Below are 57,671 nucleotides of genomic sequence, written 5' to 3' on the forward strand. Positions count from 1 at the left end.
AGCGGCTCTGAGCGCTTGTCGCCATCATCACTTAACATACGTTTACCAATATGACGTAGGCGTAATGAGGTTTGCCATTGCTCAGTTATTTGCCAGTTTATACCGGCGCTTGCAACGATAGGAACCGCTCCTTCAATACGGTCATTGTTACTATCAATATCTAAACGAGAGTGAGTGAATGATGCCTCAGCATCTAGGCTTAGTGTATCGGCTAGCCAATAGTATGCACTAAGCTCTAAGCCGTAACGTTTTGACGCATCACTGGCTTCTGTATTACCAGCATCGCCAACAAACAATAATTCAGAATCAAGTTCTAACCACCAAAGCGCGGCAGAAAAGTTGAATTGCTTTTCATCAAAGTAGCGCATACCCACTTCTGCACCATTACTTTTAACAAGCAAGTCCACAGTGTCAGCAGCTTCAAGCGTGACGGGGTCTAGGCTAATTGTCGCGCCACGAGCATCATTTGAGTGGAAAGATTGACCCCAATTTGCATAACCTGCCAAGTTATCGCTGAACAAGTAGGTTAGGCTCGCTTTAAAACCAAGCAAGTCGTCATCAGCTTCTCCTGAGTTAGCCGTATTGTTGCTATCTACACTGGTATCTAAATAGTCATAACGAACACCGATAGTCGCCTCAAGTTGCTCGCTTAATGTTAATTGAGTTTGCCAAAATGCGGCATAACTTGTTTCATCTACACTGTCTTCACGAACAGTAGATAAAAACTTACGGGCCTTCGTGTTATAAAGCCCCACATTATCGATATTGTCATTACGAAGCTCTATACCAACACTATGGCTGACAGGTATAGCGTATAATTTATCGGAAAATTGATAGCTCAGAGCTCCGCCTGAAATTGTGCGCTTATCTTGTTGGTTGAATTGGTCACCATTAATAGGGTCATTTAGCAAATAAGAGAAGTTAGAAAATAAATTTAGCTCATAATCAATAATATAAGCGTTAGCTGTAAAGTGTTCGTTTTGCCAGTTCGCCGATAAACTATAACGACTCGATTCACCGCCTAGCGTGGTGTCCAGTGACCCTAGTTCAGAGATAATACCTTGATCAATGGCTCTTTGAGGGATTTGATCTGCAGAGTTCCAGCTGTTGTCGTAAGCCATAGCTGTAATTGATAAGTTACCACTTTTTGATTCGTTCACATAGCGAAGTAGGGCGTTCTTTTTATTTACGTCTTCATCAATGTCTTGCCAAGGGCCATCATAACCTTGCCACTCTGTTGCAGCTATTAATTTTCCGTTACCAACTTTTATATGGCCTAAGGCTACTGCTCTTAAGTAGCTATCTTCACCAACAGTAAAGTCGAGTTGCTGGTGTTTTGGATTATCTGTAAGGTGAAAATAGGCACTGCCTGCTGTAGAAAAGTCACCCTGTCGAGCATCATAACTTCCTTTTTGGTAGCTAACGGTGGCAATGGTTTCAGGAATGATGAAGTTTAAATCCGTATAACCTTGACCATGGCCATGGCTACGCATATTAATCGGCATACCATCAATATTGGTCGCAAAATCAGTCCCGTGATCTAGGTTAAAGCCACGAATAAAATATTGGTTTGCTTTACCTGAGCCACTATGTTGCGTTACCGCCATACCTGGAATGAGTTCAAGCATTTCAGTACTTCTTAGCATGGGGCGGTTTTCAATTTCACCTTGACCAATAACACCGCTTGAGGCACTAATTGATTCACCTATTAATCCTGTGCGATGCCCATACACAGTGATTTTTTCAATATTTGCTAACGCGTCTCCTGAGCAGCTAATGCAGCCCAGCAATAGATATAACTTGTTCATTTTTATAAATTCCTTTTCAAGGGAGGTTTACACTATAAACGTAGTTGCTAACGCTTTGGATGCAAATAAGTTAATAAGTATGAAAATTAAGTTACCTTGCTTCATAATAAATTTGTGGTAAATTTAATAAAATATTCCAAAAAAAATAATAATTGTGAATTTTGTTTTGTGTATGCGAAGGAGCTTATTGACACTGCAAGTAAGGGGCTGCACGCATTTGCTAAATTATTAGATTCACGCATTTACAAAGAATTAAGGAACAGCTATGCGTCGTTCAATTATTGCTTTATCAATTACTTTAGGTGTTGCTTTTAGTGCACCTATGCATGCTGAGGGTTGGCAATCAGATGTTATCGGGGTTACGCAGTCACAGCTTTCACCAAGTTACTGGTTAGCGAAAGGTGGATCAGCAAAAATGATCATGACAGAGGCGCAAATTGCAGCCTTCAACGAGAAATTAATTAAAGATAATAAATACATTGTTGATCCACTGTCATTTCAAAAATCGCTCACTAAAGACGAGCTAACAAGCGCCATTCATTCGGCAAGTTCAATTCCAAAAAGCCCGCGCTTTTTTACCGATGGCCGCCAACTCACCGCGAAAGACTTTGCCAAATATCAGGAAAACTTAAACCTTAACAAGGTCGCAGATAACAATGAGGTACGTTTTGCTGTGGTCGTTAAACGCACTGCATTACGTACTTTTCCAACTTGGGATCGGGTTTTAAATAGCGGCCTTGATCAAGACTTAGATCGCTTTCAAGAAAGCGGAATGTTCCCGGGCGAAGCGGTTGCTGTATTGCATCAAAGCGCAGATAAAAAATGGTTGTTAGTACGAGCTTACAATTACCTAGCGTGGACGCCTGCCGAAGATCTTGCCTTTGCTGATGCAGATAAAATAAAAGCCTATCGCGAACAAGATGACTTCTTGGTTGTAACCGGTGCAAAGGTCAATACTGCTTATGTGCCAAACGATGAAAGCCTTTCAGAAGTACAGCTCGATATGGGAGTGCGCTTACCATTAGTTGATAGTGAGCAAGTACCGTATTTGCTAAATGGTCAAAACAGCTATGCTAGCCATGTTGTACAGCTACCAACCCGCGATGAGCAAGGCCAACTTGTTATTAAACCGGCGATGATCAGTAAAACTGCCGATGTAAATTTAGGCTACCTAGACTACAACGAGCAGAATCTGATTAAACAAGGCTTTAAGTTTTTAGGCGAGCGTTATGGTTGGGGTCATGATTACAATGGCCGCGACTGCACAGGGTTTGTTGGTGAAATTTATAAGAGCTTTGGCCTCCTAATGCCGCGTAATTCAGGGCAGCAAGGAAGTAGTGAATACGGGAAAAATAGTCGTTTTGATAAAAATACTGCGGCAGATGATAAGTTGCCAACGGTTAAAAACATGGCGATTGGCGATCTAATCTATATTCCGGGTCATGTAATGATGTACTTAGGAGAGCATCATGGTGAGCCTTATGTTATTCATGACGTTAAAGGCTTAGGTTATAACAAAGGCGATGGTAGTTTTTATAATAGTGCCTTGAATGGGGTGTCGGTCACGCCATTATTACCACTTAGATTATCTCAAGAAACCAGCTACTTAGACCGTGTTTATAACATTAAGCGTATTCGCTAGAGGCCAATATGAAAATTAAAGCTGTTCGCTTTGCAAAGCTCAAAGTGCCATTAGTTACCCCATTTAAAACCGCATTGAGAGAAGTCAGTTTTATCGAAGACTTAGTGGTTTTAATCGACACCGAATGTGGCCAAATTGGCTATGGCTCTGCGGCCTCAACTCCGGTTATTACAGGCGATACCCATCAAGGAATGATAGCGGTCATTCAGCAGTTTATTGCCCCTAAATTAGTGGGGCAAGAAATCGAAAACATTAATCAGCTTACTCACATTATTCAATCAACCGTGGTTGGTAACAGTAGTGCAAAAGCGGCGTTAGAGTTGGCGGTTTACGACTTGTGGGGCAAGCTCTATAAAGCGCCTTTATATAAGTTACTTGGCGGTGGTAAGTCAGCGCTGAAAACCGATATCACCATTAGTGTCGATAACATAGATAAAATGCTCAGTGATTGTCAGCGAGCGGTTGAGCAAGGTTTTGATGTATTAAAAATAAAAATCGGCAATAACCTTAATCAAGATATTGAACGAGTAAAAGCAATTCATGCAGGGTTTGCCGCTAAGACGCAGCTGCGTTTAGATGTAAACCAAGGTTGGAATGCAAAACAAACTGTGTTTGCACTACAGCAACTTGAGCAAGCAGGCGTGGTATTAGAGTTGGTTGAGCAGCCCGTAAAAAGCAGTGATATTCAAGGTCTCAAATATATTACTGAGCGAGTGAATACCCCGATTATGGCCGATGAAAGCGCCTTTTCACCGAAGCAAGTGATCCAACTTTTAGAGCTTGGCGCAGTTGATATTATCAATATTAAATTAATGAAAACGGGCGGTTTAAGCCGAGCAATTGAGATTGCTAATATCACAGCCCAATACCAAGCAGAGTGTATGATAGGTTGTATGCTAGAGGGCAGTATTGCCGTTGCAGGGGCTGCACATTTAGCTTCTGCCAAAGCGCAGCAAATCAGTAAAATCGATTTAGATGGCCCAGCCCTTGGTCAATATGACCCTGTGCAAGGGGGCGTTGAATTTAGCGGCCCACAAATACGCTTATCGGATGCCCCAGGTCTTGGCATTGAATCAATAACGGGGCTTGAACTAATTACAAACGGAGTATGGCCAGCATGAAAAAACTAGTCAGTCTTATTGCAGTTATGAGTTTATCGGCTTGTGCCAGCAAAGAGTTACCTAAACCTATTATTGATAACAGTCATCAACAGCTCGTCGTGGTGGTGGCCAATGACAGTGATGCCATTGATGCCACCTTGTACCGCTTTGAAAAAACCGCTGGTAGCTGGCAACAACAAGGCCAGCAACACGCGGTGGTACTAGGTCGTACTGGCCTTGCTTGGGGAGTGGGGCTGCATCCTGCACAGCCTGGTCAACAAAAACAAGAAGGTGATGGTAAAGCGCCAGCAGGTATTTTTGAGCTTGGTACTGCTTTTGGTTATTTAGATTCATTGCAAACAAACCTCAGTTATCAAGCAATGACCGCCAATGATTATTGTATCGATGTGAAAGGCTCACCGTTTTACAACCAATTGGTTGATAAAGCACAAGTAGGTGAAGATGCCGTAAAAGACTCTTCAGAATGGATGCGTCGTGATATTTACAGCCAAGATAACCTTTACAAAAAAGGCATTGTTGTTAAGCATAATCCAAGCAATATCAATGGTGCGGGCAGTTGTATCTTTATGCATTTATGGCGCGCGCCAAGTAAACCTACAGCAGGTTGCACAGCAATGACAGAAAGCAATATGGATGCGTTACTTGCTTGGTTAGATGAACGTAAAAAGCCGCTATTAGTCAGCTTGACTAAAGCGCAATACCAACAGAAGCAAAGTCAGTGGCAATTACCTAGCTTAGTTGAATAAAAATAATAAAATAAAACTATTTTAATTTTGTTATAATGATGGAATAATATATTCCGTTAGGGTTTGGGTTAGGATAATAAATGAGTGCAAATTACGCTTTTCTCGATTGGCTAGTATTCGCAAGTTACGGTGCAATTTTATTGCTAAGTGGCTGGTGGTTTAATCGCAAACGCGCTAACTCAAGCCAAGATTTTTTTCTAGGCGGAAATAGCATGCCAACGTGGATGGTGGCTATTTCTGTTTTAGCGACTTCGCAATCAGCGGCAACGTTTATTGGTGGGCCTGATCAAGGCTATCAAGGTGATTTTTCTTATATTGCGACTAATATCGGTGCGTTTATTGCGGCATTTGTGGTGTCGGCGTTTCTAATTCCAAAGTTTTATCAGCAAAAAGTGTATACCGTTTACGAACTGCTTGAAAAACGTATCGGGCCAAAGGCCAAGCGCCGTAGTGGCTTGATGTATTTATTTGGCCGTGTGTTTGCCAGTGGCGCCCGTTTATACATGGCTGCTATTGCTGTGGCGATGATTCTATATGGCAATATCGATGCCGATAGTGTGGTTATCGCGACTTTAGTACTGGCACTTGCGGGTTTGCTTTATACCTTTTTGGGTGGCATTCGCAGCGTTATTTATTCTGATGTACTGCAAAGCATCGTTTATGTCAGTGCGGCTATTGCGGTTATTTGGTGCTTGCTGAGTATTATACCCGCTGATTTTTCAACCATTATTGCAACGCTGAACGAGCCAAGCCCAGGTGCAGATTCAAAACTTGCACTGTTTAAATTTGATTTAGATTTTGGCCCGTCAGGGGTGTTTAACATGGCCTCTGTGTTAACGGGGTTTGTGCTATTAAACATCGCTGCATTTGGTTTAGACCAAGATATGACGCAGCGTTTATTAACCTGTAAAAGCCCAAAAGAAGGCAGTAAAGCGTTATTACTATCGGTGGTGATGGTGATCCCCGTTATGGCTATTTTTATCTTTATTGGTTTGCTGCTTTATATTGTTTATCAGCAACCTGCATTAATGAATAGCGAGGCAGGGAAAACGGTTGTACAAGAATTTAATGGCGAAAAAATCACAATCTTTATGTACTACGTATTGAACGAAGTACCAGCTGGGGTTAAAGGTTTAGTCAGTGTGGGTATTATTGCTGCCGCTATTTCTACGTTGAACTCTGGGCTTAGTTCGATGTCTTCAGTCATTGTACAAGATATCTATCGCCCGTACTTAGAAAAACAACACAAACAAGTAAGCGACCATCACTTTGTTAAAGCGGGTCGTGTAGGGATGGCACTGGTTAGCCTTGCCCTGGCGCTAATGGCTATTCTTTGTTATTTCTGGCAGCAATACAGTGATATGCCATTATTAAAATTTGCGCTAAGTGTAATGGTGTTCTCGTACAGCGGTTTGTTAGGTGTGTATTTTACGACCTTGTTCACCAAACGAGGCAGTGAAGGTTCAGTGTTAGCAGCGCTAATAGCGGGCTTTATGGTGACCTTACTAATGCAGCCGTACATGATTGACTGGCTACTACCTGAATCAATGCGTTTTTACTTAGGCTTTACTTGGCAGCTATGCATTGGCACTTTGCTTGCGATATTGGTGTGTTGCCTTGGTAAAGCGGCGCACGAGAAGAGTGCATAAATGGCCGTACGCTATGTTTTAGCCATCGATGGTGGTGGTACCAAAGTGTTAGCAGAGCTAAAAGAGCAGGCAAGTGGCGCTACTTTTCGTGCCCAAGCGGGTTCAGCATCAATCTCGAATGATCTTGATTTAGCGTTAGAAAACATTGTTAAAGTGACCCGTGATGTTTGCCAGCAAAGTGGCGCAGAGCCAAGTGAAATCGTCACCGTTATGGGGGTTGCTGGTGGCTCATCGCAGAGTCTTGCTGAGCAATTAACAGTGATGCTGAAACTGGTGTATGAAATAGAGTTTGCCAGTTTGCAAATTACCAGCGATGCAATTACGTCACTATATGGTGCTAATCTTGGTGACCCATGTGTGGTTATTGCCCTTGGCACCGGTGCTGTCGGAGCACGATTAAACGCGCAAAAGCAAACTAAGTTGGTGAGCGGCTGGGGTTTTACCGTTGATGATTTTGGCGGTGGTGCGCGTATTGGCCTAATGGCTGTGCAGCAATTATTAAACGACATAGATAGTTACGATTTACCAAAAAGCCGATTAACGATTCGTTTGAGTGAACAGCTAGGATGCACTCGTCAAACAATTAGTAATTGGCTTAAACAAGCAAAACCCGCGGATTATGCAGCATTTAGCCCGTTGGTGTTTAGCTTACAAAATGACTGTGAAGCGGCAAAAACGGTATTAACAGAGCACACCCAATCGGTGGTTCGGTTAATCAATAAAAGCCGAGGCAACTCGCCATTACCTGTGATTTTAATTGGTGGTTTGGCGAAAGTTAGCCAGCCGTTATTGCCACTCGCTTTACAAAACGAATTATCTCCTTGCAAAGGAGATTCACTAACTGGTGCCGCCATTTTAGCGGCAAAGCATTACCATGACATTATTGAAAAAGGACAACCCAATGAGCCCTGAGCACGTCTTTAAGCAACAACGTGAGTTACTCGAAGAGTTAAACGGTATTGTCTCTGAAGGACAAAACCCAGACACTTTGGATATCGATCTGCTCAGCTCCACTGAGATCCTCACTAAAATCAATAATGAAGATCATAAAGTAGCGGGTGCCGTGAAACGAGTGATCCCACAAATTAGTGAAGCTGTCGATCATGTAGTTGAAGCATTTCAACAAGGTGGCAGATTAATTTACATTGGTGCTGGTACTAGTGGTCGTTTAGGCATTTTAGATGCGGTTGAATGTGCGCCTACTTATAGCGTGAGCGATCAGCAAGTGCTCGGCATTATTGCTGGTGGTGACACTGCGGTTAAAAAAGCCGTAGAAGGCGCTGAAGATAGTACAACACTCGCTATTGAAGACTTAAAAAATGCCAATTTAACCAGTAAAGATGTGGTGGTTGGCATTGCCGCCAGCGGTCGTACTCCTTATGTTTGCTCGGCAATTGAATACGCTAAATCACTTGGTTGTGTCACTGTCGGTGTCACCTGTAACCCTGATTCAGCAGTGATGCGTTTACCACAAATCGGCATTTGCCCCGTGGTGGGGGCAGAAGCTGTTACTGGTTCTACACGTATGAAATCGGGCACTGCACAGAAACTGGTGTTGAATATGCTAAGTACAGCCAGCATGATCCGCACGGGTAAAGTTTATAAAAACCTGATGGTTGATGTGAATGCCAGTAACGAAAAGCTACACGCTCGTGCTATTCGTATTGTCATGCAAGCAACAGATTGCTCTCAGCAGCAAGCCGTGGATGCATTAAAGCAAGCTGAGCAAAGTGCAAAACTGGCCATTTTAATCGTATTAACCGGAAAACCAGCCCCTGAAGCAAAACAGTTATTGTCAAAAGCAGGTGGCTTTTTACGTAAGGCGGTTGAAAAATAATGCGCTTTTTAGCTGTATTACTCGTTAGTTGTTTTGCGCTTTTAGGTTGCCAAGAAACGCCTGTACAAGCAGCTCAGAAGCTGCAGCCTTTGCAGGTGGGCGCGGCCAATTTTCAAGCTTATGTACCTGCATTAACAGGGAAACGTGTTGGCTTGGTCGTTAATCAAACATCAGTGGTGAATGGTCAACACCTGGTTGATGCATTACTAGATAAAGGCGTTGTCGTTAGTAAAATATTTGCCCCAGAGCATGGCTTTCGCGGCGATCATGACGCTGGAGCTCACGTTAAAAGCACGGTAGATGCTAAAACAGGTATCGATGTTGTATCTATTTATGGCAGCAATAAAAAGCCAAGCCCTGAGATGCTCGCTGATTTAGACGTTATTATTTTTGATATTCAAGATGTCGGTGTGCGTTTTTATACCTATATAAGCTCAATGCATTACGTGATGGAAGCTGCCGCTGAAAATGGTAAACAGGTTGTGGTACTCGATAGGCCAAGCCCGAATATTGCTTATGTTGATGGGCCTATCCTTGAACCACAATTTCGCTCGTTTGTTGGCATGCACGAAATTCCTGTTTTACATGGTATGACAGTGGCTGAACTTGCTCAAATGATCAAAGGTGAAGGTTGGATAAATGACGCTGATAAGCTTGAGCTGAGTGTCGTGCCTGTTGCAAATTATGACCGTACTATGGCTTATGAGCTACCAATAAAGCCTAGTCCTAACTTACCGAATGCCCAGTCAATTGCGCTTTATCCATCATTGTGCTTCTTTGAAGCAACCCCTGTAACTATTGGCCGTGGTACTGATTTTCCGTTTCAAGTTGTTGGTTACTCGCCAGTTAAACTTGGCGAATTTAGTTTTACGCCAAGGGCGATTAAAGGTGCTTCAATGCACCCTAAATTCAAAGGGGTCGAAGTATTTGGGCAAGACTTACGAGATGCTGATATTCATGGTCTAGATTTAAGTGTATTTATTTCGGCCTACCAAACGTTGCGAGATACCAATCAGACTTTTTTTGAACGTCCTGACTTTATGGATAAGCTCGCAGGCACGGATAAATTACGTTTAGCCATTGAAGCAGGCCAAACTGAGCAACAAATTAGGCAAAGCTGGCAGGAGGATTTAGCTACCTTTAAACGACAGCGACAACCTTATTTACTTTATCAGTAATAATTACAAAACGAGGCACAGGCCTCGTTTTTAGTTTTAGCTAAACCTAACAATTCAATTAAATCTTAAAATAGATACACAACAGCTATGAAACGCCTTGGCTTTAGTTATATAAAAGGCATCAGGATACTCGTCGCTTAAAGCTACTCTTGGAAGACTGTTCTTCTACTTTCTAAAATATTTTTTATATGCAGATTCTATCCGTTAAAAAATAGAGAAGCGAGAGCGTAATCAAGGTAGGTATGTTGCTCAGTTTATTGAGTATAAAAAAGGGCCGCATATGCGACCCCCAACAGGATTTAACTGGTTTAGAACTTAAAGTTAACTGATAACTGTAAGCTGCGAGGGTTATAGTAGCTGCGTGATTCACCGTAGTTTTCATCAATTACATATGGGTTTTTGTTATAGCCCGTTTGACGATTAAACACATTGAATAAGTCAGCACGCAATTGTAATTCCATATCACCTGAGAACTTAAAGTCTTGCGTGTAGTTCAAGTCAAGTTGCCAATGGCTTGCTGTTCTGCGAGTACCAGCAGGTTCTGCATAGCGGCTCACGTGGCTAGATGTTGAGGTTGACGAGTAGCCATATCGAGTACCATCCCAGTTCTCCCATGCACTGCCAGATTGGAATACGAAATAAGCACCTAAGTTGGCTTCCCAAGGCAATGTGTAATAACCATACACTTTTAATAGATGTGGTTTATCGCCTGAGAGCTTACCGTAACGGTTATCCCATGAATAACGGCCGCGGCCATCACCATAGTACGACGAGCCAATGAAGTTGTTGGCATCGTTGGTTGTGGTGGTGTTGTCTTGGTCAAAGTTACCGTAGTAGTGGCTCCATACATAAGAGGCATTGATATAGGTATTTTCACCCATGTACTCAGCTTCGATGCTTGCTTCCCAGTACTTGGTTTCACCGCCATCAACCTCGGCGATTACATACGAAGAACCACCGATTTCATCGCGAATCGCATCTAGGTTATCAATATATAAACCTTTGTCTGCAATATGCTGTGGTACGCCGTCAGCATCAACGTCAGAGTAGTCTGTTAAGCGTGCTGTATTTGGCATATCTTCCCAAAAGTGCATACCTTTACGGTGACGTACGTGAGCACGTAATACTAAGTCTGAGCCAATATACTTGGTTGTACCCAATGTAAACTCGTTAATACGACGAGGTTTCATATCTTCTTGAAATGCTTTACCTGATGAACCACGGCGCGGAGATGCCGAAAGAATATTACCCGATTCATCTAAAAGCAGTTCGATTTCGGCGCGAGTATTACGGTCCCAAGATGCTGCCCGTGAAAGTGAGCTTGCTTCTGGGTTATAGATTGCAAAGTTGGCAAATATTGAGTCTTCACCTGAGTAGGTCCATGTTGCACCTAATCGCGGTTGCAGCATATCTTTCCAATCTGTTTGATACATTTCATATTTGTGACCAGGAGCGACTTCGTAGCCAGAGATTGTGCCAGATTTCTTTTTCAAGCCTTGGCCATACCAAGTGTCTTGGCTAACAAGTAAACCTAAGTTATAGGTCCAATCCCCATGCTCAATGGTATCGTTAATTTCAAAGTTGAGGCTTCGCGTTTCTGAGTTAATCCCCGAAACTGTTGTGCCGCCATCGGTTGCTAAGCTCATTTGCTGTACATGGGCACGGTAAATCGCATCAGCAGGGTCAAAGCCTTCAGTATCGGCATCAGGATCAACTAAGCCACCAATGTATGCAATACGTCCCCAACCATTTGATAAGCGTGTAAGTTGCTCTTCACCTTCTTCCCATTTCGCACCAAAATGAAGTGTGTGATATGTATCGCCCCAGTCAAATTCATGCTCTAGGTTTATTTCAAAAGAGTCACGATAGAAGTTTTGATTATCATAAGTTGCAAATGCACCTACACCGCCACTGCCTTTCATCACGCCATCTTCTAGATAACCATAGGTGTTGATGAGTGCTGAGGCTCCAGCGTTGTGTATCGCAATTTGTTCTTCGGTGAACCCGTCAGCGGGATCATAGTCTATTAAGCTAGGTACTGAAAAATAACCCATTTCCGTTAGATTATTGACATCAAGTTGGCCGTTTAATGAAGGAACAACACTCAGCGGGTTATCAGGTTGTGAACCCGTTTCTAAATCAAATTTACTGTACTGGAATGATAGGGTGGTTGCAGAGCCTAAAATCCATGACCCATCTAGTGTAAAGATATCTTGATCAGCTTTATCACCTGCAGAGACGCTATCTGTTTCGTAAGCACCAATTGAGCGACCTTTAAGTGTTTTATCCGAGGTTCGTTGTGAAATATTAATTAAAATATCGTCGGTCGGTGCCCAAGTTAATTTACCAAAGTATTCATCGCGGATACTTTCATAGTCTTTAACATCACCATAGGCCGTGCCTTTATTAGAGCGTGTTTCTTCAGGGCGATAATACGAGGTATAAAAATAGAGGGTATCTTCGATAAGTGGGCCGCCTAAACTTGCAGTTAGCCAGCTTTTATCCATCTCATAGCTTTCTTCACCCACTGGCGTTGCAACAAAGCTTTTTGGCTGTGCTTTGTATTCGATGTTACCGTGGAATTCATCAGTACCAGACTTAGACACGGTATTAACAGAAAAACCACCAGAGCGGTTAAAACCAACCGCTTTCGCGCCACCGCGGTCCATGGTTACATAAGCAACATCATGGGTTGAAGGTTCAGACGCCAAGTTACCGTACATAGGCAGCGATACATTTACCCCATCAAAACCATACGAATTGTCTACACCAGAGCCACCTGCTGAGGGGCCTAATGTTGTATTTGCAGAAAGCTCTACCCCTGGCACAAGTTTTAATAAATCACGGTAATCTTGGCCTACAGGTACATTATTGATACCTTCTTGACCAAGTGAGTTTGTTAGTGCTGACTTACCTTGGCGATATAATTTACTACCGGTTACGGTGATAACTTCAACATTTTCGTCTGCGCCACCTAACGTAATATTGAGGCTAGATGTTTGCTCAAGCAAAACATCAACCATCATGGTTTGTGAAACGCCGTTTTTGTCGGTGAAGGTTAGTTCATAAGTGCCAGGTTTTAACTGTGGTAAGTCGTAGCTGCCATCTTCACGTGTAGTAACGGTTCGTGCTTTAGGCATGACATTACTTTTCGCTGTAACTGTGATCCCTGCCAATGATTGTTGTGCCGCTGGTGTTGATACTTTACCTTTGATTCCGCCTGTTAGATTAGCTAAGGCTGGTGCGCTTGTTAATGCTGCGGCCATAATAACGCCTGTTAAGGCTGTTTTTTTTGTGCGAAGTGCATGGTTAGTCGCTTTTGCTATGTAGCTTAGCGCGAGAGAGGATGCATGTTGTTTCATTGTTTCCCGTCCTTATATTTATATGCTTTGGTGGACTACTTACCCAGTTGAGACATGAACTTTAAAATTATGTTGCCCACATATTAAACAGGTGTTATTAGTGTTGGTCAAGAATATTTTTTCATTTAAATATTGTTTGTTGGGAATAAAATATACAAGTGGTATTGGGTAAAAAATAGGCAGTTTGTAGACTGTGCAAAGGCACCATGCTGTTTGTGCATTCTGTAATTCATTCTCACAGGTAAGTTTGGGATTTGAAGTTATAAGGGGTGGGGAGAGTATTTAAAACAAAAATTATTAAAAAGCAGCCTAAGCTGCTTTGTTATTCAAATAAGCGTAAAAAACTAAATTAGTTATTCTTAAATTCGCCAACAACTTCGTTAGAATGTTCCAGCAATTTACGACCTTGGCGACTCGATTGTGTAAGGGCGATAAAAAGAATATCAATTACAAAGTCCTGAGCTGTTCGCGCTAAAATAGATGATAGGCGAACAGATTCTCCTTCAGCGACAGAGTAGAGTTTTACATCTGCTGAGTCGGCAACTAGGCTGCTACCAAACTTAGTTACTGAGATCACTGAGCTTGCATTTTTCTTGGCCTGTTTAACTACTTCGGCAATTTCGCGGGTCATACCTGACTCACTAATAGCAATAACTAAGTCGCCCTTAGAAAAGGTGGCCACATAAGCAAGTTGTGCATGTCCATCTGGCTCAGCGATTGCTGGCATACCGAGCTTTTGTAATTTATATGAAAAGTCTTTTGCAACCAGTGCTGAACCACCCACGCCGCAAATAAGAATGCGTTTTGCTGATTTTAATAGCTCGACAGCTTTTTCAATTGCAGCAGCTTCGTTAAGGTTTTTTGTTTCAGTTAAAACAGCAAGCTTACTGCTCAGTAATTTTTCAGCGATTTGCTCAAGCGAATCATTTAAAGTAATTTTGCCATGGAGTTTGGGTTCGCTACTTTCATCATTAAGGGCATCAATCACTGCAAGTTTAAAAGCAGGAAAACCTTTATAACCTAATTTTTGTGAAAACTTCACCACGCTTGATTGACTCACACCAACCACTTTAGCTAATTCAACCGATGACAAATTACGAATAGCGTTAGCCGAATTTAATGTGAAATCAGCCAGCTTAGCTTCGCTGCTCGATAAAGATTGGCGTAAGGCTTTAATTTTTACAAAAGTAGACATAGGGCTCACTTTGTTTATTTAACTTAGTCTTGCTTATTGCATGCTTCAAATATGAATACGGCACAATGGCTGTTTAACATGACGACTTATTTTTGTTTTAGCTGACTTAAGTTTGGAATATTTTTCTTAATTTAGATGGAATAATATAGTTTTATTCCATAATAGATACAACACTAATTATTGAGTGTACTCAATATTTACCATGAGAAAGATAAAATATGCTTTTTATTCCAGTTATGTAAAATAAAATATTTTACATGTTACATGGGTGTTGCTACTGTATTGCTGAGAATCGTCAACGCTTAAATCATCAGGTATGAATCGGTTATGAGTTTTATCCCTTTGAAAACATTACTTAAACAGCTGTGTTATCTTTGTAGTGCGGCATTATTAGTTAGCTGTGCTAGTAATCAATATACCTATACGCAATCAGCCAACTACAGTCATCGGGTAAAGTTTTTAGTGATGCATTACACCGCCATTGATTACGAAAAATCGATGCGTGCGTTAGTCGATGAAGGAGGCCTAAGCTCTCATTATTTATTACCTGAGTCGGGCGATTCAAGTTACCCAAAAGACGATTTAGAAATTATTCAGCTCGTTGATGAAAAAGACAGAGCATGGCACGCAGGGCGTAGTTTTTGGCAAGGCAGAGAAGACTTAAACGATCACTCAATTGGTATTGAAATCGTTAACGTACCTACCTGTCACACACCTGAGCAAAGTAAACCAGCAATGCAAAATGATGCAAGTAAACTGTGTATCTACCCTGATTACGATGCCAAGCAAATTGAGTTACTTATCAAATTAAGTAAAGATATTCTTGCTCGAAACCCTGATATTGGCCCAACTCAAGTGATTGGTCATTCTGATATTGCCCCAAGCCGTAAGAACGACCCAGGTCCGCGCTTTCCTTGGTATCAACTTTATAAAGCGGGTGTCGGTGCGTGGTACGACAGCGACACCGTTGATAAATATTGGCAGTTATTTAGTGCATCAAAACCTTCAACAGAGCTTGTGCAAAAAGCGCTGCGCAGCTACGGCTATGAGGTGATTGCAACAGGGCAGCTAGATTTTCAAACCCTAGATGCTTTGAGTGCCTTTCAAATGCACTTTTTACCTTGGCATGTAAGTGGTAATAATGATGCTAGAACTGCATCCGTCCTTTTTGCATTATTAGAAAAGTACTTCCCTAAAAAACTTGAGCGGTTATTTGCAGAGTATCAGCAGCAACAGCAAACGGTTGAGCCAGAGCCAAAAACACTGGCTAATGCACAAGTGATAGCACGTATTCCTGCACTTGATCCGAGTAGTCGCGCGTTAGTAAACGACCGAGGCACATTTACAGCTTATAAAGGTCGTGGTGAAATAATTATTGAAAATCACGATGCGATTAGCGCAGACATTTATATTAATGGTGAAAAAATTAATATTGCCTCGCCACTTACCGCAGAGCAAACCTACCAATACAGCTTGTATAAACGTACTCATGATGGCATTAATACGTTTAAAGTTGAAAATATCCAGCCTGCGGATGCAAGCTTAACCTTACGTTTCCCTTTTCCTAAACTTGTTAAGAGTAGCAGTCAACATAGCTTTAGCGCCGTTGATGAATTAATTAATCAAGAGATTAAAGAGGGCTTTCCAGGGGCTGTGCTTGCAATTGTTAAAGATGGCAAACTGATTAAATTAAGCCATTATGGCGCAGCTAAAAAGTACCATTCTGATGGCAGTGAGCTTAAAACCCCACAAGCCATGCAAAACGATACTTTGTTTGATATTGCCTCGAACTCAAAAATGTTTGCCACTAACTTTGCGCTGATGAAACTTGCCAGCGAAGGTAAACTCAACGTAGAAAAACCGCTGTTTTATTACCTACCAGAATTTAGGGGCAGCGGTCGCGAGCAGCGCTTAGTGAAAGACTTGCTTACCCACAGCGCAGGTTACCCTGCGGTGGTTGATTTTCACCGTAAAGACAATAAATTTGGTGAGCGCTTTTTTTCACAAAATAGCCTGCGTACCAAAAACCTACTATTAACTGGTGTTCCCTTTGTTGCGGGTCGTAACGTAAAGCACTTATATTCTGATATCGATTATATGTTGCTAGGTGTGCTGGTTGAGCGTATCAGCGGTATGCCCCTAGATGCTTATGTTGAAAGTCAAATTTATCAGCCACTTGGTTTAACGCACACGGTTTATAACCCATTACAAAAAGGCTTTTTAGCCTCGCAAATTGCCGCCACTGAAATAAATGGTAACACTCGCGGTGGGCGTATTGAATTTGAAAATATTCGTACCGATGTACTGCAAGGTGAAGTACATGATGAAAAAGCGTTTTATGCCTTAGGTGGCGTAGCAGGACATGCGGGGCTTTTTAGTACCGCAGGAGATTTATCTGTATTAATGCAAGTTTTGCTAAACGGCGGTGGCTACGATAATAAACAATTATTTACCCCACAAGTGCTTGCGCAGTTCACTCAGCCGCAAGCGAGTGATGAAACGTATGGCTTAGGATGGCGAAGAGCAGGACACCAAGCGCGTAAATGGCATTTTGGCCCTTATGCCAGCCCCCGCGCTTTTGGTCATACAGGTTGGACTGGTACAGTAACTGTGATTGATCCCGAATATGACCTAGCAATTGTACTTTTAACCAATGCACGGCATACACCCATTGAAGGCTCACCAGAAAATTACGAATTTGTCGGAAAGCGCTTCGAAACAGGCAAGTATGGCTCTATTATCTCACTGATTTATGAGAGTATATTAAATCACTAGTCGATTTAAGTTGAGTTTAGCGGTAAAGCCATTAAGCTTAGCGGGTTTTAGCATAATAAAAATAAAATATTGATCTTAATTTAAAAGGGTTTTTATGTCTTGGTATTCAATTTTACCACCCTTGATTGCTATCTTAATTGTGTTTTGGCGCAAAGAAGTGATCATGGCGTTATTGGTCGCGGTTGCGTCGTCTGAGTTTTTACTTGCTCTGAATGGTGAAGGTAATACCTTGTTTTTCACCTTTATCAATACCATTGAGCGGGTTATTGAAGTTGCCAGTTCCCCAGGTAATAGCCGTATTCTTATTTTTAGTATTTTAATTGGTGCTTTACTTGCCTACATTCGTGAATCGGGTGGTGTGGCTGCAACGGTTAATTTATTAATGAATAAGGGCGTGGCAAAAAGTAAGCGCCAAGTGGGTTACTTAACCATGTTCTCGGGGATTGCGGTATTTATTGAATCGAACTTAAGTGTTTTAACTTCGGGTATTTTGTCTCGTGGCTTATTCGATAAATTTAAAATGAGCAGAGCGCGTCTTGCTTACATTATTGATAGTACCAGCGCACCTGTGTGTATCTTAATTTTACTCAATGGCTGGGGCGCATATGTGCTTGGTCTGCTGAGTAATTACGAAATGGAAGAGTCTGCGGTATCTGTGCTGTGGGGCAGCATTGGTTATAACTTCTACGCTATTATCGCGTTACTTATCGTGTTTTATACGATTACTTTCGACAAAGTACATGGCCCTTTAAAGCAAGCGGAAGAGAATTTTGAGCAGCAAGAAACTGAGCTTGCAGAAGAAGTAAAAGGCTCTAAAGCCCGTTACATGCTTATTCCACTTATTACCTTAATTGGTAGCATGGTTGGCTTTATGTTCTGGACTGGCGATGGCGATATTGCCAGTGGTAGTGGTTCTAAATCAGTGTTGTATGCCACTATTTTAGCTTGTGTTGTGGCGTACTTTTTAATGATTAGTTCTCGTGAATTTACTCACCATAAGCTTGTTGATATTGGCTTTAAAGGCATGGGTGAGTTACTGCCATTAGTGTCGATTGTATTGCTATCGCTCACCTTAGGTGCAAGCTTGAAAGACTTAGGTACAGGTGTATTTGTGGCTGGCCTAGTAGGTGATTTTTTACCTATTTACTTGGTTGTGCCAGTGTTATTCTTAACAGGTGCGGTAATTTCATTTACCACAGGTACTTCATGGGGCACATTCGCGATTCTGATTCCAATCGGTGTACCGCTCATTCAAGCTTTGGGTTTACCACCTTCATTAGTGATTGCGGCTATTTTAGGTGGCGGTGTGTTTGGCGATCACTGCTCGCCAATTTCAGATACCAGCGCGGTATCGGCCATTGCATCAGGGTGTGATTTATTAACTCACGTGAAAACCCAAATGCCGTATGCTTTATTCGGCGGTGCGTTAACCTTCATCGCTTATCTAGTAACGAGTATTATTGTTTTATAATTAATAGCTTGAAGTTAATCGCTGTAAGCTATACGTAAAAACCACAGACTTTCTCTGTGGTTTTTTATTGCTTGTATATTGCAAAAAACATCGCGAAATAAATTTCACGCCTACAATACTCGATAACCCGCAGGTTCAAATCTTACAGTTATATCTTAGGTACAACCTTATAAACACCCACACCATCAACGCCAAGATATAAATCACCATTAGGGTGGGTGGCAAGGCTGCGTACACGACCTACACCTTCAAATACCTTGCTGTGGCCTGTTACTTTGTCGCCATCAAGCTTTACCAAAACGAGGTGGCCAAATTTCATCGAACCCACGGCAATGTGACCTTGCCACTGTGGGTATTTATCGCTGGTGATAAATTCCATTCCAGAAGGGGCAATTGAAGGCACCCAATACCAATCAGGCTGCTCCATTCCTGCGCGGCTGGTTTCGTCGGTAATTGTTGTGCCAATGTAGTTGATCCCATAGGTGATCTCAGGCCAACCATAGTTTGCACCCGCTTTAACTATGTTAATTTCATCGCCGCCACGAGGGCCATGTTCATGGCTCCATATAACCCCCGTTTCAGGATGCATAGCCATACCTTGAGGGTTACGGTGTCCATATGAATAAATGCTTTTATGAGTCGTTTTATGGTTATAAAACGGGTTTGATTTAGGGATAGAGCCATCGCTATTGATACGGTGAATTTTACCCGCATCATAGTCTAGGCTTTGTGGGTGAACGTCTCTTTTGCCGCGGTCGCCAATAGAGAAGTACAGGTAACCGTCTTTGTCGAATTCAATACGCGAACCATAGTGTTTCGTTGTTTTAATATTTGGCTCGCCATCAAACAGCAGTTGCTGGTCAACAAGTGCCATATCTTTAAAGCGGGCGCGCATAATCGAGGTATTGTAACCCTCACCATCGCCTTCATAACCCGAGTACGAGAAGTAAATCCAACCATTGTCGGCAAAGTTCGGATCAAGCTCTATATCTAATAAGCCCCCTTGGCCTTCATCATGCACTTTAGGAGTTCCTTTAACTGTTTGCTCAACGAGTTTGCCATCACGAATTAATCTAAGCTCGCCACGCCTATCAGTGACAAGTAAGTCACGCTCGTTAAGCCAAGCCATACCCCAAGGAATTTGAATTCCTTCGCTTACTAATTCTAGTTTGTAGTTATTCGCGCTGGCATCCAGAGGAATCTTTTGCTCCGGCTGAGCACACGCTTGCAAGCTCGATAAGCTAATCGAGGCAATGATTAAACTGTTAAACAAAGACCTTTTCATAGTAACTCCATATTTTAAAACACGATGTTATTAGCCTAGCTGGTTCAGCATTAAAGTGTTATTAACATTAGAGCAATGTGCGATTATTGGTAGGAAAAGCGGGATAAAAATAAGCTGTAACTTTAGGCGTGAAATTTATTTCGCGTGAAAATGCCTATTCAATAAATAGCGTGTGCTTCTGCCTGCACCAGCTTTCACTAAACAATGCTTTTCGACTAAAGCAACTAAATGCCTTGTGGCTGTTGGTTTACTAACCTTTGCAACTTTATGGTACTGGGAGGTAGAAATACCATCTTCAAAATCACCATCAAGCATACGGTTCAGGACTTTTATTTGCTCTTTGGCTAATTTGCTTATATCAATTGAGCGCCAGTAATTAGCTTTAAAAATTGTTCTATCAATTTCCTGCTGTACGCCCTCAAAGGTTGAATTTAAGGTATTAAAAAACCACACCAACCAAGTTGTTATATCCAAACTTCCTTTTTGGGTTTGTTCAAGCGTTTCGTAGTAGCTTTTTCTATTTGCCAAAATACCGACAGACATTGCATAAAACCTGACTGATTGTTGCTCTGCTTGGGCTAAAGCTAAGTCAGTAAGTAAACGCGTTACTCGACCATTACCGTCGTCAAGTGGATGTAGGGTAACAAACCATAAATGAGTGATAGCAGCTCTTATTAGTGGATCTAAAGAGACATCTAGCTTGGATTCATTGAACCAACTAATAAACTGCGTTAGTTCTTTATCTAAAATAGCGCGACTTGGCGCTTCGAAGTGAACCGTTGGTTTGTCTATTCGCCCAGATACAACTTGCATGGGAGTGTTACCTCTTAATTGCCCGCCGATAATGTTAGTTAATAATGAATTATCTTTGGGGAACAAGCGTTTATGCCAGTGCAAAATTCTTTCTAGTGATAGGGGGGAGTCGAGGTTGCTCACCGCATCAAGCATAATTTCTGCTAAACCATCTGTTTGCTCAGTGGTAGGAAAAGGCTGTTCTTCTGATATCCCTAGTTTGTTCGCTAAGGATGAGCGTACTGAAAAGGCGTTTAGGTTTTCACCTTCAATAGCACTTGAGTGGATAATGTTCGCCAATAGGGTATCAAGGAGGTTTTCTGTTTGGTCTTGAACTTGGCTTGTCACTTTCCCAAGTAAAATACCTTGGTTAAACCGTGTGTTTCTAACGAGAGGTTCAATGAGGTTTTCATTCCAAGCAAAGTTAGGCCAGTTAGCTTGTTGCCATATCCACATACCATCACCTGATTTGAATTACGCTTAATATCAAATCATATTGTGAGTTGTTTTTTGAGTTTAATCAAATCAAAAATTGATTTGATTATGGCTTCTTCTCAATGTTGAATATCAAACACCCATGCCAAATTAATAATGCAGATTTTTTTATCGCGTACTTCGTACTAGTAGTAGCTTCAGAAACCATCGCGTGAAATAAATTTCACGCCTACGCGGGGTAAACCCGTTGCTACCTATAAGCTCGCAACTTTACTCTTTTAACTCGCTAACTTTGTTTTAAATCGGATAGCTTTTTCAAGCTTCACACTTTTTCGCTTCATAGGTTAGCTGTTTAAGCGCGATGATTTGGCCTTGCTTGTTTTGGTCTAGGGCGAGTAAGTCACCTTGGTGAATATGGGTGTCTAGGGTGCCGTGTTTTTGTAGCTCTTCAAGGAGTGATTGTTTAATTTGTACTATGACATTTTGCTCACAGTCTGCGATGTACCAGTCGTTATCAACACTGACTAGACGGCCGGTGAAGCGGGTACGGGTTTGGTGATTAGCTAATGCTTGTTGGTAGTTCGCATCTAGGTTTTGTTTTTGCTGTTTAAGATTACTCACATAGCTGCCATTGACGTCTAGTTCGTGTACCTCAAGCCATTGATAATCTGATAAATCTACAGCATAAACATCGGTTAACTCGCGGTTGTTGTATTGCAGCATGACAAAACCAAGAATCGCTAAAGCAGCAAATACTCCGGTCATTTGCAGGCCTAAAAAGCGCTGTGCTCTTGGCGTTGCCGACTGTGGCTTTTGCATGTGTGAAAGCTCGTCGCTGCTTAAGCTGTGCTCTGCCTTACGTTTTTGAAAATGTGCTTTTAAATCAGCATCGAATTGCTCGTCGTTACGCTTCATAATGGCTTCCTAGTTGTTGTTTCAGGTTTTGACGGGCATATCGCAGCCGAGTTTTAATAGTCTCTGGGTTACTTTGTGTGATAGCAACAATATCTTCGAGACTAAAGCCTTCTTGCTGTAAGGTCAGCGCTTCTCGTTGTACAAAGCTAAGTGCCATAAGTGCTTTATCAAAGGCTTCGTAGTCGTAGTGATAACTTGCATCCTGCGCTTCAGCAAATAGTTGATTGTCTTCTAATTCAACGAACTTTTGCTGCTTACGAAATTCATCAATTAACAAATTACGTGCTAACCGAAATAGCCATGCTTTTGGGTTGTTTTGAGCAGTGTAAAAGTCACGTTTATCAATGACTTTCAACCAGGTTTGCTGGCATATATCAAGGGCAAGATCTTTATCACTTTGTGTGACTAGGTAGTGATAAAGATCGTTCCCGTATTGAGCAACGAGTTGGTTAAGGTAACGGTTGTCGCCCGTTTTGGCGTACTGAGCCAAACAATCTGTGTTTGGTTTGTCAAATAACCATGTCTTGATGCTCATTAGTATAGGCAGTTATCCATCTATTTTAAAATCAAGTTGAACGCTTTGGTTTGTTTGTAATTGTGCCACACCTTCAACAACTTTAGGGCGATATTTCCAACGTTTAATCGCGCGAATTGCTTCGCGGTCAAATACCCGTTTTGGCTCAGCATCAATAATAACAGGGTCAATCACTTCGCCCGTTGGTGAAATGCTAAAGCTAATTTGCACCCAGCCTTCAATACCATCGCGGGCTGCGACCGGCGGATATTTAGGGTTTATACGCACGATAGGCGTTGCATCTCCCGTTGGTTGATTAATGGTTTTACTAAGTGTGTCGCCAATGCCATCAAAGGTCATTGTTGGTGTTGCATCGGCAATGACCATTGTATCTGGGGTTTCAGCCGCAGGGCGTGGTGGCGCTTTTGGCGGCATTTTAGCAACTGGCGGTGGCGGCAGTGTTTGTTTTACTTGTACTTTTGAGTCTTCAGGTACTTCATAAATTTCAACCGTGATATCTGGACCTAGCTCTACATCGGCTCTTTGCTCAGCAGAAATTAAGTACTGCATGAAGGCAAATGCTGCAAAGGTCATTACACCGCCGCCAATAATTGCTGCGCTTGTCTTTAAAGCGGTATTGCTGTTATTCAAGCTTGCTGAGTTTAGTGGTAAAGTATGCATAGCCGTTCCTCTTTGGATAATTGCTTTCATAGCTAAAACGGCTGGCAAATAAAAAAGGGGTGAAAATTTTTTCACTTTTTATTTCTTCACTAATTTTAGTGTGACTTTTTAGGTTGTTATGAAACTTATTCAAATAGATAAAGCCCGTTACCGTAAACATTTAAACCACGTGATTATTGCCTGCATCATAGCTTTAGCCGTTGGCAGTTTAGCCATTTCACAAGCGCTAATTGCGTTCTTCCCTGACCCAAGCGGTAGCCATTTTCATTGGAACTTGTTAGGTGTTGTTGTGTGTAGTGTGCTGGTGGGCTTTGTGCTTAATAAGTACCGCAACCATGATTATATGACTGAAATTGTTTATGTGTGGGAGCTTAAAAAAGCCCTTAATAAAATCACCCGCAAAATGCCAAAGTTAAAAGCAGCAGGGCGTGAGGGCAATGCCGATGCTTTGTTAGCCATTCATTACAGCTATGCGGGGTCGCGTTTGTTATGGCAGCTTGATGACAACACCATTACCATGGATGAGTTAGCAATTAAGCAGGCTGAGCTTGATAGTGTGGCAGATAAATACAATCTCTCGCTTGATGCAGAATGTTATGATGAGTCAATCTTAAAGCAATTTTAAGGGTGCGTAATGAAAAAGGTGTTGATTGTTTGTTTAGGTAATATTTGCCGCTCACCTACTGCTGAGGCGGTTCTTCGTAGCCGTGCAAAGGCGCTGGGTGTCAATGTTAAAGTTGACTCTGCTGGCACCATTGGTTATCACCAAGGCAACCCTCCAGATTCACGCTCAAAAGCAGCAGCCGAAAAACGTGGCTATAGTTTTAAAGGCATATATTCACGACCTGTCACTCAAGCTGATTTTCATGAATTTGATTTAATTCTTGCGGCTGATAAGCAAAACCTTGCTGATTTACAAGCCCAGTGCCCTGAGCACCTGCAATATAAGCTGTCGTTGTTTTTAAGTCATGGTGGTGCAGGGGAGAGCGAGATCCCAGATCCCTATTACGGTGGCGATCAAGGTTTTGAAAAGGTACTCGATTTAATTGAAGACGCAGCAGATAACCTGCTTAAAAAACTATGATAGGGTCGCAGTGCGACCCTGTTGTTTATTTGTTGATTTTAAAGTCTAATTGCACCTTAGAAATCGCTGCAACGGCTTGGCCGTTTTCAAATTTAGGGGCATAACGCCATTGTTCTACAGCCCTTTTGGCTTCTGTCTCAAAAGCGCCTCCGCCTTTAGATTCAATAACCGTTATTTTATCAACAAAGCCTGATGGGGTTACTTCAAATTCCATGACAACACTGCCGCTTTGGCCTCGCTGCGCTTTTATCAATGGGTATTTAGGATTGACACGATACAGGGGTTCTTGTTCTTGGCTGTCTTTCCATGGCACCATTTTGGCAATGGCAACACAATGCTTAGTGGCTTCTTCTCGTTTGCCCACTTTTTCGTAAAGATGTACAAGTTTAGAGTGAGCATCCAGCTCTGCTTTATGATCAAAACTCAGTGCTTCATCAAAAACAGTGACGACATGAGTCAAACGCTCTATCGCTTGCTCGTAGTTCTTTTTATGCTCTGCAAACGCGGCAACTAAAAAGTCAGCTTCAATACGCTCAACAGAGTTTTCAGGGATATTTTTTCTATAATATTCGTCGGCTTCCTCTAGGTAAGCTTTTGCTGTGAAGTAACGACCACCACTTGGTTTGTAAGCGAGGATACGCGCTGCTTTGAGTTTGCTATCAGCAACTAGTTTGTGATCTTTTTTTATTGTGGCGATTTCAATCGCGTCTTCAAGGTAGTCAAAAGCAAGTCTTGGCGATTTGGTTGAATGAGCTAAACCAAATAATGAGTCGTAAACCTCGTTGCTCAGCTTCCCATGATTTTTTGCTAAAATATCGTAAGCATATTTGAATAGCTCAAAGCGCTCCTGTTGCTTGTTTTCAGGTAGGGTATTGGCATAGTTGATTGCTAAATTCGCTGTATTCTCAGCATTTTCACCATATACCTTTTGACCAAGCGTATAGGCTTTTTTAGCAAGCTCAGTGGCGTCTTCATGTTTCTCTATAGCGGCTAAGTAAGCACGATAAGTGTTATTAAATTCTGAGTTTATATCTTGGCTTGCCAAAGAGGGTTGGCTTAATAGCAAGGTAGCACATAATGCGAGAGACATTTTTTTCATAATAATCCTTATTATTATTTTCCTGTGTAGGTGCGTGAATAAGATGATTGAAGTTGAGTAAATGAGAATGAATCTTATCCTCGATGATGGTAGCAAACAGCGTGAGTGTTGTCACTTGTTTAGAAACTTTCAAACTAAAAGTTGCATGCCTGTATTTCAATTTTAGCCTCAATACACAGTGCAAAGCTCGTATCTTTAAGTGCTTTGAGTGTATAATACTTGAATTGCTGGTAACTGCCTCAATATTAGTTATCACTCGTCGTATGTTGCATTCTTACAACCTTCAAGCTGTTGTAATCACATTTGCAGTATCGCATTTATTTTTTAATTTGGATTTGTCGTGGCGCAAGTAAGAGCAAGAGTCCAGCTAAATGTTGGCAAAAACAGTGATATTCCTGCAGAAATCGTATCTTTTAGTGGCTTAAATGATGGCCAAGAGCATGTTGCTTTAGTGTTTAATCAAGCCGACACCGAGCAAGACGTACCCTTAATTCGTATGCATTCAGAGTGTTTGACTGGCGATGTATTTCATTCATCACGTTGTGATTGTGGTGAGCAGTTAAATGAGTGCATTGAAATGATGCACGAGCAAGGTGGTATTTTACTGTATTTACGCCAAGAAGGCCGTGGCATTGGTTTATACAACAAGATTGATGCTTACGTATTGCAGTCGCAAGGTATGAATACGTACGAAGCGAATAACCACTTGGGTTTTGCTGATGATTTGCGTGACTTTTCAGACGCCGTATTAATGCTCGAAGCACTTAATCAAAAGCATGTTAAGTTAATGACAAATAACCCGAATAAACTTAAAGCACTGCGTGACGCTGGCATTGAGGTTGATTCAGTGGTTGGTACGCATGCGCACATTAAAGCGGGTGTAGTGGGTAACCGTGCTTACCTTGAAACGAAAATCAAACATGGCTCGCACATGCTTGATATTAAGAAAATTAAAAAGCCTGAATAAATTTCACAACAGGTGACTATAAACCCGTGGCGCACCCAGTTATACTCGGTGCGTTTTGCCGTTATTGAATGAGAAACTATGTCGATCGAAGTTCGTGTTTTTAAAGCTGATGCAGGCGTAAAATGGTTTAAAGCAGGGTGGGAAATCTTCAAGCTGCAACCCGTTACGTTTATTTTAATGCACCTGTTAATAGGTGTTATTGGCTTTTTATCGTTAGTGCTACCACTGTTACAAGTCGTCGGTGCATTTGTTGCGCCATTTTTAATGGCTGGATTTTATCAAGCAGTATTGACAAAACAGCAAGGTGGTACGGTTAGCCAAGTTGATATTTTTAAACCCTTTAGTAATAAAGGTAATCGTATTGGTTTAGTGCGTGTTGCTGTGTACCAGATGGCGGCGGGTATTTTATTAGCCCTGTTATCAAATTTCATTTTTGCCGATGCTTATGCGGTTATTTCAAGCCAAACGTTCGACCCACAAAATCAAACACATATTGCTGATTTACTGGCCACGATTTCCATGGGGCAAGTGGCGGTATTTCTATTAGCAATCTGTGTGTATATGACTGCGTTTGCTTATGCTATTCCATTGGTTTATTTTCAAAAACAAAGCAATATGTTGCAGGTTCTAAAAACCTCATTCATGGTGTTTTACCATAATATGGCGCCACTGAGTGTTTATGGCCTAATTTGCGCCGTTTTAATGGTGATCTGTATTCCTTTATCGTTTATTCCTCTATTGGTTTTAATGCCAATTTGTTACATTAGCTTCTTCGTGTCTTTTCAGGCTATTTTTATGCCGGTTGTACCAAAAGGTGATGACCAACCAAAAGCACCACAGGCGCAGTCACAATCAGGGCGCTTTGACGCGTAATGGATGATAAAGAACAAAAATTAAAGAATTACGTACTTTGGTTACTGTCTCGACAAGATTATTCGCGTCGAGACCTAACGCGAAAGTTACAGCAAAAAGAGGCAACGCCCGAGTTTACAGAGCGTTTGTTAGATTGGTGTGAATCACACAACTTTATTAACGAACAGCGCTACTGCGAAGGGTTTGTACGCCGCCATTTAGCTAAGTATCATGGTGCGAAACGCATTCAGAGCGAAGCAATGGCAAAAGGGATAGACCGAGCACTATTAGATAAGACGCTCGAGGAGTTCGAAATCGATTGGTTTGAACTCGCACAGGACGCATATTTAAAGAAGTTTTCAAATTCAGGTAAAGAACTCGACCAGAAAGAAAGAGCGAAACGTGTACGCTACTTGATGTATCGAGGCTTTAATTACGAACAAATTGATTTTGCAATGCAAGCACAGCAATAAACGGGTGAGATTTTCACATGCAGCATATGACTACCGCACAGATCAGGCAACAGTTCTTAGACTTTTTTGCCTCTAAACAACACCAAATTGTTCCTTCAAGCTCGCTGATCCCGGGTAACGATGCCACGTTATTATTCAATAACGCCGGTATGGTGCAATTTAAAGATGTATTTTTAGGTGCGGAAAGCCGCCCTTATTCGCGTGCAACCAGCTCACAACGTTGTGTGCGTGCAGGTGGTAAACATAACGACCTTGAAAACGTAGGTTACACAGCACGTCACCATACATTCTTCGAAATGTTAGGTAACTTTAGCTTTGGCGATTACTTCAAGCAAGACGCAATCAAGTTTGCGTGGCAGTTTTTAACTGAAGTAGTAAAACTACCGCAAGAAAAGCTACTCGTTACCATTTATCACGATGATGAAGAAGCGTTTAACATCTGGCATAAAGAAGTAGGCCTAAGTGAAGATCGCATTATTCGCATTGCAACCAGCGATAACTTCTGGTCAATGGGTGATACAGGTCCGTGTGGTCCATGTTCTGAAATCTTTTACGATCACGGTGAAGAAATTTGGGGTGGCCCTCCAGGTTCACCTGAAGAAGACGGTGACCGTTTCATCGAGATCTGGAACCTAGTATTTATGCAGTATAACCGCCATGCCGACGGTACAATGGAGCCGCTTCCTAAGCAATCTGTTGATACCGGTATGGGTCTTGAGCGTATCTCTGCAATTTTACAAGGCGTTCACTCAAACTACGAAATCGATTTATTCCAAGCGCTTATTGCTGCGGCAGCAAAAGTAACCAACGCACAAGATTTAGATGATAAATCGTTACGCGTTGTGGCTGACCACATTCGTTCGTGTGCGTTCTTAGTATCTGACGGTGTTATGCCATCAAACGAAGGCCGTGGTTATGTACTACGTCGTATTATTCGTCGTGCAGTTCGTCATGGTAACAAGCTAGGCGCGAAAGGTGCATTCTTCTACAAGCTAGTTGCTGCGCTCATTGAGCAAATGGGTCAAGCGTACCCAGAGCTTGCTAAGCAACAAGAAATTATCGAAAAAGTATTGCGTATCGAAGAAGAGCAGTTTGGTAAAACACTTGAGCGCGGTCTGGCTATTTTAGAAGAAAGCCTAGCTGACATCGAAGGCGATGTGATCCCAGGTGACTTAGTGTTCAAACTTTACGACACTTACGGTTTCCCAGCTGACTTAACGGCAGACGTGGCGCGTGAGCGTTTCATGACGATTGATGAGCACGGCTTCCAAGAGTGTATGGCTGTTCAGCGCAAGCAAGCACAGCAAGCAGGTAAGTTTGGTGCAGATTACAACCAACAACTTAAGTCTGAAAAACACACGGACTTTAAAGGTTACGATGCAGAGCATTACACAGGTACTGTGGTCGAACTTTTCTCTGAAGGTCAATCGGTTTCTGTACTTGAAGATGGTCAAGAAGGTATCGCAATCTTAGACCGCACACCGTTTTATGCTGAATCAGGTGGTCAAGTTGGTGACACGGGTGTGTTAAAAGTTGCTGGTGGTGAGTTTGTAGTGACTAACACCACGAAACTTGGTAATGCATTTGCACACCATGGTCGTGTTCAAGGTCGCATTGGTACAAACGACAAAGCAGAGGCAACGATTGATGCAGCACGTCGTGATAGCATCAAGAAGAACCACACTGCAACGCATATCTTGCATGAAACATTACGCCAAATTTTAGGTGAGCACGTAAGTCAAAAAGGCTCACTTGTTGACCCTGAACGTTTACGTTTTGACTTCTCACACTTTGAAGCGGTAACAAAAGACGAATTACGTCAAATCGAGCGTGCGGTAAACGATGAAATCCGTCGTAACTTTGCGCTTGAAACTGAGCTAATGGCTATCGAAGATGCAAAAGCAAAAGGTGCGATGGCATTATTCGGTGAAAAATACGACGACGAAGTTCGCGTAGTAACCATTGGTGATTACTCAATCGAGCTATGTGGTGGTACTCACGTTAAGCGTGCAGGTGACATCGGTTTATTTAAAATCGTATCAGAAAGCGGTATTGCTGCTGGTATCCGCCGTATTGAAGCGGTAACGGGTGCTGAAGCAGTTGCTTATGTAAGTGAGCAAGAGCAACAGTTAAATGATGTTGCAGCGCTAGTTAAAGGTGATAGCAGCACAGTACTTGAAAAAGTAACTGCATTACTTGAGAAATCAAAAGGCCTTGAGAAGCAAATTGCACAGCTTAATGATAAGCTTGCAAGTGCAGCAGGTGCATCGTTACTTGACTCTGTTGTTGAAGTGAATGGTATTAAGCTACTGGTTGCTGATGTTGCAGGTACTGAGTCTAAAGCACTACGTGGCATGGTTGATGACCTGAAAACGAAGATTGGTTCAGGTGTTATTGCCCTTGGCGTAGCCAATGGCGACAAAGTAAGCCTGATTGCAGGTGTAACTAAAGACCTAACAGGTAAAGTGAAGGCCGGTGAACTTGTAAATCATATGGCTGCACAAGTAGGCGGTAAGGGCGGTGGTCGTCCTGATATGGCACAAGCAGGTGGTACTCAGCCAGAGAATCTTGCTACTGCCTTAGAAAGTGTAACTGGTTGGTTATCTGAGCGTTCTTAACTACTAGTGGCACTTATCGTCCAAAAATTCGGTGGCACCTCAGTTGGCTCAATAGAGCGAATTGAGGCCGTCGCCGACCTTGTTGTAAAAACCAAGCAACAAGGCCATCAAGTTGTGGTGGTGCTCTCGGCTATGTCGGGAGAAACTAACCGTCTAATTGAACTCGCTAAACAAATCGATTCTCGTCCCAGTGCTCGTGAGCTTGATGTATTGCTAACCACCGGTGAGCAAGTGTCAGTCTCTTTGCTCGCAATGGCGATTATTAAACGGGGCCATTCTGCGGTAAGCTTACTTGCCGATCAGGTCAACATTCGCACCGACAATATGTTTGGCAAAGCGCGTATTGAAGAGATTGCAGCGACTCGCCTTAAGCATGAACTTGAACATAACCGGATTGCCATTATTGCGGGCTTTCAGGGCCGTGATATTGAAGGTAATGTCACAACCCTTGGTCGTGGCGGGACAGATACTTCTGCGGTTGAGATTGCAGGTGCTATCAATGCCGACGAATGCCAAATTTACACTGATGTAGATGGTGTATACACGACCGACCCGCGTATTGAACCAAATGCGCGACGTATGAGTCATGTTACGTTTGAAGAGATGCTCGAAATGGCAAGCTTGGGCGCAAAAGTTTTACATATACGCAGTGTTGAAGCGGCAGGAAAATACAATATACCGCTTAGGGTATTATCGAGTTTTAACCCGGATCAAGGGACCTTGATCAGTTTTGAGGAGCCGGATGTGCAAACCAATATTGTGTCGGGTATTGCTTTTAATCGAGATGAAAGCCTAATTTATGTCAATGGTGTGCAGCAAGGGGTAGAAAACCTTGCAAAAATTTTGCAACTTTTTGCAGAATTCGGTATCGAAATAGATATGATTAATCAAGTTAATCATAACTTTGAAAAAATAGACTATGCTTTTACTGTGCACACAAATGATTTTGAACAAGCACTTGAAATCCTAACTTTAAACCAAAGTAATATAAAAGCGGAGTCTGTTAAAGGAGTAAGCAATGTTGCCAAGGTGTCAGCTGTAGGTGTAGGGATGAAATCGCACTCAGGTGTAGCAAGTTTATTTTTTAATGCCCTTGCAGAGGAAAACATCAAAGTAGTGCTTGTGTCGACATCAGAAATAAAGATTTCAGTTTTAATTGACGAAAAATATTTAGAGCTGGCTGTACGTGCACTTCATAAAGTTTTTTTAACTGAAAATGAATAAGATTTAGAGTTTTTACTTACTTTTAAGTCAAGTTTTCATTAAAATGTTTTTGACGCGGAATCTTTTAATTTTTTGGAACATGGGAGCAAGAGAATGCTAATACTAACTCGAAGAGTAGGTGAGACCCTGATGATCGGTGACGAAGTAACTGTTACTGTTCTTGGTGTTAAAGGAAATCAAGTTCGCATTGGTGTAAATGCACCAAAAGATGTATCAGTACATCGTGAAGAAATCTATATGCGAATCCAAGCAGAGAAATCTAACCCAAATCCGGGCAATGTTTAATCAGCGAAAAATTCTTAAGAGCCACTCATTGAGTGGCTCTTTTATTTAACTCAACAATTATTTCATCGCTAAGTGCTTGTTTAGAGATGTATTGCATACCGCGCTGTGCTTTTAATATATAACCTCGTTCAGTCTCAATAATCTCGCTTATCTGCTGCCAGCTAAATTGGTAACTCTTATATGGGTTTTCAGCCTTAATCCCTTCATCGTTAAAGAAAATGGTCACCTCGCTACCTGATGCACGGCTCATCATTTGTCTTGCTACCCACCACGGACGTTTGTAATAAAACGAAAGGCACTCAACGACAGCAAGCATAATCATAAAGCTGCCTAAGTAATGATTATCTAATTGATAAAAAGCTAATAAGCCCAGAGTTATTAATAATGCCAGCAGCGGGTATTTAGGTTTGGCTTGTGATGAGTAGGGAAGTGACTCATCAAAGCATTCGTAGTAATACGGTTTATCTAGTGTGTAAGTTGTACTTAATGTCATTCGGGGGCCTACTTAATTTACTGGCTGCAGTTTAGCACTGATAGAAAAAATCTGCCGCAGTTGGTTTTCATTTTGTTGTCATTATGAGAACTTACTATGATTGTATTTTTAGGTGTAAATAGCATGTTTATTAGTTCAGCCTCATTCGCTCTTGCAATGGCTAGTAATACCTTTTTGGTTATGGGTGATATGCCATACACACCTATGGATGAAATTAATCTCGCTCAGCCGAATGGTAAGCTCGCACGTGCAGTCGCATCCACGCCTCATAGCTTTTTGATGCATTTAGGTGATATGAAATCAGGGTCTTTACCTTGCACAAACAAATTACTTCAGGCCAATAAGCAGCTTTTAACTGCAATTACCGATAAACCTTTTATCTATACGTTGGGTGATAATGAATGGACTGATTGCGATCGTGATAGCTTAAGCCCTCAGTTTGATGAGCTTGAGCGATTAGAATATGTAAAAGGTTTAATGTATGACGATGATTACTATAAAAAAGCAAACTTATTACAAGGTTTTACTCATCAGCTCGACATGAGCGAGAACGTGCGTTGGCAATTTAATAATATTGAGTTTATGACTCTGCATATAGCGGGCACGTATAATGGGCGCGCGCAAATACTGAAAAGTAATAAAAATGACGCTTTGGATGCAGCAGATAAACGCGACAGGTTAAACTTAGAGTGGTTGCAGCGGGGCTTAAATAACCAAAGCGCTAACGCGTATGTCATTGGCTTTCAAGCTGATATTTACAATGCAACGAATAAATCAGCATGCACTGCGACACTGCGCTCAAACTGTGATGCTTTTAAAGTCTACCGCGATGCTTTTTCCCAATTTGCTAAATTTGCAAAAAAGCCTGTGCTCATTATGCATGGAGATACAGGGCCATTTTGTTATCAACAGCTTACAGAAAATTTAACGCGATTAAATGTGCCTGGTGATTATGTGGTTAGTGACATCGCAAGTGTGAAACTAGAAGATGGGGATTGGCAAATAACCAGTGTTGCAACGGGTAAAGCGTTAACAGCGACATGTAAATAAAATAGAGCGGCCGTTAGGCCGCTCTTAGAAGGTTAAAATTTGAGTTTAATTCCCATTTTAAATTGACGACCAAGTACGTCATAGTTACTTGGGAATGTGTTACCAGAGTTTGAACTAGTATCACCTGCTTCATTACCAACCACAGGTGGCTCTTTTTCAAACATGTTATCAATACCGAATGTAACATTCATGTAGTCAGTAACATGGTAGCTGGCGAATAAGTCAAAATAATCATAGCTTTCGATGCTTCTGAATTCTTCAAAAACATTTGGCGCTTCGATTGGCTCGATATCTACACCATCAATGTGACGCCATTGTAGTGACACGGTTAGATCTTCCCAAATCCAGCTAGTACGTTGTACCCAGCGTAATTCAGAGACAGGGTCGCAACTTGTGCTGTAAAAACCTTTACAGTCAATAATGCGTGCAGTATCAGAGCTTTGCGACTCTTGGGTTAGGTATTTATTGATATTACCTGAGAATTGTAACTCTCCCATGTCATCAAGCAAGATACCAAAATTGAAACCAAGTTCGATACCTTCGGCACGTTGATTTTTTAAGTTGGTAGTAAATTGCTCAATACCCGCACCCGCGATAGTTAAGTCACCACCGATACGATTAATCTTCGCACACTCGTTTGCATCACCTAGTACGTAACAGGCATCAAGAATTTCTTGAGCTGAGAACTCACCAATGATGTCATCGATATCAATATCATAGTAGTCAAGCGTAATTGTGAAGTTTTCAACAGCACTGAATTCAGGCGTCCAAACAATACCTGCAGTGAATGTTTCTGCTTCTTCAGCACCTGGTGGGTTAGCAGGATCACTACCACTAATGACTTGTACTTGACCAGAGATTACATCTTGTACGTTACCAACTTGAGCATCAGTCATGCCTGTTGAGATACAAAGCTGTCTAAGTGCGTCATCAATGTTAGCTGCGTTAGCAACTGAACATGGATCTTGTAGCGCGTTGTCTAAGCCTGTTACAACAGGTGAAGCAATTTCGCCTACGTTAGGTGCTCGCGTTGCTTGTTGTTGCATAACACGAATAAGTACATCGCTAACAGGACGCCAGTTGAAGCCAAGTTTCCACGTTTCGTTGCTACCTACTGTATCGTAGTCAGCCCAGCGGAAACCAAACTCTACATCAAGAGTTTCAGCACCCGGCAAGCCGTCTAACACAGGTAAGTAACCTTCTAAGAAGAACTCATCGACTTTAAAGCCACCTGTAATAGGCAGTTGGTTACCACCTGCACCACCTTGACAACTAGCAGGGGCAAGTTTTAAACATTCATCAGGCTCAAATAAGCCTTTTTCGCGACGATTTTCATAACCAAAACTCATCGAAAGTGGTGCACCAGCACCTGGGATTTCGATAAACTCGATTGCACCATTAACGGTTGCAGTGAAAATTTCTTGGCTGTACTTTTGTTGTTGAAGGGCAATTGCTTGCGCATAGCCTGCCATTTCATCCGTGATGGTACCAAAGCCACCAAATAGATTAATTGGCACACAGCTTGAGTCACCATTTTTACAGGTTACACCATCGGTTGTATCTAATGCATTTTGAATATTGGTTAAGTTTGTATAACCACCACGTACAGTTGTACGGTTAGATTCACCATATTGATAGCTGACATCATATTCCCAGTCATCTAGGAAGAAACCTGTTACACCAGTCACGATTTGGAACTGAGTACTGTCAAATCGTTCTGTACGAGCACCTAACTCTAATGTTCTACGACGTAACTGCACTTTTAGATAGTCTTCACTATCAACAATGCCGTTACCGTTAACATCTTGCCAGTTACTGTCATTTAAGCTACCAGCCGCCAAAGCAGCAGAAGCGCCATCAATCATAAATTGTCGAGCTTGATCGCCAATTAACGGGTTCGCTAAAGGTAAATCAAAACTTGAACCAAACGTACCAGATGGTGCTACTTGCGTATCAACACTGGTGTTAGTGTAGTTAAAGCTTGAATAAACTTTATGCTCATCAGTGAGGTTATATTTAGCGATTGCGGTTGCTGAATAACGCTCTGAAGGTGTTTGATAGAAGTTATATGGATTGAAGTTAAATACACTACATGTATCTGGTTGCAATGTACCATCGTTTCTAAATTGCCCTGAGCCAGTTGTGCCTGCACCAACAATTGCAAATCGTGTTGGGAATGCAGTTGTTGAGCCGCCACTTTCAACCGAGTTAGGACCACTACAATCTGCTGGCGCAGGGATTGGTGGCTCACCGTTTAAAAATTGCTCATAGTTAGCACCGGTAGCCGTTTCAATACCAAGTAAACCTAAAGGACGATCACCTAGTAGTACTTGATCACGCTGGCTCCAGCCAAGAGATAGTACAACGTTACCTTTATCGTCTTCTAGGTTAGAACCTATTGTTAAGGCTATACTGTTTTTGTCACCATCATTGTCACCGGTTTGAGAGTGTTTAAGATCTAAATCAACACCTTGAAAGTCTTCTTTTAATACAACATTCACCGCACCTGCAATCGCATCAGAACCATATACAGCTGACGCACCACCAGTGATAATATCAATTCGTTCAATCAGTGCAGTTGGAATTGTTGAACTGTCAACTGAGCCATTGTAGTTGTATGGGATCATCCGACGTCCATTCATTAGAACAAGTGAACGTTGCGATCCTAAACCTCTTAAGTTAATAGTGGCTGCACCGCCAGAGCCATTATTTACGTTACTACCATCGCCAGGTATTGTTGAAGGTAAAGTTCTTAGTATTTGTTCTACTTCAGGCTCTTGTTGGTAACCTAATTCTTTTTCTCCGATTGATACAATTGGACTTGCAGAAACAGCGCCCGGTTGTCTAATACGACTACCTGTGATTGAAATTACTTCGAGATCTTTTTTTGCGTCGCTTGTCTCTTCTGCTGCACTCATTGGTGCGTATATAAGAGCTGTAGAAACAACCCCTGTACTAATCGCCAGCTTTACAGCATTTGATAGTTTGTTTTTTAACATTGTTATCTCCCAATATTTAATTATAGTTGGCTAGAAAACAATGGATTACTACTCGATATCCATTCTTAGCATGTTTAGATTAGTACACAACCTAGGTAAATGTGTAGTTTTTGATAAGAAAATGTATAAATATTGAAATTTTAATGTTTTATGCTGAGTTGGAGAGAATGGAAATCATAAAAAAAGCGGCTTTGAGGCCGCTTTTCTGGTTGGTATTTTGTATAGAAGGATTAGCAGTTAGTTTCTTTTGCGTTTACACCTTCTTTAACATCTTCACATGCATCTTCTACAGCATTTTGTGTATCAGTAATTGCTTCGTCAATGCGCTCACCTGCATCTTCAGCTGTGTTATCTTCACAACCCATAATGAATAGACCTGAAAATAGGGCGATAGTAGCGGCTTTTAAAGTTGAATTTTTCATAATCAAATTCCTTGTAATATTTAAAAATGTAGTTTCTAAGTGTCTGTTATTACTGTGTTACTTGGGTACGTTGCCTCTAAGTGCACCTGATACCAGTGAAATAACAAGTAAAACTAGAAATATAAAAAAGATAATTTTAGCGATACCTGCTGCGGCTCCTGCGATACCGCCAAAACCTAACACTGCAGCGATTAACGCAATAACTAGAAAAGTAATTGTCCAGCGTAACATAGTGATTCTCCTTGGCTAATAATATTTCGTTTCGGTTGAAATAGTTGAAGCCAGTTCTATGCCATTGTTAAATGTTGTTTATTTTCAATTGGTTGTGGTTTTTCTAGGGGTTTTTAAATTTTCTTATTTGGTAACTTTTACGAATTAGCATGTAACTTATTCATAGTGATTATTTTTCAACTTAAATGAGTAAAATCGCATCTTTTACTATCCTTATTTTGGTAAGACCAATTTATCTTTGTGGTGTTTTTATATTCTCAAGGGCCTGTGTTGGCGAGGGTTTTGAGTATGCTATGTAAAAACAGGCAATGTCACCTTTATAATTTATGACTATATCGACTATTTTTATCATCTATATAGGGCTATTAATACGCTTATTTCACGGTTGTTAATTTTATGTTTTACGTGTTATTTTGAGTTAAATTGGTTTTACCAATTTACAAGGTGGTATACAAATCAAGAGTGTTTGTTATCATTATTGAATAATTATTTAACTATATCGACTTTTTATTTGTAACAGTGTGAGGGGCAGTATGGACATAAGTGGGTTACTCTCAACCGCGGCCAGCTTGATGATTACGGGCATGATTGGTGTATTTATATTTTTAACTATTTTGATTTCAGCCGTGACCTTAATGTCTAGGTTGATGAATCGTTTTGATGAACCAGTCGATGAGCCTGTACGAGCTGCAAAAATACAATCACAGCAGGGTGTGCCGCAAGCTCACATTGCAGCTATTAGCGCTGCAATCGCTCAATTCAGAAATAAACAAAAATAATGGGGCAGCTGAAAATGGCTAAATTAAAATTAACCGAACTAGTTTTACGTGATGCACATCAATCACTGTTGGCAACACGTATGCGCTTAGATGACATGTTACCTATGGCCGAGAAACTTGATAATGCGGGTTATTGGTCAATTGAATCATGGGGGGGCGCAACATTTGATTCTTGTATTCGCTACTTAGGCGAAGATCCTTGGCAGCGTATTCGTGAACTTAAAGCGGCGATGCCAAATACCAAACAGCAAATGCTACTGCGTGGACAAAACTTACTGGGTTATCGCCACTATGCTGATGATGTAGTGGAAAAGTTTGTCGAGCGTGCACATAAAAATGGTGTTGATGTATTTCGTATTTTTGATGCAATGAATGACGTACGTAATCTTGAAACAGCCATTAAGGCCGCTGTGAAAGTGGGTGCACATGCACAGGGAACAATTTCCTACACGGTCAGCCCTGTGCACACTCTTGATATGTGGCTTAAGCTTGCTAAACAGCTAGAAGAGCTGGGCTGTCATTCTATTTGTATTAAAGATATGGCTGGTTTATTAAAGCCTTATGACTGTGAGCAACTGATCAAAGGCTTAAAAGAAACGGTGTCAATTCCTATCGCGATGCAATGTCATGCTACAACAGGTTTAAGTACAGCAACTTATCAAAAAGCGATTGATGCAGGCATCGATATGTTAGATACGGCTATTTCATCAATGAGTATGACTTATGGCCACAGTGCAACAGAAACAATAGTATCGATTGTTGAAGGAACAGAGCGCGACACAGGTCTTAACCTTAATCAGTTAGAAGAAATTGCCGCTTATTTTCGTGATGTGCGTAAAAAGTATGCCGCTTTCGAAGGTAGCCTAAAAGGGGTTGATGGTCGTATCTTATTAGCACAAGTACCAGGTGGTATGTTAACTAACATGGAGAACCAGCTGAAAGAACAAGGTGCTGCGGATAAACTCGATCAAGTGCTTTTAGAGATCCCACGTGTACGTGAAGATTTAGGGTATATTCCACTGGTAACACCAACCTCACAAATTGTTGGTACGCAAGCCGTCCTAAATGTATTAACGGGTGAGCGTTATAAAACGATTACTAAAGAAACCGCAGGTGTACTTAAAGGTGAGTATGGTGCAACCCCAGCGCCGATGAATAAAGAACTTCAAGAACGTGTTTTAGACGGAAGCGAAGCAATAACGTGTCGTCCTGCTGATAAACTTGAACCCGAACTCGAAAAACTTGAAGCTGAATTATTAAAAGAAGCTAAAGAGCAAGGTTTAGCGCTGGCTGATGATGTAATTGATGACGTGCTTACCTATGCTTTATTTCCACAAATAGGCTTGAAATTTCTTAAAAATCGTCATAACCCTGATGCCTTCGAACCTGTGCCAACAGGTGAAAAAGCTAAATCTGATCAATCAACGAAACCTTCTTCAAATGGTGAGGTTCAAGCTGAGCAATACAGTGTGAAAGTTGATGGTAAAGTTTACGATGTTGTTGTTGCTAAAGGTGGCGAGCTTAAAGAGGTTGCACTCAAAGACAGTGAGTTAATACCACAATCTGCATCAGCGTCAGCTGGCGAAACACTCAATGCGCCACTGGCAGGTAATATTTTTAAAATCAAAGTAAAACCTGGGCAAACTGTAAATCAAGGTGATGTCGTTATCATTATGGAAGCAATGAAAATGGAAACCGAAGTACGTGCCGCTCATGACGGTACTGTGGCTGATATTTTAGTTGCGGAAGGCGACTCAGTTGCCACCGGCGACGCCATGATTGCACTCGCTTAGGAGGCTTGGGATGGATGGATTATTAAACCTCTGGCATGCAACGGGGATTGCAAACTTTACTTTCCCTGCACTGATCATGATTGCAGTTGGCTGCTTGCTACTGTATTTAGCGATTGCTCGTAGTTTTGAGCCATTGCTTTTACTGCCCATCGGCTTCGGCGCTATTTTAACGAACATTCCAGTAGCTGGTTTATCAGACCCAGGTGGCTTATTGTACTACGTGTATCACATAGGTATTGATTCTGGCGTGTTCCCATTGCTGATTTTTATGGGGGTGGGTGCACTAACGGATTTTAGCGCGCTTATTGCAAATCCCCGTATGTTGTTACTGGGAGCAGCGGCACAATTTGGTATTTTTGCGACGTTATTTGGCGCCATTTTACTTAACTTTATTCCAGGCTTTGAATTTTCACTGCAAGATGCATCGGCGATTGCCATTATTGGTGGTGCTGATGGACCAACCGCTATTTTCTTAGCCTCGAAACTTGCGCCTGATTTACTGGGGGCAATTGCTGTTGCAGCGTATTCATATATGGCGTTGGTGCCTATTATCCAACCGCCAATTATGCGCGCGCTAACAACAAAAGAAGAGCGTGAAATTCAAATGCCACAACTACGTGCAGTATCAAAAAAAGAAAAAATCATTTTTCCATTGATGGTACTCAGCCTGACGATTTTATTTTTACCTGCCGCGACGCCACTTGTTGGTATGTTTTGTTTAGGTAATTTAATGCGAGAATCAGGTGTGGTCGATCGTTTAAGTAATAGTGCACAAAACGAGATCATTAATATCACTACGATTTTCTTAGGTCTTGCTGTTGGTTCTAAACTTGCAGCAGATAAGTTCTTAACTGTAGAAACTATTGGTATCTTGGTATTAGGTGCTTTGGCCTTTGCAATTGGTACAGCATCAGGCGTGTTTATGGCAAAAGGTCTGAATAAGTTTTCTAAATCGCCGATTAACCCTCTCGTGGGGGCTGCGGGTGTATCGGCAGTGCCAATGGCTGCGCGGGTGGTAAATAAGGTAGGTCTTGAAAGCAATCCACATAACTTCTTGTTAATGCATGCAATGGGTCCGAATGTAGCTGGTGTATTAGGAAGTGCCGTAGCTGCAGGTATTTTGTTAGCGATTGTTGGCTAAGTCGTTTACTTCCAACCGACTGGCGCAGTATTTTACTGCGCTTTTTTTTGCCTATAGACTAGGGCTTAAACTTATCTATTGTGTAAGGAAGCCACAATGAATGTATTTGTTATTTTATTATGCCTGTTTATCGCACTGGCTATTCTTATACCACTACTTGAAAAGTATCATTCAAAAATGGGGCTAGATGGTGCAACCAAATATGCTAAGTATATATGGCCGTTAGTAATGATCTCGATGGTGATCCAGCTGATTTATTTATTAGTCAGGTAACACAATAAGGAGCTCGCCAAAATAAGTTGGCGAGCTTTTTGTTTTAGTGCGTTGCTAAAGGATAGTCGGTATAGCCTTTTGCACCGCCACCAAATAAGGTATCAGGGTCGTGTTGTGCAAGTGCAATCCCTTTTTCAATACGCTCAGGCAGATCTGGGTTTGCAACAAACGGACGACCAAAGCCAATTAGATCAGCCCAGCCTGCGGCTAATGCTTGCTCTGCCTTCTCGCCAGTGTACTTGCCTGCATAAATCATTAACCCAGAAAAATTTTCACGTAGTGCTTGTTTAAAATTTTGCTCCATTAATGGCGCATCGTCCCAGTCAGCTTCGGCAATATGCAGGTAAGCAACGTTTAGGTCATTAAGTACCTTCGCTGCGCCAATATAGGTTTCAAACGGGTTATCATCGACCGTCCCATTGAGTGTTGTGAGTGGAGCAAGGCGTACGCCTACACGGTCAGCGCCAATTTCATCACATACCGCTTGTGTCACTTGTTGTAAAAAGCGTAAGCGGTTTTCTAAATTGCCGCCGTATTCATCAGTGCGTTGGTTTGATTCTGAATCTATAAATTGATTAATTAAGTAACCATTAGCAGCATGCAGTTCAATACCATCAAACCCTGCATCAACTGCGTTGCGAGCCGCTTGGCGGTATTCGTTTATAACGAGTTTGATGTCGTCATGGCTCATTGCGCGGGGCAGGGCAGTGGCAACAAAGTCGGGTTTATCATCTTCATCAATAAATACTTTTACGTCTTTAGCTGCAATCGCTGATGGCGCAATTGGTTGCTCGCCACCTGTGTTACTTGGGTGAGATACGCGGCCAACATGCCAAAGCTGAGCAAACATAATGCCACCAGCTTGATGAACTTTGTCGGTTACTTTCTTCCAACCTGCAATTTGCTCGGCAGTGTAAATACCCGGTGTCCAAGCATAACCCTTACCTAGGGCTGATATTTGTGTGCCTTCGCTGATAATTAAGCCGGCGCTGGCACGTTGTGCATAGTAGTCGGCCATTAACTCATTGGCTATATCACCCGGTTGTGATGAGCGAGAGCGGGTCATCGGTGGCATAACAATGCGGTTTTTTAATGTATGACCGGCAAGTTGTACGGTATCGAATAATTTGTTCATTACGGCTCCTTGAAAGCGACTATGCTTTTAGCATAACGAAAATTATTTATGAAATTAATGCCAGTAATCACAAAACACTTTTGTTAAAAATGCAAAAAACTAAAGCGTTAACCTGGGTGCTATAAAGTCTAAAAACGCTAATACTCGTGATGACACACCGCTATTTTGATAATACACCGCATGCACTTTTTCACGGCGATTAGGGCTCAATACTTCGCCTTCGAGCACTTTTACTAAACGGCCTGCTTTTAAATCTTCGTTGATCATAAATTCCGACAATAAGGTAATGCCATGACCTTGAATACAAAGCTGGCGTACCGTTTCACCGCTTGATGCACTGATTGAAAATTTAAGATCTAAAGGCGTGGTTAACGGCCAGTGGTTTAAATGCGGCGCATCGGTAAAACCAATAAGCTGGTGCGAGGCTAAGTCGGTTAGCTCATTTAAAGGTGGTGAAGTTTTTAAATAATCAGGGCTGGCAACGAGCTGTAGTTTACTAACTCCCAAAGTGCGCGCATGCAAGTTTGAGTCAGCGAGTTCGCCAATACGAATAGCAATATCGGTTTTATGTTCAAGCAAATCGATAATACTGTCGTGGCTGGTGATCTCGAGTTTTATATCAGGATACGCTTGGTTAAAGGCCTTTAAATGTGGCGCTAATTGATGAAACACAAAGGGGCTTGCGGCATCAACTCTTAATTTTCCTGATGGCGCGCAGTGTAGAAGCTTTAAGGCTTCTTCGCCTTGTGCAAGCTGACTCAGTGCTTCTCTAGCATAGCCTAAAAATAACTCGCCTTCTTCGGTCAGCTCAATGCGCCTTGTGGTGCGATTGAATAAGGTAACGTTTAAAGATTTTTCGAGCCGAGTTACCGCCCGTGATATTTTTGCTACTTGCTCATCTAAGGCATTAGCTGCACTTGAGAATCCGCCGGTATCAACCACGCTGATAAATGCTTCTAAATCTTGGGTGTTGGAGATCACGCTCATGGCAATACCTTTTCATTTTTGACAAAAGTATTTTGTCACTACTGCTATTTTTTGCAAATTTAATTTTAGCCACAATAGCCGCACTTTCAAAATTAAATAGAGGATATGTGATGCCAATTGCATTACTTGCGTTGACTCTCAGTGCGTTTGCCATAGGCACCACTGAGTTTGTGATTGTCGGCTTAGTGCCAACTATCGCTGATGATTTAGCGGTTTCGTTACCGAGTGCAGGGCTACTTGTAAGCTTGTATGCATTAGGTGTTGCGGTGGGGGCGCCAGTATTAACTGCGCTTACCGGACGCTGGAATCGAAAATATGTATTACTGAGCTTAATGAGCCTATTTGTAATTGGTAATTTACTGGCTTGGCAAGCACCTAGTTATGGCAGTTTGATCACAGCAAGGATTTTAACAGGCCTTGCCCACGGGGTGTTTTTCTCAATTGGTTCAACGATCGCTACAGGGCTTGTCAGTAAAGATAAAGAAGCCAGTGCCATTGCGATTATGTTTACGGGGTTAACGGTTGCATTAGTAACTGGTGTGCCATTAGGGACTTGGATTGGTCAGCACTTTGGTTGGCGAGCGACCTTTTTAGTGGTGTCTTTACTGGGCTTAATTGCACTGGTTGGTAGCGCGTTTTTAATTCCGAACAACTTAAAGCAAAGTAAACCTGCCACTTTAGGTGAGCAGCTAAAAGTAATGGTGCAACCTAGGCTTTTACTAGTGTACTTGATGACCATACTTGGTTATGGCGGCACATTTACGGCCTTCACATATTTAGCGCCCATTTTAGAGCAGCAAACTGGTTTGGCATCAGCCACTATTAGCTTAATCATGCTGGTTTACGGGGTATCAGTTGCTGTTGGCAACATCTACGGCGGTAAGTTAGCTGATAAAAAAGGCCCCATTAGTGCGCTTACTATTATCTTTAGTTCTTTGAGTATTGTGCTGTTGGTGCTGACCTTTACCATGCAATCTAAAGTCGCTGCGGTACTGACCATACTTGTCTGGGGTGCATTTGCATTTGGTAATGTGCCTGGGCTGCAAGTTTATGTGGTTAAACTTGCTGAAAGGTTCACTCCCAATGCCGTCGATGTGGCATCAGGGTTAAACATTGCAGCGTTTAATATCGGTATTGCGCTGGGCTCAGTGTTAGGTGGCGTTGTGGTTGAAAACTACTCATTGCAAGACACTGCTTGGATTGGCGCTATCATCAGTTTAGCGGCGTTAATTGCAACAAGATACAGCGGTTATTTAGATAAGCGTGAAGCTGTTTTAGAACTGAAGCTAGAAAAATAACAACACCGAAAGTTAGCTGTACCAACCTTTGCACACTTTTAGTCAAAGGTTGGTGGTGAGCTGGGTAAAAATAAGTTGCAAATGGCTTCACAATTATTTTATCTCATCAACAAGCAAATTAATGATTAAGTTAATAACCTCTGTTTTTGGCAGCGGTAGTGCATTTGATGTAATGGAAAAACCTTCAATAAATGGAATAAGTAATGACACGACAACCTTACTTTTTTGTTCGCTAAAGCCTAGCGAGATCAGCAGTAATTCAAGCTCCGTACCACATTTTTTATAGTAGTTTTCTAAACTGGTGAGTACTTTTTCTGAACGGCATGAAATAGCCCAAATTTCTCGAAAAACTTCACACCAATCTTGGATATCGTCAAGGGCAAGTAGGTTACTGATGTAGTTCTTAATGGCTTGAGGGTTATTTTTTAGTTCAATATCACTCATCGAACTACGGATATGATCAAGGCAAACTTCTAAATATGAATCAATTACTTGAACAATTAATCCGTCTCTGTCTCCAAAATGATATTGCACATTGCTGAGAGTCACACCACTTTTCTCAGCAACTTTTCTGAGAGTGAGTCCTTGATTGCCATTTTCACTGAGCATTTTAGTTGCTGTTTGAATGATAATCTCTTTATTTGATTCCATTTTCACCACACAGTTGTTGAATTTTATATTCCGACCATTCTAGCAAAGAATATTATTTTTTTGTCATACCGCAACTATTTATGTTCATAACCTATCTCGCAGAGGGTTTAAGAAAGCAATAAATTGTTCTATCGTGAAATCTCATATATTAAATTTTTGTTAACTTTAAAATGTTTCAATTATCATCCTATTGACAATATTGGTCAGTTGACCTAGTGTGTGCGTGCTTTTATTTTTGTTTCTTACATAGGGAAAATTACAGTGGAAATTACAAAAGATATTGTTGTGGATGTTATTGCAGAGGTATTAGAGCTTGATAAAGATGAAGTCACTTTAGACAGCTCTATCGTAGATGATCTGGGAGCGGATTCTTTAGATTTAGTTGATATTTCTTTTTCTTTAGGAAAAAAGCTGAAAATTAAAATGCCAACTAAAACAACATTAATTATTGCCAGTGAGCTTTGTGCAGATGAAAAGGCCTTTATACAAGGTGGCAAGCTTACTTCTGCAGGCGTTGATTTATTGATAAATAGTCCAAGTCATTATTCACAAAGTGAAATTGATGTGGGCATGGCTGTCAGTGATTTACTTAGTTTGACAACCGTTCTGCACTGGTTCTATCTAGCTAAAGATGTGTGTGGACATGCTAGCCAAAATGGTGATGTGTTACTGCAAGAGTATGTCGAACAATTCTGTGTATCTAGAGATATTGAGCTGATAAACGTACCAGCATAATTTGTTAGGGAAAACTCATGCACAAGGTTGTTATTACAGGGATTGGCGTAACTGTTAAAAATCACCAAGACCCTCATACGTTGTTTGCAACTTTAGAGTCTGGTCAGTCTCTTATTACAGATGACCATATTTTAAAAGGAATGGGGATCGAGGGCGTCGCCAGTAGTCGTATTAGCGATGAAGAAGTTACTCAGCTGCAAAGTCGGTACACATCACTTGATCAAACTAGGGTAGCACCATCTGGATTTGCGGGATTTGATGCGTTAACTAAATCAGTAAAAGATGCTGATTTAAACCCAGACCAACTTCGTCAAGCTGGTCTTTATTTTGGTACTAACAAAATACTGCCAACAGTTGATCTAGTACATCAGCTTGCTCAACAAAAAGCGGCAAGCGAAAAATTACCCTATCAATCGCCAGAGAGTGTGGATTATTACAATCCGCAAACGGTTGTCGCGGATATGGTTGAACACTTCGAAATTGGTGGGCCAGTGACATCTTGTGCCGATGCTTGTGCGGCCGGTGCATCAAGTTTGATCTCTGGTTTTAGGCAAGTCTCACGTGGTGCTTTAGATATCGCATTATGTGGTGCAGCCGATTTTGGAACACAGCCCGTCATGCAGTTGCTTTTCAAAAACATAGGCGCGCTCAATCAAGCGCAATTATTTAATTGTGCGAGTGAAGTATCAAGACCTTTTGATAGCAATCGTGCAGGAGTCGTGCTTGCTGATGGAGCAGCCTTTGTTGTACTCGAGAGTGAAGCGTCGGCAAAGCAAAGAGGTGCGTCTATTTATGCATATGTTTGCGGCGCTCATCGATGTACCGAATCTTATAAAATGACCTCAACTGAACCCAGCGGTAAGTTTTATGCACAGTGCATGCAAGCAGCCCTTGAAAATAGCTGTGTCAGTGCTGAGGACATTGACCATATTAGTGCACACGGTACCTCAACCAAGAGTAATGACAGTGCTGAAAGTCGTGCTATTGAACAGGTCTTTGGCAGCCATACGCCTGTTACTTCAACAAAGTCAGCGTTAGGGCATTCATTGGCAGGGAGTGGTGCAATTGAAGTGGTTTTATCTGCATTGAGTATAAAAAACCAAGTCATGCTGCCGACCTTAAACTTTGAATCCCTTGGCGATGATGATGCAAAGGTGAGTGTTGTGAAGAGTGCGACACCTAAAGCAATCAATTATTTGCTTAGTAACTCGTTTGGTTTTGGAGGAGTAAATACAAGCATTGTTTTAGCGAGGGATAGCGCATGTTAAAGCCTGTGTACTTATTTCAAGGTGAGACACTGCTGGCGCAGAATACATCATTAGAATCACTACTCACTCATAAAGGCAGATTAATGAGTACGCCTTTTGAAAGTGCTGATTTAATTAATCACTCCATTTTTATTTCTACGCTAGCAGACGAAAATCTCAAGGATGTTGGCGCTGAGCGCATGGTACGTAAAACCAGTGAGCGTCAAGCTCGTTGGCTTATTGCAAGTGGCGTAAGAACGTGGCGAACTTATTTTAATGAGCCACAGAATAAAGCGGGATTATTTATCGGTTTAGGAACCGTTGACTGCGATGAAGAGGATAATCCTGAGCTCGTTCAAGAACCGACAGCTGAGTGCTTAGCTACCGCAATGTTAGAAGAGAGGCGGCCGCTTGTTTGTTTAGCGTTACTCAACTCTAGTGCTACCAGCCATATTGCACAATTGGCTGGTATTACTGGTGAAAATATGAGTTTTTCGCCATTACTGAGTGCGGGCTTAAATGCCCTATGTGAGGGCTACTTTGCGATTGCTGAAGGGCGTTTGAAACATGCTTTATGTGGTGGCGGGAGTCAAAAGATAACGCCTTGGTCCTTACTTGCCTATGAGTCAATCTGGGCTAATCAAGACAATTACTGGCTAAGTGAAGCGGCAAGTTTTTTTATTGCCAGCGATGAACCCCGTTTAAATCAGCACGCTGCGATAGGTGTTATGCGTCAAGCATATCGAGCTCGCCTACAAAATAATGCACATGCACTCACTGAACAGGTTAATCGCATAACGGGTTCACCTTTAATAGAAAATCAGCACGTTGTAAAAGTTATCCTCATTGGAGCAAACCTTGAGCAACAAGATATTACGCTACATGCATTAGGTGATGAGCTTAAAAGCAGGGCGGTTGTATTGGATAGTTACGTTGGCAACACCATGGCTGCGGCTACAGCAATAGCGTGCAACAGTGCATTGAGCTATTTGCATGACGCCGAACAGGGCTTCGTTATCGTGATTGCGTTTGGTGATCATGCTGAATTTGGAATGTTTTTGATAGAGGCTAACAATGACTAATCGAGTAGTGGTCACTGGACTGGGAGTGCTTAGCCCATTTGGTGTTGGCGTTGATTCATTTTGGTCTGCTGTAAAGGCAGGTGAAAATGCCGTTGATGCTTGGCATCCTCCTGGAGCTGAAGGCTTTCCTGTTCAGCACGGTGCAACAATTAAGCAAGATACACAAGCGTTGGTGGCAGAGGAACTGGTTGATTTTGAGTTACCAAAACACATCGAAAGACGTGCAATTTATGCACTTATTGCCGCTAAAGAAGCAATTAACGATGCACGTCTTGAAAATGAGTTGAGTCAAGCAGGGATTGCTGTGTGTAGTGGGGTACCTGAGCTTGATGACGCATCATTACTGGCCCTCGCTGAGCAGCCAAAAGCAGATATCATGAACTATGCATTGGCTGAGCGAGAGCAGGCAATAAAGCGTTTTTCAGGTATTAGATGCAGCAATGATGTATTGGCAACCACCTTGGCTGAACAATTGAATACGTCAGGATTTATTTGCAATGTGAGTGGCGCCTGTGCAGGGGCAACTCAAGCTATAGGTCTTGCATATCGTGCAATCAAGCGAGGTGAAGCATCGGTCATGTTATGCGGAGGTGCTGATTCTGTATTGAGCATTCGTACTCTATCTGCATTACATCTATTAGGTGCCACAGCAGAAACACAGCGTTTTGCGAATCAACTTTGTCGGCCGTTCGATCAAGATCGTGCAGGACTAGTAGCGGGTGAAGGCGGTGCCATGTTGGTACTTGAAAGTGAGCAGCATGCAAAGGCCCGTGGTGCCCATATTTATGCTGAAATTACCGGTTACGGTAGCTCTTTAGATGCTTACAAAGTCACCGCTCCCCACCCTGAAGGATTAGGGGCGATAAGTGCAATGGAGGGGGCGTTACAAAGTGCCGGTATTGGTGCTCAAAATGTACAGTATATAAATGCTCATGGTACATCCACTCCTTTAAATGATGTCATTGAAACAAAAGCAATTAAATCGGTTTTCGGTCAGCATGCAACATCATTAAGTGTATCGTCTACAAAATCAATGATAGGTCACTGGATTGCGGCCGCTGGTGCGCCAGAAGCAATTGCAACAGTCCTTGCCATTCGTGATCAGTTCATGCCAGCCACCATTAACCTAACACAACCCGATGAGGGACTCGATTTAGATTATGTGATGGGGAAAGGGCGAGAGGCCAGCATTGACCATGCGCTATCAAATTCATTCGGGTTTGGTGGAATAAACGCGTCGTTAGCTATTGCGAGGTACTATGAATAGTCATTTAAGTTCTGTTGCACTGGTTGGGGTAGCGAGTAGTTTTGCTGACAGTGAATTTTCTTTACTGTTTGATAACCAACCAGAACACATTGCCGTGCCTCGTAAGCTTAAGCGTTATATGGCACCCGCTGCAATTAATTCATTAACAGCCACTTCAGAGGCTTTGGCACATATCAGTTTGGCTGAGCGTGCTACAGAGGTTGGTATATACACGTCTCAAACGGGTTATGGTAGCCCATTTTATTCAGAGTTGAGTGCGGCATTACCCGAGAGCGCGGATTCAGCCGCCCAGACCTTTAAAGCATTATGGTCTAGTGAGCGAGTTAATCCATTTTTAATTACCAATGCCCTGAACAATAACTTGTTGGGTATTTCGGGGTTGAACTGGCAATTAAATGGAGATGCATGTGCGTTTATTCGAGATCAACTTGGTGCATTTGGCGCATTACAAGAAGCGATAGTCGCCATTGAAGCTGGTGAATGTCAGCTCGCTATTGTTGCAATTGCAGGAAATAGCAATGACCCATTGGCGAAGTGGTTACAAGACACTGAGTCTGAAGTGGCAGAAGAGGTCACAAATGGTGCTACTACGTTAATTTTGGCAAGCGAAGAGTGGCTTTCAAAAACAGGTCACAAAGCCATAGCAAGGCTAAGCATTTTAGCAAGTGGCTATCATTTAAATACTGAGCAATTAAATACGCTCATAGCTGAATACGTTAAACCAAGCCATTTTTTAAGTTATTACATTGAGTCGGCTAAAGGTAAAAATCGTCTTTTAGCTGATGCATTAGCCTCTTGTAATGTCGCAAACCATCACCTTAATAGTTACAGCAGCTCGGACATATGCCCAGGGATTGTTACCTCAGTAGCCTGCAATTTATCAACACTTCGCAAACAAAATCACTCTACAGGCGTGTGTGTGAATTGCGACCAAGCTGGTTTTTACTCATTTGTTAGGATTGAAAATGAATCGTTATAGTCAATATTGTAAGCCATCACTAAACCATGGCATTTATGCGATGGGGTTGGATAGAGTTTTTCATCGTGCAGAAAAAGGCACCTTATTCTATTTAGATGAGCAAGGAAATGAGCAAGCTATTATTGATTTTCTTGGTGGTTATGGTGCTGCGTTAATTGGCCATAATCATCCTCGTATGATAGATGCTGCGATGAAAAACTTTCAGCACCAAGTTGCATTCCACAACCAGTTTTCTGTTCGCGATGCCGCGAGCAAACTCGCTGAACGATTAAATGCACTTTTAAAAGAAGAAAATAATCAACAGGAAGATTTTTATTTCTCTTTTACAAGTACTGGGGCTGAATCGATAGAGGTTGCCATTAAGCATGCTGAAATGGCACGCCGTAGTGAAACGCAGCAATTAATAGAAGAAATGCAATTTGCTCTGTCACAAATAAAACGGTTGCCAACAGAAGGTAAGTTAGAACTCAGTGTGGCGCAGCGAGAGCTGTTAAATTTGAACGAAGATGCAACACTGAGTGATTTTGTCACTGCTGTGGGAGAATTTAATGAGCAACAGTTAAATATTCAGCCTTATTTTATTGTTCTTAAAAATGCATTTCACGGTAAATTGATGACGTCGATACAACTTACTCATGGGGAGATGTATCGGGCACCATTTGCACACCTTGGTGTGCAAGCAGAGTTTTTACCGTTAAACGAACTTGATTATGCAGCAGCTATGCTTAACGACAAGCATAATGCCACTTTATTACTGCCTAAAATCAAAGGTCACACAGTAAAAGTTAGCATTGAACCATTGCGACTGGCTACTGCACTGCTTGTCGAACCCGTACAAGGTGAGGGGGGGATTCATTGCTTAACATCAGAACATAGTCAGTGTTTAAAAAAACTTAGCCAAACACTTGGTTGTCCTATTATAAGTGATGAAATTCAGTCAGGTTCAGGTCGCTGTGGGGCATTAACTGCAGGTAGTCAGATTGATTTGAAAGCGGATTATATTGTGCTTTCAAAAGCGCTTGCGGGCGGGGTTGCTAAAATAGGCCTTGTTGCGATATGCAAAAGCAAGTATCAAGCGGGTTTTGATATCATTCAAAGTTCAACATTTGGCGAAGATGACCACAGTGCCAACATCGCGCTTGCATTTTTAGACGAGCTTTATGATCCAAACTTAAATTTATTGGCAGCCATTAAGCAGCAAGGTGAAGCAATTAAAGCGCGCCTTGGTGAACTACAAAATATTTATCCTGATATTATTAAAGACATACGCGGTAGGGGCTTACTCATCGGTATTGAGTTTAATGCCGACATGCCGCTTGATTCAATTTGGTTAAAATCAATCGTGTATCAGGGTTTCATGGGCTACATGATTACTGGGTATTTATTTAATAATTATAATATCCGTGTAGCGCCATCTTCTAGTGCGCCAAATGTTTTACGACTAGAACCAACAATTCATATAACAGAACAAGAACTGAGTCAGCTTATTGCTGGCCTGCATGATGTATGTGAGGTATTAAAAAACCAAGATAGCTATCACTTCTTAAAGCATCTAACGACCTCGGCAGAGGTGCGTTCTTCGCGTACAGAGCTTGCTGATTACCGAGCATATTATGCCAATTTAGCTCAAACCCACACACCCGCTGACGTTAAAGTGGCTTTTGTAAACCACCTAATCTCTGCCGATTGGATTTGGCAAGTCGACCCTGCAATGGAAGGAGTGCCTGATGTTGAGGCAAAGCTACTTATTGAGCGTTTAGGTTTTGACTGGCGAGTCGTGCCGTTCCCGCCTATGAGAATGACTTCGGTAACGGGTAAAACGGTGGATTTTATCCTGTATCCCTTATCAGTCACGTCAGAACAAATTAGTGTCATGTTAGAAAATAATGAGCTTGATGCTATTCGACGTGCAGTGAGTGAGCGCGCGCAAACAGCACAACAAGATGGCTGTAGTGTGGCAGGTTTTGGGATGTTTACGTCTGTTGTGACCAATAATTGTAAGTCTATCCGCGCAACAGATATTGCCTTAACGTCGGGTAATGCACTGACGGTGGGGATGACGAAACTCGCAGTACTGGAGCATATTGAAAGCCACGATATGCAGATTGATAAAGTCGCGGTGATAGGCTCAGCAGGAAATATTGGCTCAGTTTACGCCACAATTATGACTGAGCACTGCCAGCAGTTAGTGTTGATTGGAAGCGCTCGAATGGGGTCGAAAAAGCGCCTACTAAAAGCGGCATATAAAATCTACAGCGATATTTGGCAGATGGTGAAATCACAAGCTCCGCTTACAGGAATCGTTAAAGTGGTGGCTGAACACCCCAAATGCCAACAATGGTTGGCTGATGAAGCAGCGGCACCTGTAGATTTACCCGCTGCGTTATTTGAATTATTTAGTCAAAGTAAAGAAGGGCTTGTTGTTATTGCCGATGACATCAGTGAGGCCTATGACTGCTCACTTATTATGTGTGCCACTAATGCATCTGAAGCTATTTTAGATGTGCAAAAGCTCCCCAAAAATGCCCTTATCTGTGATGTCTCTATTCCACATAACTTAAGTGAGAATGATTTGGCGCTACGCCCAGATATAACCTGTATTCGCGGTGGAATTGTTGGTACGCCAAATGGAGAGTCTCTTGATGGCAGAGCACGTGCTTATCTTAGCCAAGGGCAAATATATGCATGTATGGCTGAGTCTGTGATTCTAGGTTTAGAAGGTGTCCAGCAACATTACTCTTATGGTGATTTATGCAAATCGCAAGTCGATGAAATTTTAGCGATGGCTTCACGTCACGGATTTACCCTAGCCGGAAGTAAAAATGAGGGGTCAATGTAATGACTCAGCACTTAGATAATTTTAAAGCGCGCCCTTTAGCCTGTGTTACAGGAGCAACTCGTGGCATTGGTCGTGACATAGCCCTACATCTAGCAGCGCAAGGGTATGACATTGCATTTGGCTTTCGGGATGAAATTCACGCGAGTAATTTACATGAAGAGCTTGTTGCTTTGGGCGCTAAGGTCTTTTGCCAACCGTTAAATTTGTTTGATGCTAAAAGCATAAACAGCTTTTTTGATAGCTTAAGCACAGCACAGTTTGGTTTGGATTTACTTGTGAATAATGCCGGTATTACGAAAGACAACCTCCTTGCAATGATGAGCCAAGAAGAGCTTGAACAGGTTATTCACGTGAATCTTATTGCGCCTATTTTATGTGCGCAAGCGGCGCTCAAGATAATGCTGCCACAAAAGCAAGGTTGCATTATTAACATGTCATCGATTTCAGCAACTAAACCCAACCCAGGGCAAACAAATTACGCTGCAAGTAAAGCGGGTATTGAGGGCTTTACAAGAGCCCTTGCTGTGGAAGTTGCCCGAAAAAATATACGGGTCAACTGTATTGCTCCTGGCATCATTGAAACAGATATGGTGTCTGATTTACTAAAAGGAAATGAGCAGCAAGCAAAGTCGAAACTGTTAAGTAAGCGACTTGGGAAGCCCCGAGATATCAGTGCGTTGGTTGCCTATTTGGCAAGCCAACAGGCTGAGTTTATTTCAGGGGAAGTATTTAATGTTAATGGCGGGATGTTGTTAAGGTAAGAAATGGAAAACGTAATTAATTCAGTACTTGTAACAGGAGCTGCTAACGGTATTGGCGCAGCGTGTGTAGATAAGTTTATAGAGCAGGGATGTCGCTATGTTATCGCACTTGATAAAGATGAAGTGAAGTTACATGAAATGCGACATAAATACCGTGATAAAGACATTATTTTTATTGCAATCATTGCCGATTTAACAAGCCAAGACTATTACTCGCAGCTAACTGATGCGCTGCAACCTCTGAATCAGTTAGAAGCCATTGTATTGAGCCATGGTATTGCCGATGAGAACGAAATTTCTGAACGGGATATTTTTGCCCGTGTAATGGATGTCAATGTCACTAGTTGTCAGTCAATTATTGCTCAATGTGAAAATAAGCTAGCAAAGGGAAGCGCGGTTTTATTCATCTCTTCAATCCTAGGAAAAATGGGCAACCTTCGAAACACAGCTTATTGCAGTTCAAAGCATGCGCAGTTAGGGATGATGAAAGGTTTGGCAATGGACTGGGCAAGGCATGGTATTCGTGTCAACGCTATTTTACCTTGCTATGTTGATACACCGCTTTTAAGAAGTGAGCTGCAAAAGCAGGCTGATATGGTTGGCTCGACCTTAGACCAGGTAATGCGAAAAGCAAAAAAACGTATACCGATGCGTGCCTATGTGCAAAGTAGCGATATTGCCGACAGTGCTTACTTTTTATGTTCGCAACAGGCGCGCATGATCACTGCGCAATCTCTGATTATTGATGGAGGCAGTTCATGCGGTGGTTAGCATTAATCGTAATGGGCAGTGCTAGCGCGAGTAGTTATGCAAACTTATATATTCAACCTAATTTAACCACCAGCTTTGGCTATAACGTCTCAGAACATTATGCAACTGAGCAAAGAGTCGAGTTAGCAACAAAGCTGGAATTTAGCACAGAAAATATAGATTTCACTTTTGACGGAAGAGTCGAGCATGACTTTGTGTATAACAACAATGATCGCTTCAGTATTGAAGCTCAAGACCAATATGAATCGCGAGCAATTATCGAAGAAGCGTATATTTCCGGTGAAATAAGTAATCGCTTTTGGTCGTTTGGTTATCAGAAAGTTGTATGGGGTGAAGCGGATGACTTACGGGTTGTCGATGTTATTAACCCATTAGATTATAAAGACTTTATCTTTTTCGATATAGATGATTACCGATTAGCTGTGCCAATGTTCAAGCTTGATTATGAGTATGAAAATGGTGACACGCTAAACGTTATCACCACGCTTCAACAGCTGAGTAGTGAGTACCCTGCATCCAGAGCCGAGTTCGGTAATAATTATTACCCCAATAGTGAGCAGACACAGTGGGGTAAATATGAATTAGGCTTACGTTACAGTACATTCGCGTTAGCCACAGATGTTAGCCTTTATGCTTTTCACGGGTATCAAGATGATCCTGTCGTCACTTTGTCGCCAAGCGAGCGCACGCTTTATTCATATGAAAAGTTCTCTATGCTTGGTACGAGTTTAAGCAAACCCATAGATGCATTTGTGCTGCGGACTGAGTTTGCTTATTTTGATAATTACACAGTGAATGACAGTGACTTATCTTTTAAAAACGTTAACAAGCTAGAAGCCTTAATAGGGCTTGATTACCGCTATAAAGACTGGACGACTACGGTACAGTTTACTGACCGCATCCTCAATGGATGGCAGCCCTCTTATCTTATTCCAAAATCTGCACCCATTTACACTGCTTCCGCAGAGAGAGGTTTCTTTGCCAATCAGCTCTATATTCGCGCAGCAGTCAGTTACCTCGACAATCAGGGTGGCGGAGCCCTATCTCAACTTAAGTTAACTTATAAACCTAATCAACAGTGGGTTTTAAAGCTAAATCTCGATCTTATTGAAGGTGATCAAGAAAACTACTTAGGTGCCCAGCAGCAGCGTGATCGTATTTGGTTAGCTGCAACTTATTATTTTTAAGGAGAGAAAATGAAACTAACATGCTTTTTAGCCTCAATGAGTATTGTATTTAGTGCAGCAACGTATGCTGAAGATGCAGATAAAATCTTACAACAAGTGCGTGATCGTAATGATGGCAAAGACTATTTATCAACAGTGACGCTCCGCACTCTAAGTGAAGATAGCGTGCTTAATCAGCGTCAGTTTTACATGTTGCAAAAGGATATCGAAAAAGACGAAGTAATGGTGCTCGCCATAAAAGCTCCTGCGGATGTGAGAGATATTAGCTTTTTGATGCGTAGCTTCGAAGAAGGGACTGCTCAAGAAGACGAACAGTGGATGTACTTGCCTGCATTTAGAAAAGTAAGGCGTATTTCTGCTACTGATAAACGCGGTGCATTTATGGGCAGTGAATATTCTTATTACGACCTCGATAAGCTACGTGTAACAGATTTTGACTCAAAAGTTATAAAAACTGACATGCTAGATGGTGTTGAAACCTATGTCATCGAGCGAGAGCCGAAGTCTCAGGATGTGATTAATAAGTCAGGTTATTACAAACTGGTTACGTGGGTTGATAAACAAAGAAAGTTAATTCTTAAACAGCAGTACTATGACGCAAAAGGTATTCTTTTTAAGCAGTTAGATATCGATAAGGTTGAGAAAGTACAAGACATATGGACCATCACCGCATCTACGATGAGCAACTTTGTAGAGAATAAAAAGAGCACTTTTCTATTTCATGAAACCCTTTATAACCAAGGTGTTGATGATGCAATTTTTAGAAAATCAAAGCTTAAAAGAGGCATAAAAGACAGCGATGTCGCAGAGTTAACTAAAATCTCTGAGTTATAATAGGACACTGAAATGTTAGAGAAATACCTAGATTTTGTTTTTAAATATCCAAAATCGATACTGGCGATATTGTCGCTTATTACCGTTTATTTTTTTATCGCTTCGGCTAATCTCAGTGAGGATAACAACCCTTACTTTTTACCTAAAGATCACCCTGCACGCAGTACTATTTTTGATTTGCGCGATGAGTTTACCGGAACATATGACTCTGTCATGATCGCTTTGCATAACGAAGATACGGTGTTTAATCAGGCATCAATTAACGCTATTTTTGACTTATCTCGTGCCGCAGAGCGAATGAACTATGTTGATGAAACAGATGCTCAAATGCTTCAAGATCTTAAAGCTGATCATCCTGAAAATAGCGAGTTAGTGGCAAGTATTGATGAAATTCTTGCAGATGGTATGACCCCAAGTGATGGCTTGATTGCGCGTGAGTTGCTTAATCGCGCAGTTGAGTGGCAGTTAACAGCTAAACAGCAACGTAACTTAAGTGTGTTTGCCGAGCGAGTAGACCCTGTAAGAGAAATGGCAGGATTGTCGTCGACTGAAAATGTATTTTTAGACGAATACGGCACTATGTTCGCACAAGAAACGGTGAATAAGAGAAATCAAGATATCGAGTTTGTAAAAAATGCAGTCATAGATAATGAGTTAATTGAATATGGCCCAATCTCTCCAGATGGCAAAGTCGCGCTTATTGTTGTTG

50 protein-coding genes (2 of these 50 cut by a window edge) are annotated in these 57,671 nt (G+C 41.8%); 34 read left to right on the top strand and 16 right to left on the bottom strand.

Translation table 11 applies throughout. The annotated features are described in order from the left end of the window. Positions 1-1,808, bottom strand: partial view of a TonB-dependent receptor gene (locus L3V38_RS00530; RefSeq protein WP_237118049.1) — the 5' portion only. 208 nt of this gene lie to the left of the window's left edge; 1,808 of the gene's 2,016 nt are visible here — the first part of the coding sequence; the start codon lies at positions 1,806-1,808; the stop codon falls past the left edge of the window. Positions 1,809-2,073: 265 nt separating this feature from the next. On the opposite strand from L3V38_RS00530, the gene L3V38_RS00535 reads away from it, so the two are divergent. From L3V38_RS00535 to L3V38_RS00565, 7 genes are all read left to right on the top strand, one after another. Continuing rightward, positions 2,074-3,450: an SH3 domain-containing protein gene (locus tag L3V38_RS00535; protein ID WP_237118050.1), complete on the top strand. Its 1,377-nt coding sequence runs from the start codon at positions 2,074-2,076 to the stop codon at positions 3,448-3,450. Between the two features lie 8 nt (positions 3,451-3,458). Further along, positions 3,459-4,571 carry a dipeptide epimerase gene (locus L3V38_RS00540; RefSeq protein ID WP_237118051.1) on the top strand — a complete coding sequence of 371 codons (1,113 nt, stop codon included), beginning with the start codon at positions 3,459-3,461 and terminating at the stop codon, positions 4,569-4,571. Further along, positions 4,568-5,317 carry a L,D-transpeptidase family protein gene (locus tag L3V38_RS00545; protein ID WP_237118052.1) on the top strand — a complete coding sequence of 250 codons (750 nt, stop codon included), beginning with the start codon at positions 4,568-4,570 and terminating at the stop codon, positions 5,315-5,317. The genes L3V38_RS00540 and L3V38_RS00545 overlap by 4 nt, the downstream gene beginning before the upstream one ends. 80 nt (positions 5,318-5,397) lie before the next feature. Then, the gene (locus L3V38_RS00550; protein ID WP_237118053.1) at positions 5,398-6,966 is read left to right on the top strand and encodes a sodium:solute symporter; all 1,569 of its coding nucleotides are present in this window, start codon (positions 5,398-5,400) and stop codon (positions 6,964-6,966) included. Beyond that, positions 6,967-7,878, top strand: a complete 912-nt coding sequence (locus L3V38_RS00555; RefSeq protein ID WP_237118054.1) for a BadF/BadG/BcrA/BcrD ATPase family protein — start codon at positions 6,967-6,969, stop codon at positions 7,876-7,878. Continuing rightward, a complete protein-coding gene (gene murQ, locus L3V38_RS00560; RefSeq protein WP_237118055.1) occupies positions 7,868-8,803 on the top strand; it encodes an N-acetylmuramic acid 6-phosphate etherase in 936 nt (311 codons plus the stop codon). Before L3V38_RS00555 ends, murQ begins: the two co-directional genes overlap by 11 nt. Next, positions 8,803-9,981, top strand: coding sequence for a DUF1343 domain-containing protein (locus L3V38_RS00565; protein ID WP_237118056.1), 1,179 nt, complete (start codon positions 8,803-8,805; stop codon positions 9,979-9,981). The genes murQ and L3V38_RS00565 overlap by 1 nt, the downstream gene beginning before the upstream one ends. A gap of 308 nt (positions 9,982-10,289) precedes the next feature. On the opposite strand, the gene L3V38_RS00570 is transcribed toward L3V38_RS00565, so the two are convergent. Then, positions 10,290-13,343 carry a TonB-dependent receptor gene (locus tag L3V38_RS00570; RefSeq protein WP_237118057.1) on the bottom strand — a complete coding sequence of 1,018 codons (3,054 nt, stop codon included), beginning with the start codon at positions 13,341-13,343 and terminating at the stop codon, positions 10,290-10,292. A gap of 349 nt (positions 13,344-13,692) precedes the next feature. After that, complete coding sequence (locus L3V38_RS00575; protein WP_062569591.1) at positions 13,693-14,538, bottom strand: MurR/RpiR family transcriptional regulator; 846 nt, start codon at positions 14,536-14,538, stop codon at positions 13,693-13,695. 327 nt (positions 14,539-14,865) lie between these two features. On the opposite strand from L3V38_RS00575, the gene pbp4b reads away from it, so the two are divergent. Together pbp4b and L3V38_RS00585 are read left to right on the top strand one after the other, a co-directional pair. Next, the gene (pbp4b, locus tag L3V38_RS00580; protein ID WP_237118058.1) at positions 14,866-17,313 is read left to right on the top strand and encodes a penicillin binding protein PBP4B; all 2,448 of its coding nucleotides are present in this window, start codon (positions 14,866-14,868) and stop codon (positions 17,311-17,313) included. Positions 17,314-17,407: 94 nt separating this feature from the next. Next, a complete protein-coding gene (locus L3V38_RS00585; protein ID WP_062569592.1) occupies positions 17,408-18,784 on the top strand; it encodes a Na+/H+ antiporter NhaC family protein in 1,377 nt (458 codons plus the stop codon). 148 nt (positions 18,785-18,932) lie between these two features. On the opposite strand, the gene L3V38_RS00590 is transcribed toward L3V38_RS00585, so the two are convergent. The 5 genes from L3V38_RS00590 to L3V38_RS00610 form a co-directional block, all read right to left on the bottom strand. Further along, positions 18,933-20,069, bottom strand: coding sequence for a PQQ-dependent sugar dehydrogenase (locus tag L3V38_RS00590; protein WP_237118059.1), 1,137 nt, complete (start codon positions 20,067-20,069; stop codon positions 18,933-18,935). A 135-nt stretch (positions 20,070-20,204) separates the two neighbouring features. After that, positions 20,205-21,317, bottom strand: a complete 1,113-nt coding sequence (locus tag L3V38_RS00595; RefSeq protein ID WP_237118060.1) for a Fic family protein — start codon at positions 21,315-21,317, stop codon at positions 20,205-20,207. 294 nt (positions 21,318-21,611) lie between these two features. After that, positions 21,612-22,211, bottom strand: coding sequence for a hypothetical protein (locus L3V38_RS00600; protein ID WP_237118061.1), 600 nt, complete (start codon positions 22,209-22,211; stop codon positions 21,612-21,614). Next, positions 22,201-22,746: a sigma-70 family RNA polymerase sigma factor gene (locus tag L3V38_RS00605; protein ID WP_237118062.1), complete on the bottom strand. Its 546-nt coding sequence runs from the start codon at positions 22,744-22,746 to the stop codon at positions 22,201-22,203. The genes L3V38_RS00600 and L3V38_RS00605 overlap by 11 nt, the downstream gene beginning before the upstream one ends. 12 nt (positions 22,747-22,758) lie before the next feature. After that, positions 22,759-23,406 carry an energy transducer TonB gene (locus L3V38_RS00610; RefSeq protein WP_237118063.1) on the bottom strand — a complete coding sequence of 216 codons (648 nt, stop codon included), beginning with the start codon at positions 23,404-23,406 and terminating at the stop codon, positions 22,759-22,761. A gap of 118 nt (positions 23,407-23,524) precedes the next feature. Here L3V38_RS00610 and L3V38_RS00615 point away from each other — a divergent pair, with 118 nt between their 5' ends. Both L3V38_RS00615 and L3V38_RS00620 read left to right on the top strand, forming a co-directional pair. Next, on the top strand, positions 23,525-24,031 hold the full coding sequence (locus L3V38_RS00615; protein ID WP_130150371.1) for a DUF3087 domain-containing protein: 507 nt from the start codon (positions 23,525-23,527) through the stop codon (positions 24,029-24,031). Positions 24,032-24,040: 9 nt separating this feature from the next. After that, positions 24,041-24,490, top strand: a complete 450-nt coding sequence (locus L3V38_RS00620) for a low molecular weight protein-tyrosine-phosphatase (protein WP_237118064.1) — start codon at positions 24,041-24,043, stop codon at positions 24,488-24,490. A 25-nt stretch (positions 24,491-24,515) separates the two neighbouring features. Here the strand turns inward: L3V38_RS00620 and L3V38_RS00625 are convergent, their stop codons facing one another. Then, positions 24,516-25,589, bottom strand: a complete 1,074-nt coding sequence (locus L3V38_RS00625; RefSeq protein ID WP_237118065.1) for an energy transducer TonB — start codon at positions 25,587-25,589, stop codon at positions 24,516-24,518. 340 nt (positions 25,590-25,929) lie between these two features. On the opposite strand from L3V38_RS00625, the gene ribA reads away from it, so the two are divergent. The 6 genes from ribA (at position 25,930) to csrA (ending at position 32,008) form a co-directional block, all read left to right on the top strand. Then, positions 25,930-26,556, top strand: coding sequence for a GTP cyclohydrolase II (ribA, locus tag L3V38_RS00630; RefSeq protein WP_062569603.1), 627 nt, complete (start codon positions 25,930-25,932; stop codon positions 26,554-26,556). A 78-nt stretch (positions 26,557-26,634) separates the two neighbouring features. After that, a complete protein-coding gene (locus L3V38_RS00635) occupies positions 26,635-27,429 on the top strand; it encodes a BPSS1780 family membrane protein (RefSeq protein ID WP_237118066.1) in 795 nt (264 codons plus the stop codon). Then, positions 27,429-27,881: a regulatory protein RecX gene (locus L3V38_RS00640; RefSeq protein ID WP_062569605.1), complete on the top strand. Its 453-nt coding sequence runs from the start codon at positions 27,429-27,431 to the stop codon at positions 27,879-27,881. The genes L3V38_RS00635 and L3V38_RS00640 overlap by 1 nt, the downstream gene beginning before the upstream one ends. A 17-nt stretch (positions 27,882-27,898) precedes the next feature. Next, positions 27,899-30,499: an alanine--tRNA ligase gene (gene alaS, locus L3V38_RS00645; RefSeq protein ID WP_237118067.1), complete on the top strand. Its 2,601-nt coding sequence runs from the start codon at positions 27,899-27,901 to the stop codon at positions 30,497-30,499. A 6-nt stretch (positions 30,500-30,505) separates the two neighbouring features. Continuing rightward, on the top strand, positions 30,506-31,723 hold the full coding sequence (locus tag L3V38_RS00650; protein WP_130150377.1) for an aspartate kinase: 1,218 nt from the start codon (positions 30,506-30,508) through the stop codon (positions 31,721-31,723). 93 nt (positions 31,724-31,816) lie between these two features. Next, positions 31,817-32,008 carry a carbon storage regulator CsrA gene (csrA, locus tag L3V38_RS00655; protein ID WP_036970495.1) on the top strand — a complete coding sequence of 64 codons (192 nt, stop codon included), beginning with the start codon at positions 31,817-31,819 and terminating at the stop codon, positions 32,006-32,008. 25 nt (positions 32,009-32,033) lie between these two features. On the opposite strand, the gene L3V38_RS00660 is transcribed toward csrA, so the two are convergent. After that, complete coding sequence (locus L3V38_RS00660) at positions 32,034-32,501, bottom strand: YcxB family protein (RefSeq protein WP_237118068.1); 468 nt, start codon at positions 32,499-32,501, stop codon at positions 32,034-32,036. Between the two features lie 123 nt (positions 32,502-32,624). On the opposite strand from L3V38_RS00660, the gene L3V38_RS00665 reads away from it, so the two are divergent. Beyond that, positions 32,625-33,551, top strand: a complete 927-nt coding sequence (locus L3V38_RS00665; protein WP_237118069.1) for a hypothetical protein — start codon at positions 32,625-32,627, stop codon at positions 33,549-33,551. Positions 33,552-33,583: 32 nt separating this feature from the next. Here L3V38_RS00665 and L3V38_RS00670 read toward each other — a convergent pair whose 3' ends face one another. The 3 genes from L3V38_RS00670 to L3V38_RS00680 form a co-directional block, all read right to left on the bottom strand. After that, complete coding sequence (locus L3V38_RS00670) at positions 33,584-36,550, bottom strand: TonB-dependent receptor (protein WP_130150380.1); 2,967 nt, start codon at positions 36,548-36,550, stop codon at positions 33,584-33,586. 230 nt (positions 36,551-36,780) lie between these two features. Continuing rightward, complete coding sequence (locus L3V38_RS00675) at positions 36,781-36,972, bottom strand: hypothetical protein (protein ID WP_130150381.1); 192 nt, start codon at positions 36,970-36,972, stop codon at positions 36,781-36,783. Positions 36,973-37,029: 57 nt separating this feature from the next. After that, entirely contained in the window at positions 37,030-37,203 is a 174-nt protein-coding gene (locus L3V38_RS00680; RefSeq protein ID WP_064485886.1) for a DUF1328 family protein, read from the bottom strand. Between the two features lie 533 nt (positions 37,204-37,736). Between L3V38_RS00680 and L3V38_RS00685 the strand changes: the two genes are divergently transcribed. The 4 genes from L3V38_RS00685 (at position 37,737) to L3V38_RS00700 (ending at position 41,189) form a co-directional block, all read left to right on the top strand. Continuing rightward, positions 37,737-37,982 (top strand): OadG family transporter subunit, encoded by a 246-nt coding sequence (locus L3V38_RS00685; protein ID WP_130150382.1) that lies wholly within the window; start codon positions 37,737-37,739, stop codon positions 37,980-37,982. Between the two features lie 14 nt (positions 37,983-37,996). After that, positions 37,997-39,775 (top strand): sodium-extruding oxaloacetate decarboxylase subunit alpha, encoded by a 1,779-nt coding sequence (gene oadA, locus L3V38_RS00690; RefSeq protein WP_237118070.1) that lies wholly within the window; start codon positions 37,997-37,999, stop codon positions 39,773-39,775. Positions 39,776-39,785: 10 nt separating this feature from the next. Continuing rightward, positions 39,786-40,916 (top strand): sodium ion-translocating decarboxylase subunit beta, encoded by a 1,131-nt coding sequence (locus L3V38_RS00695; protein ID WP_062569613.1) that lies wholly within the window; start codon positions 39,786-39,788, stop codon positions 40,914-40,916. Between the two features lie 96 nt (positions 40,917-41,012). Next, entirely contained in the window at positions 41,013-41,189 is a 177-nt protein-coding gene (locus tag L3V38_RS00700) for a hypothetical protein (RefSeq protein ID WP_165381469.1), read from the top strand. Positions 41,190-41,232: 43 nt separating this feature from the next. On the opposite strand, the gene L3V38_RS00705 is transcribed toward L3V38_RS00700, so the two are convergent. Together L3V38_RS00705 and L3V38_RS00710 are read right to left on the bottom strand one after the other, a co-directional pair. Further along, a complete protein-coding gene (locus L3V38_RS00705) occupies positions 41,233-42,324 on the bottom strand; it encodes an alkene reductase (RefSeq protein WP_237118071.1) in 1,092 nt (363 codons plus the stop codon). A 99-nt stretch (positions 42,325-42,423) separates the two neighbouring features. Further along, a complete protein-coding gene (locus tag L3V38_RS00710) occupies positions 42,424-43,311 on the bottom strand; it encodes a LysR family transcriptional regulator (RefSeq protein ID WP_237118072.1) in 888 nt (295 codons plus the stop codon). A 110-nt stretch (positions 43,312-43,421) separates the two neighbouring features. On the opposite strand from L3V38_RS00710, the gene L3V38_RS00715 reads away from it, so the two are divergent. After that, entirely contained in the window at positions 43,422-44,609 is a 1,188-nt protein-coding gene (locus tag L3V38_RS00715; RefSeq protein WP_237118073.1) for an MFS transporter, read from the top strand. 93 nt (positions 44,610-44,702) lie between these two features. Here the strand turns inward: L3V38_RS00715 and L3V38_RS00720 are convergent, their stop codons facing one another. Continuing rightward, entirely contained in the window at positions 44,703-45,260 is a 558-nt protein-coding gene (locus tag L3V38_RS00720; protein ID WP_237118074.1) for a TetR/AcrR family transcriptional regulator, read from the bottom strand. 261 nt (positions 45,261-45,521) lie between these two features. Between L3V38_RS00720 and L3V38_RS00725 the strand changes: the two genes are divergently transcribed. The 11 genes in view from L3V38_RS00725 to L3V38_RS00775 are tightly spaced (at most 17 nt apart) and all read left to right on the top strand, a layout consistent with a single transcriptional unit that may run on beyond the window. Then, positions 45,522-45,995: a phosphopantetheine-binding protein gene (locus tag L3V38_RS00725; RefSeq protein WP_237118075.1), complete on the top strand. Its 474-nt coding sequence runs from the start codon at positions 45,522-45,524 to the stop codon at positions 45,993-45,995. 17 nt (positions 45,996-46,012) lie between these two features. Further along, positions 46,013-47,263: a beta-ketoacyl-[acyl-carrier-protein] synthase family protein gene (locus L3V38_RS00730; RefSeq protein WP_237118076.1), complete on the top strand. Its 1,251-nt coding sequence runs from the start codon at positions 46,013-46,015 to the stop codon at positions 47,261-47,263. Next, positions 47,257-48,324 carry a beta-ketoacyl synthase N-terminal-like domain-containing protein gene (locus tag L3V38_RS00735; protein ID WP_237118077.1) on the top strand — a complete coding sequence of 356 codons (1,068 nt, stop codon included), beginning with the start codon at positions 47,257-47,259 and terminating at the stop codon, positions 48,322-48,324. The genes L3V38_RS00730 and L3V38_RS00735 overlap by 7 nt, the downstream gene beginning before the upstream one ends. Further along, entirely contained in the window at positions 48,317-49,591 is a 1,275-nt protein-coding gene (locus tag L3V38_RS00740) for a beta-ketoacyl-[acyl-carrier-protein] synthase family protein (protein WP_237118078.1), read from the top strand. Before L3V38_RS00735 ends, L3V38_RS00740 begins: the two co-directional genes overlap by 8 nt. Then, positions 49,584-50,570 (top strand): hypothetical protein, encoded by a 987-nt coding sequence (locus tag L3V38_RS00745; RefSeq protein WP_237118079.1) that lies wholly within the window; start codon positions 49,584-49,586, stop codon positions 50,568-50,570. The genes L3V38_RS00740 and L3V38_RS00745 overlap by 8 nt, the downstream gene beginning before the upstream one ends. After that, positions 50,557-53,409: an aminotransferase class III-fold pyridoxal phosphate-dependent enzyme gene (locus L3V38_RS00750; protein WP_237118080.1), complete on the top strand. Its 2,853-nt coding sequence runs from the start codon at positions 50,557-50,559 to the stop codon at positions 53,407-53,409. The genes L3V38_RS00745 and L3V38_RS00750 overlap by 14 nt, the downstream gene beginning before the upstream one ends. Beyond that, positions 53,409-54,170, top strand: coding sequence for a 3-oxoacyl-ACP reductase FabG (fabG, locus tag L3V38_RS00755; RefSeq protein WP_237118081.1), 762 nt, complete (start codon positions 53,409-53,411; stop codon positions 54,168-54,170). The genes L3V38_RS00750 and fabG overlap by 1 nt, the downstream gene beginning before the upstream one ends. 3 nt (positions 54,171-54,173) lie before the next feature. Beyond that, positions 54,174-54,941: an SDR family oxidoreductase gene (locus L3V38_RS00760; protein ID WP_237118082.1), complete on the top strand. Its 768-nt coding sequence runs from the start codon at positions 54,174-54,176 to the stop codon at positions 54,939-54,941. Further along, a complete protein-coding gene (locus L3V38_RS00765; RefSeq protein WP_237118083.1) occupies positions 54,929-56,128 on the top strand; it encodes a DUF1302 family protein in 1,200 nt (399 codons plus the stop codon). The genes L3V38_RS00760 and L3V38_RS00765 overlap by 13 nt, the downstream gene beginning before the upstream one ends. A 9-nt stretch (positions 56,129-56,137) precedes the next feature. Beyond that, positions 56,138-56,962 carry an outer membrane lipoprotein-sorting protein gene (locus L3V38_RS00770; protein WP_062569627.1) on the top strand — a complete coding sequence of 275 codons (825 nt, stop codon included), beginning with the start codon at positions 56,138-56,140 and terminating at the stop codon, positions 56,960-56,962. A 12-nt stretch (positions 56,963-56,974) separates the two neighbouring features. Continuing rightward, a protein-coding gene (locus tag L3V38_RS00775; protein ID WP_237118084.1) for an MMPL family transporter crosses the window boundary here: on the top strand, positions 56,975-57,671 show its 5' end (the start). Its footprint extends 1,934 nt past the window's final position; 697 of the gene's 2,631 nt are visible here — the first part of the coding sequence; it begins with the start codon at positions 56,975-56,977; its stop codon lies beyond the right edge, outside the window.

The sequence above is a fragment of the Pseudoalteromonas sp. L1 genome, assembly GCF_021728095.1.
GTDB lineage: Bacteria > Pseudomonadota > Gammaproteobacteria > Enterobacterales > Alteromonadaceae > Pseudoalteromonas.

Bases quoted from the DNA above. Each gene is read 5' to 3' on its own strand.
- L3V38_RS00535 (WP_237118050.1), top strand. From the start codon at position 2,074: ATGCGTCGTTCAATTATTGCTTTATCAATTACTTTAGGTGTTGCTTTT.
- L3V38_RS00540 (WP_237118051.1), top strand. From the start codon at position 3,459: ATGAAAATTAAAGCTGTTCGCTTTGCAAAGCTCAAAGTGCCATTAGTT.
- L3V38_RS00545 (WP_237118052.1), top strand. From the start codon at position 4,568: ATGAAAAAACTAGTCAGTCTTATTGCAGTTATGAGTTTATCGGCTTGT.
- L3V38_RS00550 (WP_237118053.1), top strand. From the start codon at position 5,398: ATGAGTGCAAATTACGCTTTTCTCGATTGGCTAGTATTCGCAAGTTAC.
- L3V38_RS00555 (WP_237118054.1), top strand. From the start codon at position 6,967: ATGGCCGTACGCTATGTTTTAGCCATCGATGGTGGTGGTACCAAAGTG.
- murQ (WP_237118055.1), top strand. From the start codon at position 7,868: ATGAGCCCTGAGCACGTCTTTAAGCAACAACGTGAGTTACTCGAAGAG.
- L3V38_RS00565 (WP_237118056.1), top strand. From the start codon at position 8,803: ATGCGCTTTTTAGCTGTATTACTCGTTAGTTGTTTTGCGCTTTTAGGT.
- L3V38_RS00570 (WP_237118057.1), bottom strand. From the start codon at position 13,343: ATGAAACAACATGCATCCTCTCTCGCGCTAAGCTACATAGCAAAAGCG.
- L3V38_RS00575 (WP_062569591.1), bottom strand. From the start codon at position 14,538: ATGTCTACTTTTGTAAAAATTAAAGCCTTACGCCAATCTTTATCGAGC.
- pbp4b (WP_237118058.1), top strand. From the start codon at position 14,866: ATGAGTTTTATCCCTTTGAAAACATTACTTAAACAGCTGTGTTATCTT.
- L3V38_RS00585 (WP_062569592.1), top strand. From the start codon at position 17,408: ATGTCTTGGTATTCAATTTTACCACCCTTGATTGCTATCTTAATTGTG.
- L3V38_RS00590 (WP_237118059.1), bottom strand. From the start codon at position 20,069: ATGAAAAGGTCTTTGTTTAACAGTTTAATCATTGCCTCGATTAGCTTA.
- L3V38_RS00595 (WP_237118060.1), bottom strand. From the start codon at position 21,317: ATGTGGATATGGCAACAAGCTAACTGGCCTAACTTTGCTTGGAATGAA.
- L3V38_RS00600 (WP_237118061.1), bottom strand. From the start codon at position 22,211: ATGAAGCGTAACGACGAGCAATTCGATGCTGATTTAAAAGCACATTTT.
- L3V38_RS00605 (WP_237118062.1), bottom strand. From the start codon at position 22,746: ATGAGCATCAAGACATGGTTATTTGACAAACCAAACACAGATTGTTTG.
- L3V38_RS00610 (WP_237118063.1), bottom strand. From the start codon at position 23,406: ATGCATACTTTACCACTAAACTCAGCAAGCTTGAATAACAGCAATACC.
- L3V38_RS00615 (WP_130150371.1), top strand. From the start codon at position 23,525: ATGAAACTTATTCAAATAGATAAAGCCCGTTACCGTAAACATTTAAAC.
- L3V38_RS00620 (WP_237118064.1), top strand. From the start codon at position 24,041: ATGAAAAAGGTGTTGATTGTTTGTTTAGGTAATATTTGCCGCTCACCT.
- L3V38_RS00625 (WP_237118065.1), bottom strand. From the start codon at position 25,589: ATGAAAAAAATGTCTCTCGCATTATGTGCTACCTTGCTATTAAGCCAA.
- L3V38_RS00635 (WP_237118066.1), top strand. From the start codon at position 26,635: ATGTCGATCGAAGTTCGTGTTTTTAAAGCTGATGCAGGCGTAAAATGG.
- L3V38_RS00640 (WP_062569605.1), top strand. From the start codon at position 27,429: ATGGATGATAAAGAACAAAAATTAAAGAATTACGTACTTTGGTTACTG.
- alaS (WP_237118067.1), top strand. From the start codon at position 27,899: ATGCAGCATATGACTACCGCACAGATCAGGCAACAGTTCTTAGACTTT.
- csrA (WP_036970495.1), top strand. From the start codon at position 31,817: ATGCTAATACTAACTCGAAGAGTAGGTGAGACCCTGATGATCGGTGAC.
- L3V38_RS00660 (WP_237118068.1), bottom strand. From the start codon at position 32,501: ATGACATTAAGTACAACTTACACACTAGATAAACCGTATTACTACGAA.
- L3V38_RS00665 (WP_237118069.1), top strand. From the start codon at position 32,625: ATGTTTATTAGTTCAGCCTCATTCGCTCTTGCAATGGCTAGTAATACC.
- L3V38_RS00670 (WP_130150380.1), bottom strand. From the start codon at position 36,550: ATGTTAAAAAACAAACTATCAAATGCTGTAAAGCTGGCGATTAGTACA.
- L3V38_RS00675 (WP_130150381.1), bottom strand. From the start codon at position 36,972: ATGAAAAATTCAACTTTAAAAGCCGCTACTATCGCCCTATTTTCAGGT.
- L3V38_RS00680 (WP_064485886.1), bottom strand. From the start codon at position 37,203: ATGTTACGCTGGACAATTACTTTTCTAGTTATTGCGTTAATCGCTGCA.
- L3V38_RS00685 (WP_130150382.1), top strand. From the start codon at position 37,737: ATGGACATAAGTGGGTTACTCTCAACCGCGGCCAGCTTGATGATTACG.
- oadA (WP_237118070.1), top strand. From the start codon at position 37,997: ATGGCTAAATTAAAATTAACCGAACTAGTTTTACGTGATGCACATCAA.
- L3V38_RS00695 (WP_062569613.1), top strand. From the start codon at position 39,786: ATGGATGGATTATTAAACCTCTGGCATGCAACGGGGATTGCAAACTTT.
- L3V38_RS00700 (WP_165381469.1), top strand. From the start codon at position 41,013: ATGAATGTATTTGTTATTTTATTATGCCTGTTTATCGCACTGGCTATT.
- L3V38_RS00705 (WP_237118071.1), bottom strand. From the start codon at position 42,324: ATGAACAAATTATTCGATACCGTACAACTTGCCGGTCATACATTAAAA.
- L3V38_RS00710 (WP_237118072.1), bottom strand. From the start codon at position 43,311: ATGAGCGTGATCTCCAACACCCAAGATTTAGAAGCATTTATCAGCGTG.
- L3V38_RS00715 (WP_237118073.1), top strand. From the start codon at position 43,422: ATGCCAATTGCATTACTTGCGTTGACTCTCAGTGCGTTTGCCATAGGC.
- L3V38_RS00720 (WP_237118074.1), bottom strand. From the start codon at position 45,260: ATGGAATCAAATAAAGAGATTATCATTCAAACAGCAACTAAAATGCTC.
- L3V38_RS00730 (WP_237118076.1), top strand. From the start codon at position 46,013: ATGCACAAGGTTGTTATTACAGGGATTGGCGTAACTGTTAAAAATCAC.
- L3V38_RS00735 (WP_237118077.1), top strand. From the start codon at position 47,257: ATGTTAAAGCCTGTGTACTTATTTCAAGGTGAGACACTGCTGGCGCAG.
- L3V38_RS00740 (WP_237118078.1), top strand. From the start codon at position 48,317: ATGACTAATCGAGTAGTGGTCACTGGACTGGGAGTGCTTAGCCCATTT.
- L3V38_RS00745 (WP_237118079.1), top strand. From the start codon at position 49,584: ATGAATAGTCATTTAAGTTCTGTTGCACTGGTTGGGGTAGCGAGTAGT.
- L3V38_RS00750 (WP_237118080.1), top strand. From the start codon at position 50,557: ATGAATCGTTATAGTCAATATTGTAAGCCATCACTAAACCATGGCATT.
- fabG (WP_237118081.1), top strand. From the start codon at position 53,409: ATGACTCAGCACTTAGATAATTTTAAAGCGCGCCCTTTAGCCTGTGTT.
- L3V38_RS00760 (WP_237118082.1), top strand. From the start codon at position 54,174: ATGGAAAACGTAATTAATTCAGTACTTGTAACAGGAGCTGCTAACGGT.
- L3V38_RS00765 (WP_237118083.1), top strand. From the start codon at position 54,929: ATGCGGTGGTTAGCATTAATCGTAATGGGCAGTGCTAGCGCGAGTAGT.
- L3V38_RS00770 (WP_062569627.1), top strand. From the start codon at position 56,138: ATGAAACTAACATGCTTTTTAGCCTCAATGAGTATTGTATTTAGTGCA.